47 protein-coding genes (1 of these 47 running past the window's edge) are annotated in these 57,671 nt (G+C 31.7%); 29 read left to right on the top strand and 18 right to left on the bottom strand.

The window, feature by feature from the left end:
• The 13 genes from L3J35_08575 to L3J35_08515 all read left to right on the top strand — a co-directional run.
• On the top strand, positions 1-869 hold the 3' portion of the coding sequence (locus L3J35_08575; protein MCF6366242.1) for an RnfABCDGE type electron transport complex subunit B. 73 nt of this gene lie to the left of the window's left edge; only the last 869 of its 942 coding nucleotides appear in the window; its start codon lies off the left edge, out of view; the stop codon is at positions 867-869.
• 21 nt (positions 870-890) lie between these two features.
• On the top strand, positions 891-2,225 hold the full coding sequence (gene rsxC, locus L3J35_08570; GenBank protein MCF6366241.1) for an electron transport complex subunit RsxC: 1,335 nt from the start codon (positions 891-893) through the stop codon (positions 2,223-2,225).
• Between the two features lie 117 nt (positions 2,226-2,342).
• Positions 2,343-2,714 carry a four helix bundle protein gene (locus tag L3J35_08565; GenBank protein MCF6366240.1) on the top strand — a complete coding sequence of 124 codons (372 nt, stop codon included), beginning with the start codon at positions 2,343-2,345 and terminating at the stop codon, positions 2,712-2,714.
• A gap of 291 nt (positions 2,715-3,005) precedes the next feature.
• Entirely contained in the window at positions 3,006-4,013 is a 1,008-nt protein-coding gene (locus tag L3J35_08560) for an RnfABCDGE type electron transport complex subunit D (GenBank protein MCF6366239.1), read from the top strand.
• 242 nt (positions 4,014-4,255) lie between these two features.
• Positions 4,256-4,867 (top strand): RnfABCDGE type electron transport complex subunit G, encoded by a 612-nt coding sequence (locus L3J35_08555; GenBank protein MCF6366238.1) that lies wholly within the window; start codon positions 4,256-4,258, stop codon positions 4,865-4,867.
• Positions 4,868-4,913: 46 nt separating this feature from the next.
• A complete protein-coding gene (locus L3J35_08550) occupies positions 4,914-5,498 on the top strand; it encodes an electron transport complex subunit E (protein ID MCF6366237.1) in 585 nt (194 codons plus the stop codon).
• A 46-nt stretch (positions 5,499-5,544) separates the two neighbouring features.
• On the top strand, positions 5,545-6,123 hold the full coding sequence (rsxA, locus tag L3J35_08545) for an electron transport complex subunit RsxA (protein MCF6366236.1): 579 nt from the start codon (positions 5,545-5,547) through the stop codon (positions 6,121-6,123).
• A 110-nt stretch (positions 6,124-6,233) separates the two neighbouring features.
• On the top strand, positions 6,234-7,460 hold the full coding sequence (locus L3J35_08540) for a gliding motility-associated C-terminal domain-containing protein (protein MCF6366235.1): 1,227 nt from the start codon (positions 6,234-6,236) through the stop codon (positions 7,458-7,460).
• Positions 7,461-7,507: 47 nt separating this feature from the next.
• Positions 7,508-8,443 carry a type IX secretion system membrane protein PorP/SprF gene (locus tag L3J35_08535; GenBank protein MCF6366234.1) on the top strand — a complete coding sequence of 312 codons (936 nt, stop codon included), beginning with the start codon at positions 7,508-7,510 and terminating at the stop codon, positions 8,441-8,443.
• A 53-nt stretch (positions 8,444-8,496) separates the two neighbouring features.
• Positions 8,497-10,794: a hypothetical protein gene (locus L3J35_08530; GenBank protein ID MCF6366233.1), complete on the top strand. Its 2,298-nt coding sequence runs from the start codon at positions 8,497-8,499 to the stop codon at positions 10,792-10,794.
• A 48-nt stretch (positions 10,795-10,842) separates the two neighbouring features.
• Positions 10,843-12,624 carry a hypothetical protein gene (locus L3J35_08525; GenBank protein MCF6366232.1) on the top strand — a complete coding sequence of 594 codons (1,782 nt, stop codon included), beginning with the start codon at positions 10,843-10,845 and terminating at the stop codon, positions 12,622-12,624.
• A 72-nt stretch (positions 12,625-12,696) separates the two neighbouring features.
• Positions 12,697-14,682, top strand: a complete 1,986-nt coding sequence (locus L3J35_08520; protein ID MCF6366231.1) for an OmpA family protein — start codon at positions 12,697-12,699, stop codon at positions 14,680-14,682.
• A 128-nt stretch (positions 14,683-14,810) separates the two neighbouring features.
• Entirely contained in the window at positions 14,811-15,722 is a 912-nt protein-coding gene (locus tag L3J35_08515; protein ID MCF6366230.1) for a DMT family transporter, read from the top strand.
• Positions 15,723-15,741: 19 nt separating this feature from the next.
• Here the strand turns inward: L3J35_08515 and L3J35_08510 are convergent, their stop codons facing one another.
• Together L3J35_08510 and L3J35_08505 are read right to left on the bottom strand one after the other, a co-directional pair.
• Entirely contained in the window at positions 15,742-18,798 is a 3,057-nt protein-coding gene (locus L3J35_08510; GenBank protein ID MCF6366229.1) for a hypothetical protein, read from the bottom strand.
• Positions 18,799-18,967: 169 nt separating this feature from the next.
• On the bottom strand, positions 18,968-21,082 hold the full coding sequence (locus tag L3J35_08505; protein MCF6366228.1) for a 4Fe-4S dicluster domain-containing protein: 2,115 nt from the start codon (positions 21,080-21,082) through the stop codon (positions 18,968-18,970).
• Between the two features lie 172 nt (positions 21,083-21,254).
• Between L3J35_08505 and L3J35_08500 the strand changes: the two genes are divergently transcribed.
• Positions 21,255-21,761 carry a thioredoxin family protein gene (locus L3J35_08500; protein MCF6366227.1) on the top strand — a complete coding sequence of 169 codons (507 nt, stop codon included), beginning with the start codon at positions 21,255-21,257 and terminating at the stop codon, positions 21,759-21,761.
• A gap of 26 nt (positions 21,762-21,787) precedes the next feature.
• Here the strand turns inward: L3J35_08500 and mnmD are convergent, their stop codons facing one another.
• The 5 genes from mnmD to L3J35_08475 are packed head-to-tail and all read right to left on the bottom strand — an operon-like array spanning position 21,788 to position 27,024.
• Positions 21,788-22,438 (bottom strand): tRNA (5-methylaminomethyl-2-thiouridine)(34)-methyltransferase MnmD, encoded by a 651-nt coding sequence (gene mnmD, locus L3J35_08495; GenBank protein ID MCF6366226.1) that lies wholly within the window; start codon positions 22,436-22,438, stop codon positions 21,788-21,790.
• A 23-nt stretch (positions 22,439-22,461) separates the two neighbouring features.
• Positions 22,462-23,727, bottom strand: coding sequence for a GWxTD domain-containing protein (locus L3J35_08490; GenBank protein ID MCF6366225.1), 1,266 nt, complete (start codon positions 23,725-23,727; stop codon positions 22,462-22,464).
• Between the two features lie 25 nt (positions 23,728-23,752).
• Positions 23,753-24,628 carry a YicC family protein gene (locus L3J35_08485; GenBank protein ID MCF6366224.1) on the bottom strand — a complete coding sequence of 292 codons (876 nt, stop codon included), beginning with the start codon at positions 24,626-24,628 and terminating at the stop codon, positions 23,753-23,755.
• An 11-nt stretch (positions 24,629-24,639) separates the two neighbouring features.
• Entirely contained in the window at positions 24,640-25,614 is a 975-nt protein-coding gene (locus L3J35_08480; protein MCF6366223.1) for a DUF4340 domain-containing protein, read from the bottom strand.
• A gap of 30 nt (positions 25,615-25,644) precedes the next feature.
• Positions 25,645-27,024 carry a VWA domain-containing protein gene (locus tag L3J35_08475; GenBank protein ID MCF6366222.1) on the bottom strand — a complete coding sequence of 460 codons (1,380 nt, stop codon included), beginning with the start codon at positions 27,022-27,024 and terminating at the stop codon, positions 25,645-25,647.
• A 79-nt stretch (positions 27,025-27,103) separates the two neighbouring features.
• Here L3J35_08475 and L3J35_08470 point away from each other — a divergent pair, with 79 nt between their 5' ends.
• The 5 genes from L3J35_08470 to L3J35_08450 all read left to right on the top strand — a co-directional run bounded on the left by L3J35_08470 (position 27,104) and on the right by L3J35_08450 (position 31,614).
• Positions 27,104-29,020 (top strand): cation:proton antiporter, encoded by a 1,917-nt coding sequence (locus L3J35_08470; GenBank protein MCF6366221.1) that lies wholly within the window; start codon positions 27,104-27,106, stop codon positions 29,018-29,020.
• A 75-nt stretch (positions 29,021-29,095) separates the two neighbouring features.
• Positions 29,096-30,088 (top strand): PspA/IM30 family protein, encoded by a 993-nt coding sequence (locus tag L3J35_08465; protein ID MCF6366220.1) that lies wholly within the window; start codon positions 29,096-29,098, stop codon positions 30,086-30,088.
• 11 nt (positions 30,089-30,099) lie between these two features.
• The gene (locus L3J35_08460; protein MCF6366219.1) at positions 30,100-30,444 is read left to right on the top strand and encodes a hypothetical protein; all 345 of its coding nucleotides are present in this window, start codon (positions 30,100-30,102) and stop codon (positions 30,442-30,444) included.
• Positions 30,445-30,446: 2 nt separating this feature from the next.
• Positions 30,447-30,989 carry a hypothetical protein gene (locus L3J35_08455; GenBank protein MCF6366218.1) on the top strand — a complete coding sequence of 181 codons (543 nt, stop codon included), beginning with the start codon at positions 30,447-30,449 and terminating at the stop codon, positions 30,987-30,989.
• A 118-nt stretch (positions 30,990-31,107) separates the two neighbouring features.
• Positions 31,108-31,614, top strand: a complete 507-nt coding sequence (locus L3J35_08450) for a hypothetical protein (GenBank protein MCF6366217.1) — start codon at positions 31,108-31,110, stop codon at positions 31,612-31,614.
• A gap of 7 nt (positions 31,615-31,621) precedes the next feature.
• Here the strand turns inward: L3J35_08450 and pgeF are convergent, their stop codons facing one another.
• Positions 31,622-32,428 (bottom strand): peptidoglycan editing factor PgeF, encoded by an 807-nt coding sequence (pgeF, locus tag L3J35_08445; GenBank protein MCF6366216.1) that lies wholly within the window; start codon positions 32,426-32,428, stop codon positions 31,622-31,624.
• Positions 32,429-32,438: 10 nt separating this feature from the next.
• The gene (locus L3J35_08440) at positions 32,439-33,824 is read right to left on the bottom strand and encodes a SpoIIE family protein phosphatase (GenBank protein MCF6366215.1); all 1,386 of its coding nucleotides are present in this window, start codon (positions 33,822-33,824) and stop codon (positions 32,439-32,441) included.
• A gap of 188 nt (positions 33,825-34,012) precedes the next feature.
• On the opposite strand from L3J35_08440, the gene L3J35_08435 reads away from it, so the two are divergent.
• The 5 genes from L3J35_08435 to L3J35_08415 all read left to right on the top strand — a co-directional run bounded on the left by L3J35_08435 (position 34,013) and on the right by L3J35_08415 (position 39,343).
• Positions 34,013-34,747, top strand: a complete 735-nt coding sequence (locus L3J35_08435) for a hypothetical protein (GenBank protein MCF6366214.1) — start codon at positions 34,013-34,015, stop codon at positions 34,745-34,747.
• 7 nt (positions 34,748-34,754) lie between these two features.
• Positions 34,755-35,306, top strand: a complete 552-nt coding sequence (locus L3J35_08430; GenBank protein MCF6366213.1) for a sigma-70 family RNA polymerase sigma factor — start codon at positions 34,755-34,757, stop codon at positions 35,304-35,306.
• On the top strand, positions 35,299-36,639 hold the full coding sequence (locus L3J35_08425) for a PorT family protein (protein ID MCF6366212.1): 1,341 nt from the start codon (positions 35,299-35,301) through the stop codon (positions 36,637-36,639). Before L3J35_08430 ends, L3J35_08425 begins: the two co-directional genes overlap by 8 nt.
• 127 nt (positions 36,640-36,766) lie before the next feature.
• Positions 36,767-38,317, top strand: a complete 1,551-nt coding sequence (locus tag L3J35_08420; GenBank protein ID MCF6366211.1) for a gliding motility-associated C-terminal domain-containing protein — start codon at positions 36,767-36,769, stop codon at positions 38,315-38,317.
• A 30-nt stretch (positions 38,318-38,347) separates the two neighbouring features.
• On the top strand, positions 38,348-39,343 hold the full coding sequence (locus L3J35_08415; protein ID MCF6366210.1) for a PorP/SprF family type IX secretion system membrane protein: 996 nt from the start codon (positions 38,348-38,350) through the stop codon (positions 39,341-39,343).
• Positions 39,344-39,718: 375 nt separating this feature from the next.
• Here the strand turns inward: L3J35_08415 and L3J35_08410 are convergent, their stop codons facing one another.
• Complete coding sequence (locus L3J35_08410) at positions 39,719-43,147, bottom strand: T9SS type A sorting domain-containing protein (GenBank protein ID MCF6366209.1); 3,429 nt, start codon at positions 43,145-43,147, stop codon at positions 39,719-39,721.
• Positions 43,148-43,176: 29 nt separating this feature from the next.
• Positions 43,177-43,623, bottom strand: a complete 447-nt coding sequence (locus L3J35_08405) for a hypothetical protein (GenBank protein ID MCF6366208.1) — start codon at positions 43,621-43,623, stop codon at positions 43,177-43,179.
• 141 nt (positions 43,624-43,764) lie between these two features.
• Here L3J35_08405 and L3J35_08400 point away from each other — a divergent pair, with 141 nt between their 5' ends.
• Complete coding sequence (locus tag L3J35_08400; GenBank protein MCF6366207.1) at positions 43,765-44,235, top strand: hypothetical protein; 471 nt, start codon at positions 43,765-43,767, stop codon at positions 44,233-44,235.
• Positions 44,236-44,384: 149 nt separating this feature from the next.
• The gene (locus tag L3J35_08395; GenBank protein MCF6366206.1) at positions 44,385-46,289 is read left to right on the top strand and encodes a von Willebrand factor type A domain-containing protein; all 1,905 of its coding nucleotides are present in this window, start codon (positions 44,385-44,387) and stop codon (positions 46,287-46,289) included.
• 59 nt (positions 46,290-46,348) lie between these two features.
• Here L3J35_08395 and L3J35_08390 read toward each other — a convergent pair whose 3' ends face one another.
• Entirely contained in the window at positions 46,349-47,698 is a 1,350-nt protein-coding gene (locus tag L3J35_08390) for a saccharopine dehydrogenase NADP-binding domain-containing protein (GenBank protein MCF6366205.1), read from the bottom strand.
• Positions 47,699-47,928: 230 nt separating this feature from the next.
• Between L3J35_08390 and mutS the strand changes: the two genes are divergently transcribed.
• Positions 47,929-50,547, top strand: a complete 2,619-nt coding sequence (gene mutS, locus L3J35_08385) for a DNA mismatch repair protein MutS (protein MCF6366204.1) — start codon at positions 47,929-47,931, stop codon at positions 50,545-50,547.
• Here mutS and L3J35_08380 read toward each other — a convergent pair.
• The 6 genes from L3J35_08380 to L3J35_08355 all read right to left on the bottom strand — a co-directional run bounded on the left by L3J35_08380 (position 50,516) and on the right by L3J35_08355 (position 55,735).
• The gene (locus tag L3J35_08380) at positions 50,516-51,421 is read right to left on the bottom strand and encodes an RluA family pseudouridine synthase (GenBank protein ID MCF6366203.1); all 906 of its coding nucleotides are present in this window, start codon (positions 51,419-51,421) and stop codon (positions 50,516-50,518) included. The two genes, mutS and L3J35_08380, sit on opposite strands and share 32 nt — an antisense overlap.
• Positions 51,418-52,191, bottom strand: coding sequence for a sulfite exporter TauE/SafE family protein (locus L3J35_08375; GenBank protein MCF6366202.1), 774 nt, complete (start codon positions 52,189-52,191; stop codon positions 51,418-51,420). Before L3J35_08375 ends, L3J35_08380 begins: the two co-directional genes overlap by 4 nt.
• A gap of 2 nt (positions 52,192-52,193) precedes the next feature.
• The gene (locus L3J35_08370) at positions 52,194-52,823 is read right to left on the bottom strand and encodes an NAD(P)H-dependent oxidoreductase (protein ID MCF6366201.1); all 630 of its coding nucleotides are present in this window, start codon (positions 52,821-52,823) and stop codon (positions 52,194-52,196) included.
• Position 52,824: 1 nt separating this feature from the next.
• A complete protein-coding gene (gene yjjX / locus L3J35_08365) occupies positions 52,825-53,355 on the bottom strand; it encodes an inosine/xanthosine triphosphatase (protein MCF6366200.1) in 531 nt (176 codons plus the stop codon).
• A gap of 68 nt (positions 53,356-53,423) precedes the next feature.
• The gene (locus L3J35_08360) at positions 53,424-55,067 is read right to left on the bottom strand and encodes a glycosyltransferase family 39 protein (protein ID MCF6366199.1); all 1,644 of its coding nucleotides are present in this window, start codon (positions 55,065-55,067) and stop codon (positions 53,424-53,426) included.
• Positions 55,067-55,735, bottom strand: coding sequence for a CBS domain-containing protein (locus L3J35_08355; protein ID MCF6366198.1), 669 nt, complete (start codon positions 55,733-55,735; stop codon positions 55,067-55,069). The genes L3J35_08360 and L3J35_08355 overlap by 1 nt, the downstream gene beginning before the upstream one ends.
• Positions 55,736-55,850: 115 nt before the next feature.
• Between L3J35_08355 and L3J35_08350 the strand changes: the two genes are divergently transcribed.
• Positions 55,851-56,567 (top strand): pyridoxine 5'-phosphate synthase, encoded by a 717-nt coding sequence (locus tag L3J35_08350; GenBank protein ID MCF6366197.1) that lies wholly within the window; start codon positions 55,851-55,853, stop codon positions 56,565-56,567.
• Between the two features lie 69 nt (positions 56,568-56,636).
• Positions 56,637-57,515: a hypothetical protein gene (locus tag L3J35_08345; protein ID MCF6366196.1), complete on the top strand. Its 879-nt coding sequence runs from the start codon at positions 56,637-56,639 to the stop codon at positions 57,513-57,515.
• Positions 57,516-57,671: the final 156 nt, after the last annotated feature.

The raw sequence follows: 57,671 nt of genomic DNA, 5'->3' as shown, positions 1-57,671 counted from the left end.
GGGCATCTCAAAAATTTAAAGTTTTTGAAGATCCTCGTATTGACGAAGTTGAAGAAGCATTACCGGCAGCAAATTGCGGCGGTTGCGGTTTTCCCGGTTGTCGTAATTTTGCAGAGGCTTGTGTTAAAGCAGATGATTTAGACAGTTTGAATTGCCCTGTAGGAGGTAATGAAACAATGGCAGCAGTTGCAAAAGTATTGGGAAAAACAGCAAGTGAAAAAGAAAAGCTCATTGCTGTCATAAGATGTAACGGTGCTCCTCAATTCAGAAAAAAAACAACCGAATTCGACAGTGCATTAAATTGTACAATTCAGCATAATCTGTATGCCGGAGAAACAGCTTGTCAATATGGTTGTCTGGGATTAGGAGAGTGTGTTGATGCTTGCGGTTTTGATGCAATGTATATGGATCCCGAAACAAACCTTCCTGTTGTTATTGAAGATATGTGTACGGCATGCGGTGCTTGTGTTGAAGCTTGCCCGAAAGATATTATTGAACTTAGACCGGCAGGAAAGAAAAGCAGAAGAATATTTGTTTCTTGTATTAACCAAGACAGGGGGGGAACAGCAAAAAAAGCCTGTGCAGTTGCATGTACCGGTTGTACATTATGTCTGAAAGAATGTAAGTATGATGCAATTACAATTGAAAACTTTTTATCATATATCGACCCGGTTAAATGTGTTCTTTGCAGAAAATGTGTAGGAGTTTGCCCGACTAATGCAATATGGGAAGTAAATTTACCTCCGAGAAAAGCAAAACCGGCAGTAGAGAAAAAAACTGCAACAGAAAAGAAAGAAGTTGATTTAATAAAAGTTGCGAAAGAAAATTCGGCAAAAGAAACCGATAATAAAGAAAATAAAACTGAATAAGGATTATAAAATCTAATAAAAATGTTAAAAACATTCCCGAAAGGAGGCATTCATCCTCCCGAAAACAAATTATCGGCAGATAAAAAAATTGAGGTTTTAGCAATCCCGAAGCAAGTAAGTATTCCTGTGTCTCAACATATCGGGGCACCTGCAAAAGTTTCGGTAAAGAAAGGAGATATTGTAAAAGTCGGACAAGTAATAGCAGAGCAAGGTGGTTTTGTGTCAGCAAATATTCATTCTTCGGTTTCAGGCAAGGTTTTTAAAGTTGATGCTGTTATAGATACAAGCGGATATAAAAAACAAGCCGTAATAATTAATGTTGAAGGAGATGAATGGGATGAGAAAATTGACAGAAGCGAAGATTTTATAAAAGACTTTAACTATAGTTCGGAAGAAATTATTAAAAAAGTTCAAGAAGCAGGTGTTGTAGGTTTAGGAGGAGCAACTTTTCCTTCTCATGTTAAATTAATGCCGCCGAAAGGAACAAAAGCAGAAATTCTGATTATCAACGGTGTTGAATGTGAACCGTATCTTACGTCTGATCACAGATTAATGTTGGAGAAAGGCAAAGAAATGCTTGTCGGAACAGAAATTTTAATGAAAGCCTTAAAAGTTGATAAGGCAATAATCGGAATTGAAAATAATAAATCTGATGCAATTTCTCATCTTAACAGCTTATTAAAAGATTATAAAGGAATAACTGTTGTTCCGTTAAAAGTTCAATATCCGCAAGGAGGAGAAAAACAATTAATAAAAGCTGTTACGGGCAGAGAAGTTCCTTCGGGAGGTTTACCTATTGCAGTAGAGGCCGTAGTCCATAATGTAGGAACAGCCTATGCTGTATATGAAGCAGTTCAAAAAAATAAGCCGTTAATTGAACGTGTTGTAACAATTACCGGAAAATCTGTAAAAAATCCCGGTAATTATCTTGTAAGATTCGGCACTCCGGTAAAGGATTTAATTGAAGCATCAGGAGGTTTGCCCGAAGATACAGGAAAAATTATCAGCGGAGGCCCCATGATGGGAAAAGCTCTTAATACAACAGATGTTCCTGTTGCAAAAGGAACTTCTGGTATATTAATTATGCCGAAAGATGAGTCGAAAAGAAGAGCATTTAAACCATGTATAAGATGTGCAAAATGTGTTGAAGTTTGCCCGATGGGATTAGAACCTTTCTTGCTGATGACAGTTGCTGAAAAAGCATTAATTGAAAGATCAGAAAAAGAAGATGTCATGGATTGTATCGAATGTGGCTCTTGCAGTTATGTATGTCCGTCAGACAGACCATTATTGGATTATATAAGATTAGGAAAAAACCAAGTAGGAGCATTAAGACGTGCAAGAAGTATGAAGTAAGAAATTATGTTGTTGAAAAGATAGTTAAAAGGTGGTCAAAGGTTGTTTTTAAAAGGTCAAAAGATAGTTAAAGGGTGGTCAAAGATTTTTGAAAGGTTGTCAGAATCAGTATATTAGTTGAAAAATAGGAATATTATGTTTATTGATGATTTAAAAGTGTACAGTATTGCGATGGAAGTTGCTGAAAAAGTATATAAAGACATAATGAAATGGAATGATTTTTCAAAAGATACAATCGGAAAACAATTAATCAGATCAGCAGATTCAATTGCAGCAAATATAAGTGAAGGGCATGGGAGGTTTCATTATAAGTCAAATAAGTTGTTTAATTATTACTCAAGAGGTTCTTTAAATGAAACTTATACGTGGTTAACCAAAGCAAAGAATAGGAAGTTAATAAATGAAGAGAGATTTTTAGAATACAAAAATGAATTAACATCCTTAAGTGTTAAACTTAATAATTATATAAAGTCAATAGGGAAGAAATAGTCAAAGATAGTTTTAAAAATGGTCAAATAATAGTTAAATAATTGCTAAATGATAGTTTGAAAAAATGAAGAAAATGTCAAAGATAGTTGAAAGGATAGTCAAAAAATAGTTAAAAGATGGTCAAAGGTGGTTGATGGTTTACAATGCAAATCTTGATTTCTTGACAATACTTAATCAACTTCTGCAATACACAACAATTATTTTAACAATATTTGACCAAACATGACAACATTTAACAATTAATTAATAACAATAGAGTAACAAATAAAAAATATTAAAAATAGATAGAACATGTCTAAACTAATAGTCTCATTATCACCGCATCAGCTCGGAACAAATTCCGTTAAGAAATTAATGTACGGTGTGTTAATTGCATTAATTCCGACTTTACTGTTTTCGGTATATTTTTTCGGATTAGGTGCAATTATCGTGATTGCTTCGGCAGTAATTTCATCCGTTTTATTTGAATATTTGATTACAAAATACATTTTAAAAAGAGAATCAACCGTGATGGACGGTTCCGCTGCATTAACCGGCTTATTATTAGCATTTAACTTGCCGAGTAGTTTGCCCGTTTGGTTGGTAATTATAGGTGCTTTTGTTGCGATTGCAATCGGTAAAATGTCATTCGGCGGATTAGGAAACAACCCTTTTAACCCGGCGTTGGTAGGTCGTGTTTTTCTATTAATTTCATGGCCCGTACAAATGACAACCTGGCCTAAGCCAAGTGTAATTACAGAAAAAATGTTAGGCTATACCGATGTTACAACAGGGGCAACTCCTCTCGGACATCTCGCTGAATTTATGAGAAACGGAGACAGTATGACCAAAATCAGCGAAAAAGTTCCCGATTATATGGATATGCTGTACGGTAATATGGGCGGTTCATTCGGTGAAGTTGCAGCTTTAGGATTAATTATCGGATTATTGTATATGTTGTGGAGAAAAATCATTACTTGGCATATTCCGATTTCAATTCTGGGAACAGTTGCAATTTTTACAGCTATTCTTTGGGGTATAAACCCTGATAAATTTGCAGATCCTGTGTTTCATTTATTAACCGGAGGGATTTTACTCGGTGCTATTTTTATGGCAACAGATTATGTAACATCACCCATGAGCAAAAGCGGAATGTTAATATATGGAGTCGGTATCGGAATTTTAACCATTGTTATAAGAATTTGGGGAGCATTTCCGGAAGGTGTTTCATTTGCAATTTTAATTATGAATGCATTTGTACCGATAATAAATATGTATATGAAACCGAAACGGTTCGGAGAAAAAATTAAAAGTAAATAGTTAAAATTATAGTCAAACAATGGTTAAAAGATAGTTAAAATAATAGTCAAAAGTAGTATAAGAAATGGTCAAATAATAGTTGCAAAGTGATTTAAAGATGGTCAAAAAGCAGTTAAAAATTATTAAATAAATACCATTACTTGACCACTATGACAACACATGACAATTTTTTAACAACATTTGAACTTTTAAAGGAAAATTTAAATAAATAATCATTAGTCATTATAAAATAATCAATTGAAATGGCATCTAAAAAGAAATCATCATTTGTAAATATGGTCGTTGTGTTGTTCATTGTATCAGCAGTTGCAGCCACAGTTTTAGCATTTGTTTATCAAGCAACAAAAGAACCTATTGCAAAAGCAAAACTTGAGAAGAAAAAAAGTGCAATAGGACAAGTTCTTCCCGAATTTGATACAATATTTGATCCTATTTCCAATATGTTCAAAATAGCATTGTCAGAAAGTGACAGTCTTGAATGTTATCCTACAAAAAAAGACGGAAAAATATGCGGATATGCAATTAAAGCAAATACAAATAAAGGTTTCAGCGGCGAATTTTGGATTATGGTAGGTTTTACGCCTGACGGGAAAATATATAAAACAGCAGTTCTTGAGCACCATGAAACTCCGGGTTTAGGGGATAAAATGCAGAAAAATAAAAGCGATTGGAGCGAACAATTTACAAACTTAAACATTTCTGAAATAAAAGATACAGACGGTGACGGTATTCTTATAGAAGTTACAAAAGACCAAGGAACCATTGATGCAATTACGGCTGCAACTATCAGTTCAAGGGGTTTTTGTGATGCTTGTGAAAGAGCAAGAAATGCTTTTAATAAAATTGAAAAATAACTTAGCTAATAGTCTGTTAATAAGATAAATATAATACTAAAATAATATGAGCAAATTAAAAATATTTTCAAAAGGTTTTTTTGCAGAAAATGCAGTTTTTGTTATGTTACTCGGACTTTGTCCTACTTTGGGAACAACATCATCTGCATTAAACGGATTAGGAATGGGACTGGCAACAACTTTTGTATTAGTGATGTCGAATATTGTTGTTTCATTAGTTAAAAACCTGATTCCCGATAAAGTAAGAATCCCTGCATTTATTGTTATTATCGCATCTTTCGTTACAGTCGTGGAGTTGATGATGCAGGCATTTGTTCCGAGTTTATATGATGTTTTAGGTTTATTTATTCCTTTAATTGTTGTAAACTGTATTATTTTAGGTCGTGCAGAAGCATTTGCTTCAAAAAATAATGTTTTTGATTCTGCTCTTGACGGGCTTGGAATGGGACTCGGATTTGCAATGGCTCTTACAATCTTAGGTGCTGTGAGAGAAATTCTCGGAAGCGGTTCTATTTTTGACATCAGCATTTATCAAGGCGACGGTGCATTGGTATTTGTATTAGCTCCCGGTGCTTTTATTGTTTTGGGTTATATAATCGCAGTAACTAATAAATTGTCTAAAAAAGTATAACCTTAATTTTATTTCAAATATAAAATATCAAAAAAATATCTGAATCATGGAATACATTTTAATTATTATATCAGCAATTTTTGTAAATAATGTTGTTCTTGCACAATTTCTCGGAGTATGTCCTTTTTTCGGAGTTTCAAAGCAAGTAGAAACTGCAGTAGGAATGACCGGTGCTGTTATTTTTGTAATGACCGTTGCAACGGTTGTAACGTTTTTACTTCAAAAATATGTTCTGGATGCTTTCGGAATACAATATATGCAAACAATTACATTCATTTTAGTAATTGCATCTTTGGTACAACTGGTTGAAATTATATTAAAAAAAGTAAGCCCTTCATTATTTCAAGCTTTAGGAATATTTTTACCTTTAATTACAACAAATTGTGCGGTACTTGGTGTTGCAATACTTGCCGTAAGACCTGACTATGGTTTTGATTTGATGCAAAGTACTGTATTTGCAATTGCTTCTGCAATTGGTTTCGGTTTAGCCTTAATAATTTTTGCAGGCCTCAGAGAACATATGGATTTAGCCGAAATACCAAAAGGAATGAAAGGTGTACCGATTGCCTTTGTTACGGCAGGTTTACTGGCACTTGCATTTATGGGTTTTTCGGGAATCGCATAAATATTTGAAACAAATTTTATTAAAAGTCGTATCTATTAAGGTACGGCTTTTGTTATTTATAAAGATATTGCTACTTTTATGGGTTCAATGTGTTATTAATTTTTTTTAATATGAAGAAACTATTGCTGATTTTAATTATAACTTCCGTTTCTTCGGTCTTATTCGGTCAAGGAATAACAAACAACGGAGCTAATTTTTATGTTTCTGACGGTGCATTTATTCACGGAGGAAATTTTGTAAATATTACCGCAGGAGAAAATCCGGAAATTGATTTAAACGGAACAATAGAACTTGAAGGTAATTGGATTAACAATTCTTCAACAGAAAATATATTTGTTAATATTGAAAATTATCCGAACGGCACATTAATACTGTCAGGCACAACAGAAACAAATATTGCAGGCAGCAATAAAACATTTTTTGAGAACCTTTCGATAGTAAACGAAACAAAAACTATTCTTGTAAATAATTGCGAAATAAACGGTTTGCTTTCCTTAAACGGAATTCTTAATCTGAATTCAAACAGACTTATTTTAAATAACAATAACTTCGAGATTGAATATATAAGCGGTTATATTTTTTCAGAAACAATACCGTCAGACGGACTCGGAGAAATTGAAATGAAAATAGGAGATTCGCAAAATACATTTAACATTCCTTTCGGTTCGGGAAATACCGAAAATGATTTAAATGTAAGCTTTACTCCTGAAGAAGCAGGAAGTTCGGGAGGCTCCGTTGTGTTTGCAACTTACCCCACGAATATAGAAAACGAACCTTTGCCTGAAAATAATTATAATTTAGGAGATGTAATCGCAAATAAAACAATAGACAGATTTTGGAAAATTGCACCGAATTATACCGTAAATCCTGATGTATCATTTACGCTTTCATATACTGATTCAGATATCGAAGGAAATGATTTAACAGAAAATAATCTTAAATTAATCCGATTTAATACCGAAAACGAACTTTGGAATGATATAATTTTCACTCCGAATATTAATGATATTAATAACACGGCATCAATTGAATCTGTTTCGGGAAAAGATTTTTTTAATTGGTGGACATTAGCAGAAGTAAATGAGCAAGCAGCAGAGTTTGATATTCCAAACGGAATTACACCTAACGATGACGGTTTTAATGACACATGGGTTATTGATGATTTGCCTGAAAATTCGCAAGTAATAATATATAACAGATGGGGAGATGAAGTTTACAAAAGCAACAATTATCAAGGTGAATGGAACGGAGGAGATCAACCTTCGGGAGCATATTACTATATTATCACATTGCCTGACGGTAATAAACTAAGCGGTGATATTAATGTTCTCAAATAAACATTGATACTGCAAAGATTTTATTTTTAATAACATAATTATTTCGAATGAAGAAATTTTACATATTATTTTTAGTATTTGCATATTTTTCATTTCAAATAAGAGCACAACATGTACCGCTTGTTACTCAATTTGAACTGAATAAAAACTTAATAAATCCTGCCGCTTTCTCAAATGATGAATTAAGCATAAATCTTTTTTACAGAAATCAATGGACAGGTTTTGAAGATGCACCCCTTACAATGGGAATAAATGCAATGAAGAAGTTTAACAATATGAATTTCGGATTATTTTTAATAAATGATAAAGCCGGAGTTTTTGAGCAAAATACAATACATTTAAATTATGCTTACGATTTACAAGTTGCCGAAAAAATGTTACTTTCTTTCGGTATCTCGGGCGGTGTTGATTTATATGCAATAAATTATCCCGAACTTTATTTAAGACAAAGCAGCGATCCTTTTTTAATGACAGATAAAAATAATACGGCTCTTCCTGATTTTAACTTAGGCTTAATGCTTCATTCCGCAAATTCGCAAGGAAAAAAAGTTTATTCAAGCACTGATACCCGGCAAGAGTTTTATGCCGGAATTTCAATTCAACATATTCTCGGAGTAATTACACTTAACGATATAACTAAAAACGGCAGCTATTTGCTTAAACATTACAACTTAATGGGAGGTTATTTGTATCCTGTTAATAAAGATGTCGGTTTGGAAGCAAATGTTTTATTGAAATACGTTAAAGATGTTCCGTTTCAGGCAAGTTTCGGAGTAAGAGCAATTTATAAAAAAGCATATTGGGGAGGAATTTCTTACAGAAGCTCAAATGATATTATTCTGAAATTAGGATTATACATTTCTCAAAAAATTCTTGTAGGATATTCTTTCGATTTGGTAACTTCAAGTATTCCGAGCAAAACTTCTCACGAGTTTGTTCTGGGATACAGGCTAAATAACAGTGTTATCGTTCCTAAATATTAAAATATAAAAAAATAAATTCAGAAAATAAAATATTAACATAGAAATAATTACCCATGAACAGAAATCTTTTAATAACAGTTGCTTTTCTTGTATTATTTTCAGGAAAACTTTTTTCGCAAAATCAAAATGTTTCAATTAATACAACAGGAATGTTGCCTGATGCCTCTGCAATGTTAGATGTTGCAGCAACCGATAAAGGGATTCTTATCCCCAGAATGAATTCGGCTCAAAGGCAAGCAATTGTTGCCCCGGCAACAGGTTTGTTGGTTTATGACACAAGTCTTGACGGGTTTTGGTTTTTTGACGGCATTCAATGGGCACAAGTGGGGGGAACTTCAAGTGTTGACGGTTTAATTTCCGCATTTTCTTGGACAGATGCAACCAACTTATTAAGAGTAACCGAAGAAGGAACAAATTGGGATGTCACGATTAATAACGAAGCCGATGATTTATCGGATAATTTTATTAACGACTTATCTAATGTAAATGCAAGCCCCACCGGAGCCGGACAAATACTTGAATGGAACGGTACACAATGGGTTGCAGGGATTGATGATTCCGGAAGCGGCGGAGCAACTATTAATAACTTCGTATGGACTGATGCAACTGATTTATTAACAATAACAGAAGGTACAACCGATTGGTCTGTAAATATTGATAACGAAGCAGATGATTTATCGGATAATATTATTAATGATTTAAGTAATGTAAATGCGAATCCTGTTTCGGGGCAAGTTTTAAAATGGAACGGTTCTCAATGGACTGCGGATGCTGATAATATAGGAGGTGGTGCAACAATTACAAATTTCTTATGGAGTGACGGCTCAGATTTATTAAGAATAACGGAAGGCGGTATAGATTGGGATGTTAATATTGATAATGAAGCTGACGATTTGTCGAATAATATTATTAATGATTTAAGTAACGTAAATGCAATCCCCTCTGTATCCGGGCAGGTTTTGAAATGGGACGGCAGCAGTTGGTATGCAGGAACAGACGATGCCGGAAGTGGTGCAACAATATCAAACTTTACTTGGACTGATGCAACAGACTTATTGAGAATAACAGAAAACGGTATAAATTGGGATGTAACAATTGATAATGAAGCCGACGATTTATCAAATAATATTATAAATGATTTAAGTAATGTAAATGCAACTCCTGCTTTAAATGACTTTTTACAATGGAACGGTTCTGCTTGGGTTGCCGGAACTGCATCAGGAGCATCTTGCGTAACATTGCAAGAAGCATATAACTGCGGCGGTAACGGTTTCGGAAGACAAGTAAATATAGATTACGGAGCAATTGAATTATATTTAACAAGTACCCTTAACGGAACTGATGCTTTTTATGCCGAATCAAGTACAGGAACAGCTGCAAATCCGACAAGTGCTGTTACTTTTCAAAATGCCGGAACAGGAGCAGCTATTTATGCATATAACACAAGTACTGCTAATGCGTATAATACAATTTTTGCTGAAACTAACAGCAGTAACGATTATACTTCCGGAGTTGCAGGTTATTATACCGGAACTGCATTTGGTGTAGGAGTTTACGGAAGAATTGATGACGGAGCAAACGGAACAGCAGGTGTAATGGGTGTTAATACAAGAACTGACGGAGGTCACGGTGTTTTAGGGCAAGGAGTAAACGGTATTGTAGGACAAACAAATTACCAAGCAGGTTACGGTGTTTACGGTTCAAATGCTGATGCAATCGGAGATAATACTCAAAATGCTGTGGGAACATACGGTATTGGTTATGTTGGTGTTTGGGGAGATTTTATTAACGGCGGACTTGCAATGTATTCAAACGGAAATATGGAAGTAAACGGTGATTTTACTGTATGGGGAACAAAAGCATTTACAATTGATCATCCTTTGGATCCCGAAAATAAAAAACTTCGCCACTTCTGTGCCGAATCCCCTGAAATATTAAATATTTACAGAGGAAATATAGTTTTAGACGAAAACGGTGAGGCAGTTGTTGAATTACCGAAGTACTTTGATGCAATTAATATAAACTATTCATACTATTTAACACCAATAGGAAAGGCTGCTGACCTATACATTAAAGAAGAAGTGAAAAATAATGAATTTAAAATTGCCGGCGGTACAAATAATTTAAAAGTTTCGTGGGTGCTTTATGCTGAACGAAATGACAAATACATACAACAAAATCAAGATTCAAAAATAGTAGAAGTTGAAAAAAACAGCAGAGAAAGGGGTAAATACTTAATGCCGCAACTTTATAATCAACCTGAAAGTAAAAGTATTCGTATAGCACCGCCGGCACCTGTTAAACAAAATGCAGATTACAGCCAAAAAGGCAGGCTTGAGAAAAAAAGATGACAGTTAATATAATGAATATATTTAAGAATTCTTTAAACCGCAAATATTATGAAGAAATTAATTTTTTTAATAGTTATTTTCACAATAATAAACAACACTTTTTCACAAAGTGTATCAATTAATACAACAGGAAGTTTGCCGGATGCTTCGGCTATGTTGGATATATCATCTGTCAATAAAGGAATACTGATTCCTCGTATGGCTGATCATACCTCTGTGGGAACTCCCGCACAAGGAGTAATGGTTTTTAATACTACAACACAAACTTTTTGGTTTTTTAACGGTTTATCTTGGATTGAAATTACAAATACCGGTCCCGGGGGCTCAACACTTGATCAGGCTTATGATTTCGGCGGTGCAGGTAACGGAAGAATAATTACGGCTGATGCGGGTGCGGTAGAAATTAATAACGGAGTAAATACGGCACATTTTATAAATATTGCAGATGTTGCAAACTTTACAAACGGAAGCGATGTTGTAAGTTTAATAACAACAGGAACAAGTGTCGGAACAATTACAACAAGTACAAAAGAAAGAGCTTTAACTTTAACAAATTCTAATGCAGTATCATACGGGCTGTACAGCGGAAACACAAATACGGGAGTAGCCATATACGGAGAAACAACTAATACAACTAATTTATACAGTGCTGTTCAGGGTGTTTCAAACTACGGTTCAACAACAGCAGGCAGTTATCCCTCGGGAGTATCCGGTTATTTTGACGGAGCAGGAATGGGAGTAGGAGTGTGGGGAGAAACCAAAGGAAACGGAACGTCAGCAGGTGCAGGTGTGTACGGAATGTCATACAATAATAATTTCGGAGTTTGGGGGTTTTCAGATGCTTACCCCGGTTTGTATGCTAAAACAAACAGTACCGGAAATCCTGCTTTACAAATAGCATCAGGTGCAAATTCTCGCCTTAACCCTGCAATTTATGCTATAGGCTCGTCTCAATTTGATTGCAGTACAAGTTCTGCCCAAGCGGTACATATAAATAATGTAGGAGGAGAACCTTCGGTAACACCTACCTTAACAAGTTTCGGTTATATCGGTACAAGTGCTTACGCCTGGTATTATTTATATTATTATAATGCTGTTCAAGTTGTAAAAAAAGAAACAAACAGAAATATTAACTATTTAAATGATAATAGTTATGATTTTATTATGAAAGATATTGATAAAATAAAACCTGCTTTTTATAAATATAAAATTGAAACAGATTTCATAGAAAAAGGAAATGAATCAAAATATAGACCTAATATGCATTTTGGAGTTATCTTAGAAGATGCCCCGGATTATATTCAGGATAATGCTTTTTCGGGTGTTGATGTTTATGCCATAGCAACTCTCTCACTTGCAGGTGTAAAATATAATCGCAACGAAATACAAGAACTGAAACAAACAATAAATGATTTCGGTATTGTAAAAATGAAAAATAATGAAATTTGGATAAGTTTTGACAATAAATTTGCATCAAAGTTAAAAGATAAAAATATACCTGTTGTAACTTTAACTACAAATTCTTCTGATACAAAAGTTTATATTTCAGAACAGAACAATAAAGGATTCAGAATAATTGCTGTCGGAAATACCGATAATTTATTAATAAACTGGATTGCAATGGCAAAAACAGATGCTACGGAGAAAAATATTGATTTTGAAACTCAAATTTCTCCTGAATTATTTCAACAGCTTGTTGTTCCTGACAATATAAAGCTTAAAGCAAAAGAATTACATAAAAGACCGAACAAACAAAAAGTTTTAAATCTTTTAGATACGGATGATTCAAATAAAATGCCTTCATCAAAAAGGTTTGTAAATGAAGAATGAAAAAATATTTTTTAAATTAAAAAGTGTCATTTTCATAAGCAACATTTTTTGTTACTATTCAATACGCATCAAATGAAAATAAAAATTACTATACTTTTTTTTCTGCTGTTTTCGGTATTATTTTCTTTTGCCCAAAAAGATAATATCTATGTAGATTTAAAAGAATTTAAAATAAAAGAAGATGGCTACCTTGAAGCAAAAACACATATAAAATACGGAGATATTCAGTATAAAAAAAACAAAGTAGGAGGCTATCTTAAAGCCTTGAAACATTACCATAAAGCTTATGAATACAACCCTGACAATACAGAACTTAATTATAAAATAGGTGTTGCATATTTAGAGTCAGTTCAAAAAAAACTGTCTTTACCTTACCTGAAAAAAGCCTATGATTCAGACCCTTACGTTTCTTTACTTATTCATTGGAATCTCGGAAGAGCTTATCAATACAACTTGAATTTTGATGAAGCAATTTTCGAATATTTTAAATTTGAAAAATTACTTCGTGAAAATAACGGTTCAACCGAAAAAGTTAATAAAAGAATTGAAGAGTGCGACTACGGAAAATTATTTGCCTCGCAACCTATTGATGCAATGATTATTCGTTTAGATGTTCTGAATTCTGAATACCCTGATTATGCTCCGCTTATTTCGGCAGATAAATCAATGATGATTTTTACAAGCAGAAGAAAAGGCAGCACCGGAGGTAAAATATCAGATGAAGACGGAATGTTGTTTGAAGATATTTATGTTTCGTACAATAAAAACGGAAAATGGACAAAACCAAAAAATCTCAGAAGTCCTTTAAATACCGAATCTCATGATGCAACCGTAGGTTTGTCGCCCGACGGTCAAAAACTTTTTTTATACCATAATCTTGATATTTATGTTTCGGAACTTAAAGGCAGCAGGTGGACAAAACCGGTTCCTTTGCCGCCGACAATAAATACTGATGCTGTTGAAAATTCGGCATGTATTTCATTTGACGGAAAAGAACTTTATTTCATAAGAGGAAAAACATTAAAGCCCGAAACAAGCAACGGAGATATATATGTGAGCAAATTAAAAAACGGAACTTGGGGCGAAGCAAAAAAATTGAGTTCTAAAATAAATACAAGATATGATGAAGACGGTGTTTTTATGCACCCCGACGGCAGAACTTTGTTTTTCAGTTCAAAAGGGCATAACACAATGGGCGGTTATGATATTTTTCGCTCTGCTAAACAAGAAGACGGAACATGGTCGGAGCCTGAAAACTTAGGATTTCCGGTAAATTCGCCCGATGATGATTTGTATTTTGTAATGGCGGCAAGCGGAGAGCAAGGCTATTATTCTTCCGTAAAAAAAGACGGAAAAGGATTTATGGATATTTATAAAATTGATTTTCCTGTTGAAATTGAAATTGAAAAAGATTCGATACCCGATAAGGTTGTGCGTTTAACAATTGTAAAAGGAACAGTTTCTGACGGAAATACCGGAGCAAAACTTGAAAGTGAAATAAAAATATTTGATAATGAAAAAGATGAACTTATTTTAACGGCTAAATCAAACAGCACAAGCGGAAAATATCTTGTTTCATTGCCTTCCGGCAAAAATTACGGAATGGAAGTTAAAAAAGAAGGGTATTTATTTTATTCTGACAATTTTAATATTCCGAAGTCAGAAAAGTACCAAGAAATTATTAAGAATATTAAATTATATCCGATAAAAAAAGACGTAAAAGTTATATTAAAAAATATCTTTTTCGATTTTGACAAATCAACTCTCAGAAAAGAATCTTTTTCGGAATTAAATCGTTTAAAAAAGCTTTTGGATGATAATAAAACTATGAAAATTGAAATTTCAGGGCATACTGATAACAAAGGAAGTCATGAATATAATGAAAATTTATCAAAAGCAAGGGCAAAAGCTGTTGTTAATTATTTGATTTCGAAAGGAATAAATGCTGCAAGATTAACATCAAGAGGAGCTTCTTGGGATGAACCTGTTGATACAAACGAAACGGAACAAGGAAGACAAAATAACCGAAGAGTTGAGTTTAAGATTATCGAAAAATAAAGAAATAAATTTTAATCCGTATAAAACAACAGTTTGTCAGCGGTTAAAAGCCTAACGACTGTTTATTCTCATTTAACAACTTAAAAGATATATATTTGTTTTTTTGAATTTAACAAATAAGAACAAATATGTTCGAACTTTTTAAAGGTGAATTTTATGCACTGTTTACGGCTATTTTGTGGGTATTCGGTGCATTAATTTTTGAATCTCTGGGTAAAAAAAACGGAGCCGATTCAATAAATATTTTAAGATTAGTATTCGCATTAGTTTTTTTAAGCATTTTTACTACGTTTTCAAGAAATCACACTTTTCCTGTTGATGCAAGTACCGAATCGTGGTTGTGGCTTTTGTTATCAGGTATCGTAGGATTTGCTTTGGGAGATTTGTTTTTATTTAAAGCATTTGTATTGATAGGTGCTCGGGTTTCTATTCTCATAATGTCACTTGCACCTCCGATTGCAGCATTTTTAGGCTGGATTATTTTGGGCGAAACCCTTACGAGCTTACAATTTTTGGGAATTGTTATAACATTATTCGGTGTTACGATTGTTGTTATTCAAAAAGATTCCGGCATCGAAAAAAACGGAGATAAGAATAAAAAACTGAAATATCCCGTCATTGGAGTTTTGTTAGCATTGGGCGGAGCTGTGGGGCAGGGTACAGGCTTGGTTTTAAGTAAGATGGGAATGGGGCCTTATGATGCTTTTGCTTCAAGTCAAATAAGAATTATTGCGGGAATTTTAGGCTTGGCTGTTTTTATCACATTTTCAAAAGGATGGCAAAAAGTTGTTGCTCCTTTCAAAAAGATAAAAACAATAAGTTTAATTGCTTTAGGATCGGTATTCGGTTCTTTTCTCGGTATCTCATTTTCCCTTTTAGCAGTTCAAAATACAAATACAGGCGTTGCATCTACAATAATGGCTATTCAACCCATATTATTGATACCTGCATCAGCTGTTGCTTTTAAAGAAAAAGTAAACTTTATTGAAATTGCAGGAGCAATAATTGCCGTCGGCGGTGTGGTATTGTTTTTTGTTTAAAAAATAAATAAACTCGTATCTATTTTGCCTTTTCAACAAAATACATATCAACTTCTCCTTTATTTTTTGCTTTAACTTTGCCTCTGTAAGTACATGAAAATTCTTTTTCTATCAATTTAAATGTTTCTCCCGATACATTAACTTTTCCTGGTTCACCGGAAGATTCCATTCTGGCAGCAAGATTAACAGTATCTCCCCAAATATCATAGGCATATTTTTTAATACCTACTACACCGGCAACCACTTTCCCGGTATGAAGACCGACTCTTATTTCAAAACCGATTTTGTTCTCTTCTTCACATCTTTTTTTGTATTCAAGCATAAAATCTCGAATATCTAATGCAGCTTTTACGGCTTCAACGGCATTTTCTTTATATTTTTTAGGCAAACCGGCTGCACACATATACGCATCTCCTATTGTTTTAATTTTTTCAATCTTATATTTACTGATTATCTTGTCAAATTCTTTAAAACAATAATCAATTTCATGAACAAGCTCTGTCGGCGTAAGTTTTTCAGCAACCATTGTAAAGCCTTTAAAATCAGTAAATAATACCGTTACCATATTGTAGTTCTGCGGAACTACTTTATTGTTCCGTTTTAATTCTTCTGCTGTTTCTTTCGGAAGAATGTTTAAAAGTAACTCTTCGGTTTTATCTTTTTCTTCTTGTAACTCAATTGTTCTTTCTCGAACTTTTTCTTCCAGAATTCTGTTTTTTCTTTTTAATCTTAATCTGCTCAAGTAAAACAACAATAACAATAAAATAATTGCACCGCCACCGGTTAAATAATAAAAAGTGTTTGTTTGCCAAAACGGTTTCAGAACTGAAAATGATAATTTTTGTTCATTGCTTAATTGTCCTAAAATATTTTTTGCATTAACAGTTAAAGTATATTTGCCTGCCGGAATAAACGATAATTCAATTGTTGAATTTTTTGACCAGTTTGACCAATCTTCATAATTAGGCAGTCCCTCTACTTTATATCTGTAAAGCGTTTTGTCCGGATTAATACGAAAAGGTGCCGAAAGTTCAATTATCAATGCATTATTTTCATATTCAAAAGCAGGATTGTTAAAAACATATAAACTGTCATTATTATCTGATATTCTTGTAATTTGTATCTTGAAATCACAAGTTTTATTTTGAGAAGTATCAGATGAAATTTTTATTAATTCTTTTTTACTGTTAATAATCCATGTGTTTGCATCTTTGTCGATATATAACTTTCTTATCTTCTGAAACAGATTCCAGTAATTTTTATTGTTAATATGTTCGGAAGAGTCAGTTGAAACCCATTCGTTATTTTTATATATCCAAGGATTAACATTACTTGTAATAAATCTGAAATTTTGTTGTGGTAAATTTTTCTTATTTTGATAACTTCCAGAGTTTGTTTTACTGTTATATACCAAAATTCCGTCAGATTGAATAAATAAAACTTTTTCGTTTACTAATTGAACATTAACAGCTTCGTTTATTTTTTCCGGAAAGTTTATTTCAATCGGTTCTCTATAAGATAACAAGGAATCTTTTTTTGCAAAAAATGCTTTTCCTTCCGATCCGAAAATTATATTCCCGTTTTTATCTTGTATTATTGAATATGCAGGTTTATTAATATTTTCAAATAAAACTTGTTTTTTCCAAATTGTTTTGCTTGTTATTGTATCAACCGTAAAAGACAATAATCGAATTCCTTTTAAAGATGCTGCATATAGCACACTCGTATCTTTATCTTTTGCAAGAGAGTTGATGTAAATATCTTTAATTAAGGGTATTGCAGTTGAATCTGTGATTTCATATAATCCGAAATCTGAAACGGCTAATACTTTGTTATTAAATTCTAACAATTGTTTACATTTATCAGAAATATTTTTAACGGGAACAAATGAATAGCCTATTGATTGTGTTATATAAGTAATTTTAGGAACAAATTTATAACCGTATTTTGCTTTTTCTTTTACAATAATTTGTTTTTCCTTAACATCGGTAAGTTCTTTTAATTGATATACTCCGTTGTTCGATGCGGCATAAAGACAGTCTTCCTTTATCAGAACATCATTTATGTTTCCGTAAATTCCGGGATAAGAGGAATAATCTTTAATTTTTAAATCGGGGTCAAGGCTGCTCAGACCGTGTTCGTGTGCAATCCAAAGAGCATTGTTTTTATCGATTGCTACGGCATAAATTTCGTCATCCGGCAAACCGGTCATGTAATTGATGTTATGTTTAATTTTTCCGTAAATTTTGTCAATAATAACGCAGCCTCCGGTAAGTGTACTTAATACAAAGTCTTTTTGAGAGAAATCAATTCCGTTTGAAAGGATATTTTCTTTCAGAAAGCTTCTTACTTGTGTGTTTTTTGAATACTGTTTAAACTCTTTGCCGTTAAAAAGATACAGTTTATTTTCATTAGTTCCTATAAGAATGTTTATTTTATTGAAAGTTGTATAGAATAAAATATTGCTGTTTTTAAATTTTTTCCCGTCTTGGTGTAAATTAATAGATTCTCCGTCAAATGTACATACTCCTTTATGCTTTACGTTAATGTATATTTTGTTTTTTCTTATAAGAATACCGCTGTATTCATCTCCTTCATTATTTTTTAATTGTTTAATATCGGAGATATTCTTTTTATTAACAATAAAAATGCTCTTATTACTGTAAAAAATTACTTCTTCACCGGTTAAAATAATTTGATTAAATTCTCCGGCATCTTCGTTTAATTGTTTCAGCTGTTTATATTTATAAATTCCTAAACTGTCTTTTAAAATGTAGCCGAATTCATCTTTTAAACCTGTATATATAATTTGTGAAGTAGTGTCAGTTTTAAGAACTAAAACATTTGTCGGAATATTTTGCACACGCCTCCATGTTGTTCCGTTAAATATTGCAACGCCTTTTTTGTTTGCAAGTAATACCGATGAGTAATCGTCAAAAGCAATGCTCTTTACTTTAGAATCTGTATAAGCTTCATCCTCATCGTAATGATTGAGATAAAAATGCCCTTCTTGCGAAAATGAAATTGTATTTATCAGAAAAAGGAAAGTTATGATAATTAATATTTTTTTGTTCATTTAAAGATATTTGAGGAATGAGGAAAAATAAGATTAGCAAAGATATTAATTTATCCTTTGTTTGTTTTGAAAAACGGCAGTAATTTTTTTGAAAGATACATAATAAAATAAATTGTCGGTGTTGCTTAATGTAACACCGACAATAATAAAAAGAAACTTAAAAAAACAATTAAATTCCTAAATTTTTCACAACAATTTCGGCAATGTCCATAACTTCAACATCTTTTTCTTTATCAAGCATTTTAACCCCGTCTTTCATCATTGTCATACACATCGGGCAAGCAGTTGCAATTAAGTTGCATCCGGTTTCAAGTGCATCTTCGGTTCTTAATTCATAAACCTCCTTATTACCTTTTTCGGCTTCTTTAAACATTTGTGTTCCGCCGGCACCGCAACATAACGAACGGCTTTTATTTCGTTTCATCTCGGTTATGTTACTTGTTTGGTTTAAGATAAAGCGCGGTGCATTGTATTCTCCGTTACCTCTTCCTAAATAGCAAGGATCGTGGAAGGTTATATTTTTATCTTTCAGTTGCCCTGAGGACATTTTTATTTTTCCGGATTTTATTAAGTCTTGAATCATTTGTGTATGATGTATTACTTCATATTTTCCTCCCAGTTCAGAGTATTCATTTTTTAAAGTGTTGTAATCGTGCGGGTCGCAAGTAACAATTTTTTTAACTTCATACCCGTTCATAAGTTCGATATTCACCATTGCTTGCATTTGAGCAAGAAATTCATTGCCGGCACGTTTTGCATTATCTCCCGAGTCGGTTTCTTCTGTTCCGAGGCAAGCATAATCTACTTTTGCATAGTCAAGTATTTTAGCGAAGTTTCTGCTTATTTCAATACCGCCTTCATCATAACTTCCGGCCGAACCTACCCAAAATAAATATTCCGGAGTTTTTCCTTCAGTAATTTTTTTAGACATTAAAGGAACTTTAACTTCTTTTTCTTCACCGTTTTCGGTAATTTTTAAATTGTCAGCCCAGTTGAAACGATCGGCAGCGGAATACTTCCACGGAGCACCGTTATTTTCAATATTTGTTGACATTGCATTTATTAAGGAAGGTGCTGCAGATTCTTCCAAGAAGATATAGCGACGCATTTCCAATATCATTGACGGATGGTCGATGCTTACGGGACATTCTTGTGCACAAGCATTACAAGTTGTACATGCCCAAAGTTCTTCGTAAGTTGTATAATCAGGATATAATGATTTTTTGTCATCATAAGTTTTTCCTTCTTTCAGCAAGCCTTTCATTTTTTCTTCCATACGTCTGCGGTAATCCAAAACAACTTTTCGAGGAGATAATGATTTTCCTGTTAAGTTTGCCGGACAAACAGAAGTACATCTTCCGCATTGTGTACATGCCAACGAATCTATGTAATTTTTCCAAGTGCCGTCTTGCACATCTTTTAATCCGAAACGGTCGGGTTCGGCAGTATCATCTATAGGAGTAATTTCTGCATTCGGATCCATCATTAATTTTACTTCATTTGTTACATTTTCCATTGTGCTCATTTTTGTGTAAGGTTCTGTTCTTGAAAAATACACATTAGGAATTGACATAAATACATGAAAATGTTTTGAATAAGGCAAATAATTCGCAAAAATAAATATCAATAAAATATGTGTCCACCACATAATCAGTTCAATGCTGTGTGCTGAACTTAAAGGAATCCAGTTTGAAATTAATGAACTTACGGGAAAAATACCTTTTGCCTGTGCTCCTGCGTTTACTATATAACCGGCATTCATTCCGATTAAACTTAACATTAATAATAAAATCAGAACAAGTGCAAATGATGCATCTTTATGGTCTCTGTGTCGCATTTCTTTTCCTGTGAAACGCTTAATTTTCATAAAGTTACGTCTTATTAAAAAGACAACTATTAAAAATGCTATTATCCAAGCAAAAATATCGCCTCCTGCAATTAAAATATTATAAATAACTCCCAGAAAAGAGAAAATTCTGTCGTTTGCAAGGTTTTCATCAAAAGGAAAACCGAGAATACCGTCTATAACCATTTCGCCTGAGCCGAATGTTATTAAAAGGAAGCCCCAAAATACAAGAGCATGCATAAATCCTACAATAGGAAGTCGCATAATTTTGTTTTGACCGATTACAACTTTTAAAACTCGGTTTAAGCGTTCACCTATATTTTTAACTGAATAAGGTTTTTTTAAAAGTTTAATTATTCTGAAAATTTTGGAAAAGCTCCAAGCTAAAATACCGAATGCAACAACAGTTGCGACAATGAAAAGAATATGTTCAAGCATAATTAATTATTTTTGTCAAATATATAAATATTGTTTCTGCTTAGGCAAAAGCCGTAAAAATTTAGAATGATTTTAATTAACAAAAATCTTATTTATTTTGAAAATAATGGTATTATTGCGGTTGTTTGAAAACATATATAAGTTGAAAATTAAAATTTAAATACCCGCAATTATGAAACAATTATTAGGCGTAGTTTTAGTTTTGTTTTTTATGTATTCGACATCTTTTTCTCAAAAGGAAAAGTTATATGATGTTGATGCAAACCCTAATGAGCAATTTGATGCAGCAATAAAAGCTGCAAAAAATGAAGGGAAGCACGTAATGGTTCAAATTGGCGGGAATTGGTGTCCGTGGTGTTATAAGTTTCATGATTTTTATAAGAATGATGCTGATCTGGATTCAATGATAAAGGCTGATTATGTTGTAATTAACGTAAATTATAACCCTAAAAACAAACATCAACTTTTTGAGCAATTAGATTTTCCGCAACGTTTCGGTTTTCCTGTAATCGTTATTGCTGATGCAAACGGAAAAAGATTGCATACACAAAATTCGTGGTATTTGGAAGACGGTAAAGGAAGCTATGACAGAGAAAAGTTTAAAGGTTTTTTGAAAAATTGGACGGTAAAAGCTGTTAATCCTGAGAGTTATAAGTCGGAAGATAAAAGTAGAAAGTAAAAAGTTGAAACGGGGAGGATTGTGTGTTATGTTTTAATTGCTTGTACCATGTGTCTTTTTCCTGCCGGACCGGGAAGTCGTTTTACTGTGTATCCTGCATTTCGTAATGCTTGTTTAACAGTTCCTTTTGATGAATAAGTTGTGAGAATACCGTTTTGCTTTGTAGCTTTGTAAAGTTTTGAGAAGATTTTTTTTGTCCAAAGCTTGGGCTGTTTTTGGGGCGAAAAAGCATCGAAATAAATTAAATCGTATTTATTTTTCGGTTTATATTCAAGTAAATCAATTTGTAGTTTTTTTAATTTGAAGTTATCTGAGATATTTATTTCTTTTTCCCAAACGGCTTTCAAAATTTGATTTGCAACGGTTGAACTAAAAATATCAGTTTCTTGCAAATTGTTTAATATTTCTTTTTTTAAGGGGTATTTTTCAATTGTTTCGTAATAAATTTCTTTTTTCAACTTTATATTTTCCGTAAGAGTTAAAACAGCATTTAAACCGGTTCCGAAACCTATTTCTAAAATATTAATTGTTTTTTTCTTAATTTGCTTTAAGCCTGCATTAATAAAAATGTGCATTGATTCTTGTAACGCACCGTTAACAGAATGATAATGTTCATTAAGTTCCGGAACGTATAGAGTAGGGGATTTGTCGGCGGTTATTATTAATTCAGTTTTCAAACTTTTAACTTTATAATTACAAGCTAATATCGGTAAACTTTTCCTGCACGCCAATATTTTACGGCTTTATTCCAATAGACTTGATATTTGCTTTCTCTGATTAAAGTGTAATCATTATTTGAAATTGAATTTATTTGTTTTACAAAAACGAAGTTTAATTTTGTATCTTCTTTTGTATCAATGTAAATCCATTTTTCGGCATCATCAAAATATTGTATGTCATCAGGCGGACCGAACAGCATATAAATCATGCCTCTGTCTGTTTTTCTGCCTTCTTTATACGATGTAAAATAATAATTTGAATATGTTGCTCTGTTGTACCAAATTTTTATAAGTTCTCTTGCTCGTTCTTTGCTTCCTGTTGTTTTAATCCAGAAGTTATCGATGCTCAATTTTTTATTGTCGGAATTTTGCATCTTTTCAAACTCTTCTTCTGTCAGTAAATATTGAAGAGCATCAAGCATTTTTATTGATTTTGAAATAATCGGATATTCAGTTTCAAATTGCACTTTTAACATTCCTTTTATTTTTGCCGTATCTGCTCGAATTATGTATATGCCGGTTTTTTTTCCGGTAAATTCTGCTTTCCAAGTTTTCACGGGAATATTCCAACTTGAGTCGGGATTAGAATTAAGAGCTGCCGGTTCGGTTATTACAAAAGGTTTTTCGGCATTTTTAAAACGGGTTTTGTAATATACAACAGACATTTGTTTAATATTTGTGTTTTTGCTTTTAATATGCAGTGTATCAGATGATTTGAAATATTCCGTAAAAATAGGTTTTTGATTTTTTGCTTTAAGGCTTAAATAATATTGTTCGTTTCCGTCGTCGGATTTATTAATTGTTATGTATGAAAGGCTTTTTTTATTTCCGTATAAATCAACAAGTTTTATTTCAATTATGTATTGTTCGGCATTAATGTTTTTTATTTTAAAAAAGCTTATTACACTTGTTTGATTTTTTACTTTTTTTATTTTTATTGAGGTTTGTGCACTGTCAAGTATGGTTTTGCTTCTTACGGAAGGTATTATTTTGTATTTTACTTTTACTGTTGCTTGATTAATTCTTTGTTCGTTTGTGCTGCTGAATCTTAATTCTTTTGTGAAAAGTTTTATATAAAGTTTTGAATAACTGTCGGTTTCATGAAATACTTTAAACTGCGGATGTAAAACATAACTTGCAGGATTATATTTTGATGCACCTGTTTTTGTTCCTTCTTTCGGCTTTTGAGTTATGCAAGAAGTTATTGTTACAATTGATATTAATATGATAATTAATTTTGATTTCACTTTCTGAAAAATTATGTGTTACAAATTATAATACATTTAAAAGTTGTTCTTTCATTTTTCCGAGATTATCTTTCATGTTTACAACTATTTTTTGAATTTCGGAATGATTTGCCTTTGAGCCTATTGTATTAATTTCTCTTCCCATTTCTTGTGTGATAAATCCCAACTTTGTGCCTATGGGTTCATTAAGTTTAATTGTTTCGTAAAAATATTTGCAATGATTTTTAAGCCTTGTTTTTTCTTCGTTTAAATCAAATTTATCAAGATAATAAATAATTTCTTGTTCAAACCGGTCTTTATTTTGGTCATCTCCGTTAAGGAAATCATTCAGTTTTGCTTTTATTCTTTTTGAGGTTGTTTCAATTCGCTCGTCTTCATATTTTTCAACTTCGGGAATAAGTTGCTCAATATTTTTAACTTTTTCAAGTATATCTTTTTCTAAAGCTTTACCTTCTTGTTTCCTGAATTTGTCTAAATCTGAAATAGTTTTTTTTATAGTTTCCTTTATTTCATTCCAGATATTTTTATCAATATCTTGTTCTGTATTTTTCAGAACATCCGGTAAACTTAAAATTGCTTGAAATATATTTTCTTTTTCGGGGTTCAGGTTATTTGATTTTGCAATATCGGAAAGTTCTTGATAATATTTATTTATTACAGTTTTATTAAGTTGTGTACTGTTTTGATTTTCGTTTTCAACAGTTAAATTAAAACTTATTTTGCCTCCTTCAAGAGAATTGTATAACAGATTTTTTATTTCAGCTTCTTTTTCATTATAAGCTTCAGGTATTTTAATGTAAGGATTAAAATTTTTGCTGTTTAATGTTTTTATTTCAACGGTAATTTTTGCGGTTTCAAATATTTCAGTAATCTTGCCGTAGCCGGTCATTGATTTTGTCATATTGTATTTACTTATTTTATGAAATAGTTTATATCTTTTAAAATCAGATCAATATCATAATATTTTACTATAACTATGTCTTCATTATTAATTATTGCGTAGAGTTTATTAAAGTCGTATTCGTCAATTTCCGAGTTTAGTTTAATTTTATACAGTTCAACTGTTTTTGTTCCGTTGTATATATCTTTAACCGTAATCGTAAAGTTTGCGTTTATATTTTTTAAGGAGTCACTTTCTTGTTTGCTTAAGACATTAAAATCTGAGAATTTAACGTTCATAAAATAACTTAAGTAACTTCCGATTTTATTATTTTTTATATTATCGAGGTATTTTTGTTCTGAATATGAATACAATTTACTTGTTTGGTTGTTAATTTCAATTTTATATGAAGTTTTAGATTTGTCGGAATATTTTATTTCAATTTCTGTTATTTCGTGCGGTTTATATGAGAATATTTCAGGATTTATCCAGTATAGAGGATGCAAATTGTATCTTCTGTTTAAATCTTTTTCTAAGCCGGGAATTGAAACGATGTAGGGAAGTTCTTTAAAGTCGGAAATTATATATGTGCCTTCGGCTGCTTTTTCAAAATCGGCAATATGCCATTCTTTAATTATTTCGTTGTTATTATCATAAACTGTAATTGTTTTTCCGGATTTTATTAATACATTTTTTACGGAGTCAATTTTTTCTTTCGGAACGGGTTTGTTAATTTTCACCTCTGTAAAAGCTTGAAATAATTTTTTTATAACTTTCTTTTCAGCTTCGTATTTATCATTAATAAACCAATCGTCAGTATTTTCTTTTCTCTTTATTGTAATGCTTTTTTGCTTATTCTTAATTTTTATTGAATATACGTTTGAAACATTGTCAATAATAAATCTTTTAGATATATTATCTTTTGGTTTGTTTAAAACTGTAAACCAAATTATCGGTATCAGTAAAAACAGAAATAAGGGGAATAATTTTTTTCTTTTTTTGTTCATTAAATTTAAAACAATGTTAAAAATTATAAATTAATTTAAACTTACATTAATTGAATGACCTGATTTAATAATAAAGTGTTTTTCTTTTGAAAGAGTTGTCATTTTTACTCCTTCCGGTCTGAAAACCGCAATATAATGTCCCGGTTGTAAATAAATATTTTTTCTGTTGATATGATTAAGATTCATTATTAAATTAACATCTCCTTTTGAAACTTTATATATTCCTCCGTATCCTTTCGACGGGAAATAAAGATTTACAAGCCCGGGTTGTTTTAGTTTTATTGTTTTAGTTTTGCTTTGTACAATTTCTATACCTTTTAAATATGTTCGCGGATGAGTCAGAATTTCGAGATCATATTTTCCGGTAAGGTATTTTTCGGGTTCAAAAGCATTCTGAATATTAATAGTTTGCATACTTCCTGATTTTCTTACTATACATTTAATTCCTTTTAATTCAAGACCGTGTTCTTGGATTATATTTAATTTTCCTTGTGGTGTTTTTGCAATAATTTTGTTGTGTTTTCCTTCTTTTAAAACAATGTTCTCTTTAATAACAGGCGGAATAGTATGGACTTTTAAATTGTAAGTTATGCTTGCGGGTAAACTTAATGTATCGGGGTTTCCTTTGTAATTTAATGTATGTATAAAATTATTGAAAATTTTCCCTGTTTTTTTATTGAATAAAGTAACATTCACATTAGTTTCTTTCGGTTTACCGGCAGCATTCAGCAAATCAATTTCGGCAGTTGTTCCGTTTAATGATTTATGAACAACATCTTTCATTATAATTTTAAATTGCCCTTCATCTGTTGCGTTATAAAATTCGCCTATACATTCAAAAGCATCTTTAAACTTTACATCAAGCCCTATTCCGATAATAAAAGGTTTTATTGTAATGCCTTTGTTTTGAAGTGTTAATGCAATTTTGCAAGGATCACCGCTGCAAGCTTCAATACCGTCTGTAATTAAAATAATGATATTTCTGCAATTATTGCATGGCGGAAAGTCATCTCCGCATTCTTCAAGTGAACGAGCAATGGGTGTTGTTCCTTTTGGCTTTGTAGTTCTTAGTTTGTGTTTAATTTTTTCGGCATTATTAGACATAAAAGGAACTTCGAGCCGTGTATCGCTGCAATCTTGCGGAGGAACCGGGCTTTGATGTCCGTACATTCTTAATGCTAACTCAACATTTTCAATAGTTTTAAGGCTGTCTACCATCTTTATTAACAAATCTCTGGCAACATCTATTTTTTTCGCACTTTCCCAGTTTGCCGTCATGCTGTTTGATTCATCAAAAATGAATAATATTCTCGTTTTTACGGGAGCACGTTTTACTTGTGCATTAATATCGGTATTGATAATGTTAAATAAAAATGAGATTATAAATACTTTAACTAAAATTGTTTTCATAGTTTTATTAATCTTTTTTATATATGCCAAAAGTTATATATTTAGGCAATTTATTTATGGTATGTAAAAGTAACAAAAAATGACCGAAATTATTATATTTACAATATCTTTTATCTTTATTGCACTTGCATCAAAGCAAATATCCGGTTTTTTTGTTAAAATTAAACTACCCCAAATTACAGGCTTCTTGATTGCAGGAATAATTGCAGGACCTTTTATTTTAGATTTAATTAAAAAAGATGCTGTAGTAAATTTAGGATTTATAAATGATATTTCTCTCGCATTTATTGCTTTTGCTGCCGGTGCCGAATTATATCTTAAAGAATTAAGAAGTCGATATAAAAGTATATCATGGATGACATTCGGTCAATTAGTTGTTACATTTTTATTAAGTACGGTCATTATCCTTTTTATTGCCGACTATATTCCGTTTATGAAAGAGATGAGTTTCAATGTGAGGTTTTCGGTTTCAATGTTAATTTCAACAATTTTTGTAGCCAGATCACCGGCATCAGCTATTGCGGTAATAAGTGAGATGCGAGCAAAAGGACCTTTCACACAAACTGTTATGGGTGTTACTGTTGTGAAAGATGTTTTAGTTATTATATTGTTTGCATTAACATTTTCTATTTCAAAAACATTAATTGCAGGTGAAAAATTTAGTATTTTCTTAATATTTTTATTGTTGTTTGAAATATTAATTTCTGTCGGATTAGGAATTATTTTCAGTAAAATTATAGCTTTTGCATTATCTCTGAAAATAAGTATTAAGTATAAAGCTGTAATTGTTTTGATTATAGGCTACGGTATTTTTTTATTCTCAAAATTGACGAAGCATTATTCTGACATTCTTTTTAACTTTGAGTTCTATCTTGAACCTCTTCTGATTAGTATAATTGCAGGCTTTGCAGTTATTAATTATACAAAATATAAAGAAGAGTTTCATAAGGTTCTGAGAGATTCGGAAGTCGCGGTTTATGTAGTGTTTTTTACTTTAACAGGAGCTTCTGTTTCAATTGATGTATTAATTGACTCTTGGCTTATTGCTCTTATATTCTTTTTTATACGTTTATTTACAATGATTATAGGTTCTTATATCGGAGGTAAAGCCGGCGGAGATCCTTTTAAATACTGGAAGTTCGGTTGGATGCCTTATGTTACGCAAGCCGGCGTAGGTTTAGGGTTGGTAACTGTTATAGCTGCTGAATTTACAAATTGGGGAACTGAAGTAGCAACAGTATTAATTTCTGTTATTATTATGAATCAATTTATAGGTCCGCCCTTATTCAAGTGGGTTTTGCATTGGGTTGGAGAAAGTCATACTAAATCAGAAGCACATGAATTTGACGGTAACAGAGATGCAATTATATTTGGTTTGGAAGACCAAGCAACTGCATTAGCAAGGCAATTAATTAATCATAACTGGGAAGTGAAAATTGCTACAAGAAGAAAAGATATAAGTCAATATGCTGACAGCAAGTTAGATATAATACAAATTAAAGATTTTTCATTAGAAACAATGAAGAGTTTACAGGCTGAAAAAGCCGAAGCAATAGTAACAATGAAAACGGATAAGGAGAATCTAAAAATATGTGAAATTGCATATGAACATCTCGGAACAAAAGATGTTGTAGTGAGACTGAATGACAGAAATAATTTTGACAAATTTCATGAACTCGGAGTTCTTATTGTTGAACCTTCAACAGCAATTGTAAGTTTGCTTGACCACCTTGTTCGCTCACCGGTTGCTGCATCGTTACTTCTCGGAACTGAAGAAAATCAAGATACGATTGACATAGAAATTACGAATAAAGACATACACGGGTTAACATTAAGAGAACTACAACTTCCGTGTGATATTTTGATATTATCTATTAAAAGAAAAGACAATGTAGTTTTATCTCACGGATACACACGTTTACGGCTTGGAGATATTATTACTGTTGTAGGTTCAAACGAAAGTTTGGATAAAGTTGCTCTAAGATTTGAGAAATAAACACATTTTAATTATTTCAAATTTAAATTTTCCTTTTTTTAATTATATTTGTAGAGTTATACAAAAAAAAATAAAATGACAGAACAAATAGGACCAATAAAAGGTAAATCATTTTGGAAAAGACCCGAAGGAAAGCTCGGAGCTTTATTTTTAATAGCAGGTATTGCAGTTATTGCTGTTTATCATGTTCCCATTTTTGCGTTTATCCAAAGTTTATTAGCCGGTACAATCAGTACAATTGCATTAGTAGCAGTTGTTGCGGCACTTTTATATATAATTCTTGATAAAAAAGTCAGAAATCTTGCTTGGTATATGTATAAAGGGGTTATGCGTTGGATAACAAAACTGTTTGTTCAGATTGACCCGATAAAGATTTTGGAAAATTATGTGGAATATCTAAAAAAGAATATGAAAAAGATGAATACACATATTTCTAAATTAAAAGGTCAAATTTCTCAGCTTAAAACTACGATGGTTAAGAATAAAAGAGAAATGGATCACAGCTTAAAACTTGCAGAACAAGCAAAAAAACAAGGGAAAAATGAGCTGCTTACAATTAATACAAGGCAATACGGAAGACTTAAAGAATCAAATGCAAGATACAGTCAATTATTAGGAAAAATGCAAATTCTTTATAAGGTTTTGAATAAAATATATATAAATTCCGGCTATTTAATACAAGATACAGATAATGACGTAAGAATGAGAAAACAAGAATTAAAAGCTATTAAAACAAGTCATTCTGCAATGAAAAGAGCAATGAATATTATTCAAGGTGACCCTGATAAAAAAATGATTTTTGATATGGCTACCGAAACAGTTGTAGAAGAAATTCACACTAAAATTGGTGAAATGGAGCGTTTTATTGAATTGTCGGGAAGTTTTATTGACAGTATTGATTTGCAAAACGGTGTTTATGAACAAGAAGGACTTGAAATTTTAGAGAAACTCGAAAAAGAAGGAAATTCATTTTTATTTAACGAACCGAAAGAAAAAGATTTAGTAAAATTAGAAATTGAAGAAAAAGAAATTGAGAATCTTTCGGATTACTCTACTTTATTTGAATAAAATCAATATAAATGAAAAGACGAACTAAACTTACTCCTTTTGCCAAAATTGTTATTTTAGGTCTTATTTTTTTAGGAGCAAGATATATTTATTTACATAAAAATGAAATTGCCGGAATGAACTTTTTCCAACAGAAAGATACGGTACCCTCAGATGTTATACCTGATTCGGTTATGCAAGAAGATGTGAGTGAAACTTACATAATAAAAGATACAATTGATTTATATATCACTAAAAATGACAGTTCGTTAAGAATTCAAACATCTGATACGATTGTAGAAATAAATAAAAAAGATACTTTAATATATACCCTTTCCGAAAAAGACAATATAATCGGCAGAATTATCTTAAACTAATTATGGAGCAAAATATAAAAAACGAAAAAGCAATAAATCCTAAAATCTTAGAAACTTTACATAATGCAATGGATAAGGCAAATCTTCCGGGTGAAGATTATTATGAATTAACCAAAGCAGTTGAAGCAATGAAAGATATTTCTCTTAGTGAAGACGATAAGTTAAAAACAGCACTGGCAGCTCTTTCAACAAAAGGATTAACAAAGGGAAAAGTAATAGACAGTGCAAGATATTACCTTGAGGTTCTTGAAAATGAAAAACGAAAGTTCTACACAGCATTTGAAAATAAAATAAAAGGAAGCATTAATGCCGATAAAAAAAGGATTACGAAGTTAAACGAAGCAATAAAAGAAAAAAGCAACAGTATTATTGAGTTGAAAAATATTATTGAAGAAAGCAAAATTAAAATTAAAGAACTTGAAGAAGAAATATTAAAATCAGATGAAAAAGTTGCCGGAATTGAAGAAAGTTTTCTTTATACATACGAACATGTAGTAAATAAGATTAAAAACGATATTGACAGAGTTAATTCTCTAAATAAATAATAATTTAATATTATTTTCTTTAACACAATTTAAAAGGAACAATTTCTTTATTGAGTTATTTCTTTTTTACCTATCTTTGTATAGATATCTAATTTAATTAATTAAAAAAGTATAATAAATGAAAAAAATCGGAATTTACACATTAGGATTTATGTTTGTATTGTTATTCTCTCAATGCGGGCCAACAACAGAAGATGCAATAAACTATAATGATGAAATTATTGCAGAACAATTAGACGTAATAGATAAAATTAATGATTTGGATGATGCTGTAACGACTTATGATTCGCAACAAATCAAAACAGCATTAGATGCCGCAAAAACTCAAGTTGAAAAATCAATAAAAAAGCTTAACGAGATTGGAAGTTTTGACGGTGATTCTAAATTTGTTGATGAGTGTACGGCATTATTTAAAATATTTGAATCTCAAATTAACGATGAATATAAAGAACAATATGAAATATATGCCGAAAGAGATGCCGGAAATTATACAGATGAAGATCAAGCACGTTCAGAAGAACTTTTTAAATTAATTGATGATAAATATTTCCCTGCACATGATAAATTTACACAAGCTCAAGATGAATTTGCAGCAAAATGGGGATTTAATTTGGAAGCGGAATAAAACACATTTAAAAAAGCATTATACCGGCACCAAACCTGCCGGTATCTTTTTTTCTTGCCGAAAAGAAAATATCCGGATTATCAAAAGTACATAATTCTGATATTTCAATATTTTCAGATTTTATTCCGACTTCAATAAGTTGTTGTTTATTTGCATACCACAAATCAAAATGATACTTACCCGTATTTTTATTAAATTGAAAATAGTTTTCAATTGTTCCGAATGCTTTTTCTCCTTCATTTAAAACATTTTCGCCGATTTCGTAGTTTTTAACGCTTATTGAAGGGCCGATACCGATAATTATATCGTTTACAGAGGAATTATATTCTTCTTGCATTTTTAAAACAGTTTTTCTTGCAATTTTTTTAACTGTTCCCTGCCAACCGGCATGAGCAGCTCCTATAACTTTATTTTTTCTGTCATAAAATAATATCGGAACGCAATCAGCAGCAAAAAGGAATAAGCAAATTCCCGGAATATTAGTAAGCATTGCATCATTATTTTGAATTGCATCCGAGTGATTATAAGCTCCTTTACCTCTATGCTTTTCTTCGATAATTTTTATATTATTTCCGTGAACCTGATTTTGCATAACAAAATTTTCAAGGGAGATATTAACAGATTTTGATAATGATTTTCTGCCGGAAATAATCCTTTCATAATTATGCCTTGATTCTAAACTTATATTAAAATCATTAAATATTTGACCGGCTTCCTTTCTTATGTTTGTTGAAATAAAATGATTGAGATTTTCAAATTCTGAAAAATTATTAAACTTGAAGAAATCTGTTTCGAAAGATTTTATTAATTTCATTAACTGTGTTTTAAAAAACTTTTAAACCTATGATAAGAACGTCATCTGTTTTTTTGTGCTTTCCCCTCCAAGTTCTGAAAGCTTTTTTTATTCTTTCTTTTTGAACGGAAAGAGGTTGATCTGCGTTTTTTATAAGTAACTCTTGAAGTCTGTTAAATGTAAATTTTTTATTTCGCTTTCCTCCGAATTGGTCAATAATGCCGTCAGTAAACAAATATATAGTATCGCCTTCCTGTAAATCAATATATTGATTTTTGAACGGCGGCATGGAAATAAATATTCCTACCGGCATATTATCAGGATTATATATTTGCATTTCATTATTATTACGAATTACGGTTAAAGGTAAATTTGCACCGGCGTAATTAAGCTGTTTAGTTTTTGTATTAATAACACAAAGTGTAATGTCAAAACCGTCGTTTGTTACGGATTTAGTGTTTTTTTGGTCTAAAGAAATAATGATTTTATTTCTGAATGCATTTAAAACTTCTGCCGCATTTTTGGTGTCTTCTCTGTTTATAACCTCCTCAAGCATCGTAATTCCCAACATCGACATAAAACCTCCGGGAACTCCGTGACCTGTACTGTCGGCAACAGCAATAACAAGCAGGTCTTCTTTTTTTATAAAATAATAAAAATCTCCGCTGATTTTTTCTTTAGGTAAGTATATAATAAACTGATCTTTACTGTATTTCTTAATAATTTCAATTGAAGGCAACACGGCTTTTTGTATTTTATGTGCATAACTTATTCCTTCGTTAATATGCTCATTCTGAAATTCAAGGATTTGCCCTTGTTTTTCAAGTTCCGAGTTTTTTTCATTAAGTTCTAAAATGGATTTTTTATATTGATTTGTATAAACATAAAATAATGCCGAAACACCTATTAATACACTTACAAAACTGATAATAAGGTCAAGAAGGCGGTCTTCGGGGCTCGGATATTTGAATATTTCTTCCGGAAACTTATATTCATATAATAATAACAGTGTTGACAAAATAATTACGAAAGATATAACCGAAATAATTACAGCTTTTCTGTTTATTACTGCAATTGCAAATGTTAAATATACGAAAATATAATATTGAAAACCTCCGGAAGAGCCGCCGTTTCCTATCCACATTACGGGTGTATAAATAGCAAGACTGACAAATAATGAAATATAAACCGCTAATTCAAACAAACCTTTTGCTCTGGACAGCCAATATGAGATAATCAGCATTAAAGATGTACCTATGGTTGCTGTAACGGTTATTAAAGGTAATCCTAGAATGTAATTAAAAATTGATGATTGTATCCCTAAAAATATTCCGATTAATATTACTGCGTTAGCAACTCTGTGTTTGAGTTCGTAATTATTCGGATTACCTAATATTTTATTGAAAAGATTATTCAAGAGGAGTTTAAAATTTTACATGAATCTTTTTTATACAACCAAAGATACAAAATTATAAGAATTTTCCAACCTTTTTATGTTAATATGACTCTACTTAATAAAAAATAGAGTATTTTTAATATTTCTAATATTGTAAAAATTGATTAGCTTTATCTTTTTTAATTTATGTAAATAATAATTATAGACTAATGAAACGAAAAACTATATTGTTTTCTGCCGGTTTGTTTTTATTGCTTTTTTTCTCATGTGATAGGAATAATATTTTAAAAGTACCGGTTGATTTAAATTTTCAGTTTGTTCTTAATGACAGTAAAAACATAAATAACAGTTTATTAATTAAACGAGGAGAGCTGATTATTGATAACTTTACTTTTGACGGGGAGAGAGAAGAGGGCAGTGATGTTTTTTTCTCTAAAACTTTTCCCGAAGGTTTAAAGATGATATCAAACAGTTCAAGTAATATTCCCGAATTAAGCTTTCAAATTCCTCAGGGTATTTATTCAAAAATATCAGTTTCATTTGAGACATTAAAAATTATAAATGCCGATGATATGAAAAATACAAAAGACAGTTATCCGGCTCCTTGTATTTTAATTGAAGGTGAATATACAAATGCAGGGAATGAAGTTTTTTTGTTAAGATTTGAGTTCTTATTAAAAGAATATTTTAATATAATTGCAACCGGACAAAACGAAAATTCTTCAATTGTTTTTAACTCTGAATTTCCTGCAAATGCTAAAATAATTATTAATCCCGACTATTGGTTTCAAACTATAACCGATACAATGTTAGAAGAAGCTGATGTGTCAGGTTATAAAGGGCCTATGCCTACAATTCTTATTAGTTATGATAATAATGAAGATATTTATTCTATTGTAGTGAACAGAATTAAAGATTCAGTTAAAATAGTAATATACAGTTAAGTCCGATTTGAAAAAAATAGATCCAAATACAATCTCGGAAAAGGTACTCATAAAAAAGTGCATTGCAAACAAACGAGAGTATCAAGAAATATTATACAGAAGGTATGCTGATAAAATGTTCAATGTATGTTTAATATATGTCGGTAATGAAAGCGATGCCGGTGATATTTTACAGGAAGGTTTTATTACTGTATTCAGGAACTTGAATAAATTTAGGTTTGAAGGCTCTTTCGAAGGGTGGGTAAGAAGAATCATAATTAACACGGCATTAAAATTCTTAAATAAGAAAAATAAAGAAATTGAAAAAGTTAAAAAGTATCAAAAAATCAAAGAATTTGCAATTGATATTATTATTGATACAATTAATGCAAAACAAATTATAGAATTAATAAATGATTTGCCGTTACGAGCAGCTACCGTCTTAAAATTATATGCAATTGAAGGGTATAAACATAGAGAAATAGCAAGTTTACTTAATATTACCGAAGGAACTTCTAAATCTCAACTAAACAGAGCAAGGTTTTTATTAAAAGAATCTATGAATAAGTTAAATGTATAACAAAATAGATGATATTATCAAAAAAAGCTATAACAGTTTGAATAAAACTGCACCGGAAGAACTATGGCAAAATATTTCTGATGATATTTCTTTAGACCTTAAAATTAAAGACAGTTACCAAAAACAACATTCAACAGCACCTGATTCTGTTTGGAATAATATAAAGAAAGAACTTACGATTGATAATGTTTGGTACAGAATAAAAAGAAAACTAAATTTTATTACATTCTTATATAGGTTGCGAAATGCAGGTTTTGTAATCACGGCTTCCGTTTTTTTATTAGGGTTATATAATATTATTCTTAAAAATGAAGATATTACGGGAAAAAATTACGGGAATAAGTATTTTGTTGAAAGCAACAGTGCTAATAGTGAGTTTTTAACAACAGAACCCTTAAATAATCCAAATTTCAACAGCATTATTACCGAAGAAAGTTATACCCGAAGAATTAATAAAACAACAAATAATAAAAAAAATACCGCTGATGTAAGAAACAGATACATTAAGCAGAATTTTGAAACCAAAAAAGAAAATATTAATGAATTCGGCGGTGTTGCCGAAAATATTGTAATCCCGGCTAAATATCAATTAATACCGGATGTAGTTTCTTCTGATACATTAATGCCTGTTACGGATACTTTAAGGCAACTTGAAAAACTCAATAAAATAAATTTATTAAATGTTAATACTGTTACATTTAACGGTAATAACATTAAAAAACGAAGAGGATTATTTTTTATAGGCACAGTTGTTAATTATAACTATACATGGATAAGTAATAATGAAACTAAAAAGGCATTTATTCCCAACAGCTTAATAGCTGATGACCCTGATTACAGTTATAACACAGGACTTTTATTAGGGTATTACTTAAATAATAGAAGCTCTTTAAAAAGCGAGTATTTTTTTAATTCAAAAATAAAACAAAATTACGGAATTTATACAGAGGGGCAATTCCTTCATAAGGAAATTGAACTTAATTATTCCAAAGTCAGTTTATCGTATAACAGAAGTCTGCTGAACTATAAATTAATATCAAATTCAAGCTTAAATGCCGATTTCGGAGTTTATTTCGCAAAACTCATTAATAATTCAGTTAAATATAATGATATTCAGATTCAATCAGCTGAAAACTACACGCAGATTGATTACGGATTAAAATTTTCTGTCGGTCAAACAGAAAACTTCAAACATTTTAAATTTGGTTACGGAATTGACATTAATTACGGGTTAAATAATATCTTTAAAGGAACGGCAGAGGTTCCTGCTCATTTTGACGTAACAAAAACATTTAGTACCGGAATATATTTTAATGCTGTTTATGTTTTTTAAACATATTTTTCCAACCTTTTTTATTTAAACGGTATCTTGTTTTTAGATTGCAGTAAAATATACTTAATATTCTAATCTGCAATTTAGATTTAAATAATTTAGTTATTAACTTTTAAAGTAAAATTTTATGAAAAAGAAAAGCTTTTATCTGGTAATAGGAATATTACTGGGAATAAATTTTCAAAATTTTGCACAATGTAACGCAGATTTTAAAGAAAGTCAAGATCCCACATGTGTAAATTCACCTGTTTATTTTATTAATATATCAGAATATCCGTCAGGAACTACTTTTTCCTGGGATTTCGGAGCCGGAGCAACTCCTGCGACTTCAACGGCATTAAATCCGCCTCCGGTTGTTTATTCAACCCCGGGACAAAAAAATGTTGAATTAATAATTAGTAACGGAGGATCATGTTGGGACAACAAACAAAGACAACTTGATGTTGCACCTGAACCTTCCGTAACATTTACATCTACGGCACCCGTATGTCCCGAAGTCGGTGTAGATTTTGCCTATACAGGAGATCTTGTTTTGGAATATATGTGGACCTTCGGTGAGGGAGCAACACCTTCAAGTTCTGTTTTGCAAAATCCTACGGGAATTATTTACAGTTCTCCCGGCACAAAAAATGTTACTTTAACTGTATCAAACGGTTTTTGCTCAATTACCACAACTCAAACAATAGATATTTACTCTCTGCCTATTGCTTTTGCCGGTGAGGATACTACTATTTGTGCCGACAGAAGTGTGCAATTGGGAACTGACCCCACAGCAAATTATTCATACAGTTGGTTTCCGCCGAGTGTATTAGATTTGCCTTATTCATCGAATCCGGTTGCAAGTCCTGTTGCATCATTAACAAACTTTATCTTATCAGTAACAGATGCAACAACAGGATGTCAAGCAACAGATACTATTTTGGTAACAATGTTAACACCCTTAATTTCTGATGCAGGGAATGATGTTGAAATATGTTTCGGAGAAGAAGTTCAAATAGGTGCAGCTTTGGTAGAAGGACAACTTTACAGTTGGTCTCCTGTTGCAGGTTTAGACGATGAGTTGATTCCTAATCCTATTTCTTCTGCAGATACAACAACTTTATATACACTTACCGTAACTGACGGAATTTGCGACCCTGTTTTTGACGATGTTTTAGTAACTGTACATCCTTTACCTGATGCAAATGCCGGAGTAAATGATACAATAACAACCGGTTCTGAAATTCAGCTGATTGCAACCGGCGGGGTTCAGTATATCTGGACACCTTCTTTCAGTTTGTCTAATTCGGCAGTTTTTAATCCGATAGCAAGTCCTGACGAAACTACTGTATATACTGTTTCCGTAACAGATATTTACGGTTGTGTAAAAACTGATGATATTGAAATTACCGTTATTGAGCCGTCTTACTGGTTTCCTAACGCATTTACACCTGACGGTAACGGAATAAATGATGTTTTTTACATCAGAGGTGAAGGAATAACAGATTTTGAATTATATATTTTTAACCGAGCCGGGCAGTTGGTTTATTATTCTGAGAATTTTTATGAAGGATGGAACGGAAAAAAACAAGGCTCTAACGAAGAAATGCCGGAAGGTGCATATATGTTTAAGATTAAAGGGGTAGATACAAACGATACACCGATTGATGACAGCGGAGTAATTAATTTAATCAGATAAAACAATATTAAACAAACTAAATATTATATCATGAAATATATTAACATAATATTTGTACTTGCATTATTCTTTAATTTAAATGCAAATGCACAAGATTTTAAATATACATTGATTTATGAAAATCCGCTTCAGTTAAATCCCGCTTTGATGGGAATGAACAATGATTTGAAAGTTTCTTTGTCTCACAGAAACCAATGGGGACCCGTGGGAGATGCTTATTATACAACTTCTTCTTTTACGGCAATGGCTCCTATATTTATACAAGATTCAAAAGGTAAAATTGATATAGGAACAAATGTTATTATGGATAACTCAGGTGCTTATGAAACTTTCTCTTTTTCTTTGGCGGCAGGTTACGGTCTTAAAATTTCAAAATATAGTAATCTATCCCTTATTATTAACGGCGGGTATGTTATGAAATCTTTAGACGTAAGTTCTCTTACTTTTGACCAACAATATGTTTTAGGCTCATTTGATGCCGGTAACTCAAACGGAGAACTAATTTTGAATGAGAAATTGAGTTATCCGGAAGTCGGTTTCGGAATATTATGGTACACTGATAACTATATTCAGGCAGATAATAACTTAAATGCATTTATAGGTGTTTCGGGTTATCATTTAAATAATCCGAATGAATCTTATACCGGATATACAGGTATTTTACCTCCGAAATATGTTTTTCACGGAGGAGTAGAAGTTCTTTTAAACAATGAAATAGGGTTTACTCCTAATTTAATATTAGCAACGCAAAGCGGAAAGGAATATGCTTCTGCAGGGTTATATGTTGATTATCATTTCGATTACAGTAAACTTACTTTCGGTACTTGGTACAGACTTAACGACGGTTTAGCATTTTTATTCAAATATCAACATGAAAATTTTGTAATAGGCTACGGATATGATTTTTCTACTACTGTTCTCGGTGGTTTAATTGACGGAATAAAAACCCATGAAATATCTCTTTCATTTCGCCTTAATATGAAGGATGGTGCAGATAATAATGATGACGATGAAGAAGATTACTAAAAATTAGACTTTCTTTATATTTATATATATTTAATTATGCATGGAAGGCTGTCTGAGAAGGCAGCCTTTTTTATTACAGAAAAGTTAGAAAGGAACTTCCGTAAGACGGCACGAGGTTTACTTACTGTGCGTTAGGGACAGTGTCTTTTAATGTTCTTTTCGGATATTTGCTTGCCGGGTTTAACTGATCAATCGTTCTTCTTCCTACAACACTTTTTTTTAAATATAAAAATCTGTTTGATTGCTTACTGATTTATTTTCTATAAGTGATAAAAATACATAGTTAAATGAAGTGGAAAAACTTCCCGATAAATTAGAACTTAATAAAAAGACAACCCTATTTATTTAGGGCTGTCTTTTGTATAATTCAAATTATCAGTTTTTCTGAATTATCTGAGAGTAATTTTCTTGCTTGCTTTTTATGTTTATAATATAAGTTCCTTTTCTTAAACCTGATATGTTAATTTGATTGTTTCTGACACTTTCTTCGTATAAAACAAGTTGCCCTTTTGTATTGTATATTCTTACAGAAAGATTACTTTCTTTATTATCAATTACAAAGTTTATAATGTCAGAACTCGGATTAGGATAGACATTAATGGATTTAATTGCTTTTGATAATAAGTTAATGCCGGAAGTTACAAGTTCAAGTATATTTGAATAATACGGTTGTGCCCCAATATAGCCGATAATATTTGATGTATAAGTTCCGGCTGAAAGGTTCATATCAATAACAATATTATGTGTTCCTGTAACAGGACTTTGCAGGGTTGTGTCTTTTGCATTGTTGATATATACTTCAACGCTGTCATACGAAACTTGAAAATCAGAAACAACTTCTAATTCTCCTGTTCCGATGTAGCTGAACGATGAAATAAAAGGAATATTATCGATTTCAGCAATATCAACCGTCCAAATACCTCTTCCGTGTGTTGCAACAACAACCTGGTTTCCTGAAATATGCATATCATAGATTGATACAGGCGGTAATCCGTTGTTTGCAATATGCCAGCTTACTCCGTTGTCTGTTGATTCAAATAAACCGATATCGGTTCCTGCCCATATTGTGTTAGGTTCGTGCGGCATAACTAATAAACAATGTGTTACAACATCAGGGAAACCATTGGTGCTTTCATTTCCTGTTCCGAAACCGGAAATGTCTGTCCACGTTTGTCCTAAATCGGTTGTTCGGAGAATCTTAGGTTTATCACTTAATGAAAATAAGACATAAGCTGTATTTTTATCAATAGGATGTGTTGCAATTCCGCTTATATATGCGTTCATATCAACAATATTATAATCAGGTAATGCTGTAAAAGAATTACCGTAGTCTGTTGAAACTTGCATTTGTAAGCCGTAGTCCGTGGCCATTCCGCCGCCTGCCCAAACAATTTTACCGTTAGCCGGTGAAACTTCAACATTATGTGCACTTGCAACAGTACCGTCTATTGCCCAATTAGTTGAGATTATCTTTTTATTCCAAGATTGTCCGAAGTTAATAGATTTATATACTCCTGAGTTGCTTACGGCAAATACTGTATTGGGTTCTTCTTTTGATACTGATAGTTTTGAAATAAAAGGTCCGTCATCAGTTGTAATACCTGTTGTTAAAGCCCAAGAAGATCCTCCGTTTGAAGAACGGTAAAACTTATTATAGTATATACTCCCGAGCATTAAGTCCGGATTTTCTGTGTGCCAAAGACATTCAAAACCGTCACCACCTATTCTGAAGTAATAATCAGAATTGCTTGTTGCATCCTCACCGGAAGGTGATTGCCATGTCCCGTTGTCTTGCATTCCCCCGAAATATTCATTTGCCGAAGGATGTTTTGCAGCTCCGTAGAACTGGGTTGTTATGTAATTATTCGGGATTTGGTCTATTGTTACACCGTTATCATACGAAACCCCGAAACCTCCGTCGTTTCCGTCAATCATAATAAAATTAGGATCTCCTGTAGGTATGATAGTAATGTTGTGATGATCAGGATGTAATCCCGGAATTGATGTTGTGCCGAACCCTGAACTTTGGAGGTAACCGTTTGGACCGCCGTAGTTTCCGTAGGCATCTGCAATACTTGTTTTAACACCTGTAATTAGTGTTAGACTACCATATTGAACTACAATTTTCGAACTTGGTAAATTTGCTGCATCCCATGTTGCTCCTGTGGTTAATATAGGCCAAAACATATATAAATTTTTGTAAAGATGTCCGCCTGCTGTCGAAATATTTGCATCCGGTGTTGTTGTATTATAAGCAACAGAATTTACAAAGATATATTCTCTTCCGAGTTCACCATAAGCATCTCCCGTACGTTCATATAAATTAAAGGCACCGTCATTTTCTTGGTCTCTGAAAGAAACCATTAATTGTATGTTGTTGTCTGTATCCCAAACTTGAAAAGGAACATCAATATAATCTTCGTAAGTATAACTTGAAGGGGCTACACCCGAGGTTGAACCTGTAGGAACCGTAAATCTGTGAGCTTTTTGTGTTAATCCCGGTCCGAATCTAATTTCTATTGAAGTCCAGTCAGATGCAACTAAGTCAGTCCCTTCATCGGAACTCATTCCCCCGTCAAGATATGCACCTCCGAAATTAATAAATGATAAGAAGTCTGTGTTTTCAGTATAGGCACCTAATATCTCAGGTGTTGAAGTTGATTCTGTGCCGTTAAACTTTAGTTTCCAAATATCAACGCCCCCTACAAATACCTCATCTGCAATGTAAGGGTGTGCAGTAATAGTATTATCATACCAACCTTGTCCTCCTAAGAAGTTTTGAGGGTCGTTATATTTTTTCCAATTTATTCCGTTATCGGTTGAAAAATATACACTGGATTCTGTTGAGGATAATTCTGTACTTGTATATACGTAGTTATTGTCAACATTTGAAACCGTAACTTCAAATCGTTTTCCTGAGCCTATTCCGTTTGATGATAACAGCCATGTATTTCCTGCATCTGTTGAACGTAAAACACCGCGTGAATTTTCACCTGCAAATAAAATGTTGAAATTTGTCGGATCTGCGGTTAAGTCTTCTACACCGGGTGAACTTGAATATACATTTGTCCATGAAGCACCTCCGTCGGCAGATTTAAAAATCCCTGTTTGCGTTGCTGCTAAAACTATGTTTTCATTAACAGGGCTAACAATTAAACGGTTAATATATGCGAAATTTTCGTCTGTAGCGGTACTTGATAGTTGATTCCAAGTTGCTCCTTTATCCGTAGATTTCCATACTCCGTTTCCTTTAAATCCGTTGCCTGTAAAACTTTCACCGGTACCGGCATATATTATATTGGTATTTGATTCGGCCATTACTAAGGTATTAACAGATAGGTTTGTTATATCTCCGGATAAGTTTGTCCAAGTACTTCCTGCATCTGTGGTTTTCCATATTCCTCCTGTAGCTGCACCGGCAAACCAAGTGTTATGGGTTGCATCATCAGGGTCTACAATAATTGCTCGTGTACGTCCTCCTATATTTGCCGGACCTCTTTGAATCCAAGGCAGAGAAACTTTGTTTAAGTTAAGGTTCTTTGCTCGGTTTAAAGCTTTTTTGTATTCAATCGTTTTGTAACTCATTTTATAACCTGATTTTTCGTAGCCTATCTTTGTTGTTATGTCTTTGAAAAATTGAGTAAACATATCAGGTTTATCTGCTTTAATATGTTTTGCCAATTGATTACTTTTCTCTTTTGTATAAGATTTTGCTATTTCTTTATCATAACTATTTTTTGACAATAATACATATGACAAAATGCCTGTTACAGCGATTATTAATAGTAAATAACTTTTTTTCATTTTATTTGTTTTTTGATTAATAAAATAGATTATCGGGTAATTGCCTTTTCTTTTTTACTTGTTTTCTTTAATAATTTTAAATTATATAAATAAGATATTTTACCTGAATCGTCCGGCGAAACTATAGTTCCTTTTTGTTGAACAATCAGCAATTCATAATCAGAATACCAAGAAACATGAGAACTTGATATTTTATCTTCATATATTACTTTTTTGCTTGTTAAATCATAAACAAAAAATTCCGTAAGAATATTAGGATTCATATTATTCTCAGGTATAGACTTTTGACATAAAACATAAGATTTCTTCGGACTGTAACTAAAAATTGTATCATTCTCAAATTTCAGGAATGCATTTTTTTTTAATTCAGGACTAACAGGATTATTAACTTCATTGTGAACAACATTTTTTGAAGTATCACACGAAACTATGTAACCGACTAACATTGAGACGCATATAAATAAGATGTGCTTCATGATTATTACAAATATAATACCTTTATATTAAAGGAGAAAAAAAAGATGTTTAGTTGCATTTTTATTAAAGTAATAGTTTTAGTTTTTTATTTTAATAAAATGAATAATTTTGTTTTTATTTTTTATTAAAATGATTTTATAATGACAACATTTTTTGAAACTTTATTCAGGACTTTTTACCGAGAGCCGAAATCTCACAGAGTTTTCTTTATGAAAACAGAAAATATTCTTGATACAGATGAAGATAAAACAGGGTTAATTATTGAAATTAAACACGACCCGAAATATAAATTTGAAGAAATACAATTAACGGAAAAACCTGTAATTGAAACAAAAAAGAAAGGAATGTCTGTTGTTGTGCAAGAGTTAATGTTAAAGTTTAAAAATCCCGGAGGTATTTATAATGACTTAGTTAATCTGAAAGAAAAAGGAAAGGGAATAAGTATATTGCATATCAGTCCGAATAATCAAGCATTTTTATACGGAGAGCATGAAGGATTAAAAATTATTGAAGTTACCGAAGAAACCTTAATTCTGGAAGGTGAAGAGGCAGATACATTTTTTCATGTTGATTCTGATTTAGCTGTTAAAATTATTGAAACACATAAATAATTGTTATTTAAATATTACTGAGGTTATTAATCTGCAATAAATCCTTAGAAAAAATCCGGTGTAAAAACATCGGATTTTTTATATAAATAATTTAGGGGTATAATAATTTTGAATTTGTCATAACAGTAAAACAATTAAAATGTATAGTTATGAAAACAAAATTAACGATTAGTCTGATTGCAATTTTATTAATTGCAAACCAATTGCAAGCTCAGAAAACAGTAACAGGAAGAGTAATTGATGACACAGGAAGTGAACTTCCGGGTGTAAGTGTTTTAGTAAAAGGAACAACTGTCGGAACAATGACTTTAGTTAACGGAACTTATTCAATAGAAGTACCCGTAGGTTCTGAAACTTTAATTTTTTCATATATAGGAATGGAAACACTTGAAGAAAAAATTAACGGAAGAAATGTAATAGATGTTTCTTTAAAACCTTCAAGTGCTGGTATTGAAGAGGTTGTTGTTACTGCAACAGGAATATCAAAAATAAACAGACCGATATCATATTGTGTTCAAACAATAGGAGGAATTAACAAAAAAAGAAAAAATAAAAAGTTTAATGCGGGAGCTGCTAATAATGTAATTATACGAGGGAATACCGGTCTTGAGAATCCGAAAAGTCACAACACCGAAGAATATGACTGTATTTCGGAAAACGGATATAAAGACACAAAAGAAAATCCGCTTTCAACACTTTCAATTGATGTGGATAATGCTTCTTATTCAAATGTAAGACGGTTTTTAAATGCAGGGCAACTTCCGCCGAAAGATGCAGTAAGAATTGAGGAAATGATAAATTATTTTACTTATGATTATCCGGAACCTCAAGGAGAACATCCCTTCTCATTTATCACAGAATATTCGGATTGCCCGTGGAATAAAGAAAATAAATTGTTACATGTGGGAATTCAGGGTAAACGTTTAGATTATAACGACTTGAAACCTTCAAATTTTGTTTTCTTAATTGATGTTTCAGGTTCTATGAGCAGCGGCAATAAATTACCTCTATTAAAAAAATCTTTGTTAAAACTGATTGATAATATGGGCAGAAAAGATTATGTGTCAATTGTTGTATATGCCGGAGCTGCCGGTTTAGTCTTGCCTCCTACGCCTGCATATAATAAAGATGTAATCAGAAAAGCATTGAATAAACTTAATGCCGGAGGTTCAACAGCCGGCGGAGCAGGAATTAAGTTAGCATACAAAATTGCAAAAAAAGTATATATAGAAAACGGGAATAATCGTGTTATTTTGGCAACCGACGGTGATTTCAATGTAGGAACTTCATCAACCGGAGCTTTGGTTAATTTAATTGAAGAAAAACGAAAAGATGATATTTATTTAACAATTCTCGGTTTCGGAATGGGGAATTACAAAGACGGAAGAATGGAGCAAATAAGCAATGCCGGTAACGGAAATTATTTCTACATCGATAATATTAAAGAGGCAGAAAAAGTTTTCGGAAAAGAAATGCGAGCCAATATGTTTACCATTGCAAAAGATGTAAAAATTCAAATTGAATTTAATCCTGCAAATGTAAAAGCTTATCGATTAATTGGCTACGAAAACAGAATTTTGAATAAAGAAGATTTTGATGATGATGCAAAAGACGCAGGAGAACTCGGTCCCGGGCATACTGTTACTGCAATTTATGAAATTATACCGTATGATTCTGACACAAAAGTAAATAAATCAGATGAGTTAAAATATCAACAGGCTGCTATACTTAGTTCTGAATTTAATGATGAATTAATGACTTTAAAATTCAGATATAAGCCACCGAAAGAAGAAAAAAGTATTTTAATTGAGCATATTGTGAAAAATTTATCTGCGGATATAAAAAAAACCACCGATAATTTTAGATTTTCGGCAGCCGTAGCAGGCTTTGGAATGTTATTGAGAGATTCTCAATTTAAAGGAAATTTAAAGTTTAAACAAATTTTAAAATTAGCATCCGAATCCAAAGGAAAAGACGAAAATGCTTACAGAAAGGAATTTATTTCTTTAATAAAAAAAGCAGAACAAATTAAAAACGATTTGGCTGAAAAATAATAATAAAAAGATGTACGGATATCAATATTAAACTTCCGTACATCTTATCTTTTTTTTAATTAAATAGAGTTTATTATTTCCCTGTCTTCTTCTTCAAATTTAATTTTAAAATTTCTAAGTTCTTCCAAAACAGGCTCATAAATAGATTTAATAACCGGAATTTGAATACCTTTTGTTTTTATTTTTCCGGTAAGTATCATTTTTGTAGCAATTCCTACCGGTAAACCTACGGTTGCAGACATTGCCGTGTTTGTATTATCCTCTCCTTCAACAACTAATGATGATGTAATTTCTTTTGTCTTTCCGTTCAGTTCATATTGAAATTTATGTTGCATTACAATCATGTCTTTATCTTGTTCCCCAAATACCCATTTTTCAACTAATATTTTTTGAAGAATTTGTGCCGGACTTGCATTCTTTAATCCTATTTTTGTGTCTTTAAAAATTCCTAACCATCTTAATCTATACATTATTGAAGAGTCTTCATCAATATTAAAAACTTTACAAATTTTTTCTTCAACACTTAAATCAGGAACAAATTTCAAGAAGGTATTTGTAAACTCTCTGTATGTCATATTCTCAGAGTTCTCCAAAGTATAAGTATCGTCAGTTGCTCCGAGTTGAACAAAAACATTCCAAGCTCTTGAAAAACCGGGCCTTCGCATTGTTCCCCTAATCATTGTTTTAATATCTTCTAAACCGTATTCTTTTCTGTAAGCCAAGGAATCTCTGTTAGGATATATTTCAAATTCACCGTAATCCAAAACCTCTGTCCTGCTGATACGTTGAAAAAGTCTGTGATAGGGAATATATTTATATTTTCCGTTTACAATTATTTGAGCGGCACTGCCTTGCCCTGCAACAACAACATTCCTCGGATTCCAAGTGAACTTATAATTCCATGGGTTATTGTCATATTTAGGAGAAACCAAACCTCCTGTGTATGAGCGGAATGCAGTAATTCTTCCGCCTTGTTCTTTTATTCTGTCAATTACTTGCATGGCAGACATATGGTCAATCCCGGGGTCAACACCTATTTCGTTAAGAATTAAAATGCCGCTTTTTTCAACATCTTCTTTCATTGCTTTTAATTCCTTAGATACATAAGAAGCAGTTACCATATCTTTTTTATGCTTAATGCAATATTCGGCAACCATATGATGCATTCTTGCCGGAAGCATAGAAATTACAATATCGGCATTTTTTATTTCTTCATCTCTTTGCATTTCATCATAAATGTCAAACTTTATGGCTTCCGCATTTTTATGTCCTTTAATTTTTTTCTTTGCAGTTTCAAGAGAAAAATCGCCTACACGCAACTTCCAATTATGTTCTTCCGAGTTATCTAATAAATAATTAATTAATGTTGATGCAGATAAGCCGGCTCCTATAAGAAATATTTTATTCATTTGTTATAATTTCTGTTTTGATTTTAGTATTATTTAATTTGAATTATTACACGAATGTAGATGTGATTTTCTTAATAATGAAATTATTTGTTCCTTTTATTAAACATATATCTTTTTTTTATTTGTGATGAAAATCATTTATTAAATAAAATCTGAATATTTTGGAATTACTTTTTTTAGAATACATCGTTTAAATTATTAGTTTTGTAAATTCAGAATTTATTAGAATTATGGCAAAAAAAGTTGTAGAAACACCTTTAATGAAACAATACAATCAAATTAAATCCAAACATCCGGATGCTGTATTATTGTTTCGTGTAGGTGATTTTTATGAAACTTTTTCTGATGATGCAATAAAAGCTTCCGAAATTTTGGGAATTACATTAACAAAACGTGCAAACGGTGCAGCAAGCTATGTTGAACTTGCAGGATTCCCTTACCATGCCCTTGACACATATCTTCCTAAATTAGTTCGTGCAGGGCAAAGGGTTGCAATTTGTGAACAACTTGAAGATCCTAAGAAAACAAAAAACATTGTTAAAAGAGGTGTTACAGAATTGGTTACACCGGGTGTTGCAATCGGGGATCATATTCTGGAACATAAGGAGAATAATTTTCTTGCATCGGTTCATATAGAAAAACAAATTGCAGGTATTTCTTTTTTAGATTTATCAACCGGTGAGTTTTATTTGGCACAAGGAAATCATCAATATATTGATAAATTATTATCAAGCTTTGCTCCCAAAGAAGTTCTTTACGAAAGAAGCAAATACGAATTATTCAGAGAACTTTTCGGAACAAAATATTATACTTATAAGCTTGAAGATTGGGCATTTACTGAAAGCACGTCAAAAGAACGCTTGCTTAAACAGTTTGATACAAAGAGCCTTAAAGGATTTGGTGTTGAAAGAATGGATTTCGGCATTACTGCAGCCGGAGCAATTCTTCAATATCTCGATTTAACCGAACACAGAAATATTAAGCACATAACAAGAATCTCTCGAATTGAGGAAGATAAATATGTTTGGTTAGATAAATTCACCATAAGAAATCTTGAATTATTTAATTCATTCGGTGAAGATGCAAAATCACTCTTGGATGTGATTGATAAAACAGTTTCGCCGCCCGGTTCAAGATTAATGAAACGATGGCTGGCTCTACCTTTAAAAAACTTAACGGCTATAAACGAACGTTTGGATTTAGTTGATTTTTTTATAAGCCAAGAAGATACTAAAGAAAAACTAACAAAACTGATAAAGCAAACCGGAGATTTAGAACGTATGAACTCTAAAATTGCTTCTCAAAGAATAAGCCCGAGAGATGTTGCTCAGTTAAAAAATGCTTTATTCGCCGTTGAAGAGATTAAAGAGATTTGCCAAAATTCAAACAATAAACATTTAAAAAAAATATCTGACAGCCTGAATCCTTGTGAAAATATAAGAGACCGAATTGAAAGAGAAATTAACGAAGAGCCGCCCACGGCAATTCAAAAAGGAAATGTGATTAAAAACGGGGTTTCTGAGGAATTAGACGAATACCGGAAAATTGCATATTCCGGAAAGGATTATCTTGAAAATATGAAACAAGAATTAGCTCTTAAAACAGGAATATCATCTTTAAAAATCGGGGTTAATAATGTTTTCGGTTACTATTTTGAAGTCAGAAACAGGTTTAAAGATATGGTTCCGGAAGAGTGGACAAGGAAACAAACTCTTGTGAGTTCTGAACGATACATTAATCAAGAATTAAAAGAATACGAAGAAAAAATACTCGGTGCTGAAGATAAAATTCATGCTCTTGAAGGCAAATTATTTGAAGATTTAGTAATCAGTTTGGCTGATTATATTCCTGTTATACAGACTACTGCACAATCTGTCGCAAAATTAGATGTATTAACTGCTTTTGCTAATGTTTCTTTGGAAAATAATTATGTGAAACCTAATGTAAATGATTCCGATGAACTGAACATTATTCAAGGACGGCATCCGGTTATTGAAGTGCAATTGCCTGTTGATGAGCCTTATATTCCGAACGATGTTTTTCTGGATACAGATAAACAGCAAATTATCATTGTAACCGGTCCGAATATGGCAGGTAAATCTGCTTTGTTACGACAAACGGCTTTAATTGTTCTCATGGCTCAAATCGGTTGTTTTGTTCCTGCTGAAAGTGCTGATATCGGTTATGTTGATAAAGTTTTTACGCGTGTCGGTGCATCGGATAATATTTCTTCCGGCGAATCAACTTTTATGGTCGAGATGAACGAAGCTTCCAGTATCTTGAATAATCTTTCTGAAAGAAGTTTAATTCTTTTTGATGAATTGGGCAGAGGAACCAGCACTTACGACGGTATTTCTATTGCGTGGTCTATTGTTGAATATATTCATGAGCATCCGAAAACAAGAGCGAAGACTTTATTTGCGACGCATTATCATGAATTAAATGAAATGGAGAAGTCTTTTGAACGAATTAAAAACTTTAATGTCTCAGTAAAAGAAGTGAATCAAAAGATTATCTTTTTACGTAAATTAGTGAAAGGCGGCAGCGAGCACAGCTTTGGTATTCATGTAGCTAAACTTGCCGGAATGCCGAGAAGTATTGTAAGCAGAGCAAACAAAATACTGGAAGAACTTGAACAATCTCACCGAAAAGAAGAGTTAATTGAGAAGGTTGATGATTTAGCCGGAAATCGTGAAGGTTATCAAATGAGTTTCTTTCAATTAGATGACCCCGTTTTAGTCCAAGTTCGAGATGAAATAAAAAATATCGACATCAACAACCTGACTCCTATGGAAGCTTTGAACAAACTTAACGAAATTAAGAAACTTTTGAACTTGAAAAATCATTAAATCTCATATTCTCTCTGTTCAGAATATAATCAAATTTTTTAGGGTACGAAACAGCAAATCTTAACTGTTTTTTTGTAACAGGATGATTAAAAGCAAGTTCTGTTGCCGATAAAAAAAGTCCTTTCCCTTTAAAAACTTTTTTGTTACCGAAATATAACTTGTCTCCGAGAATGGGAAAACCGGCTGCTTCGCAATGAATTCTTAATTGATGCGTACGACCCGTTTGCGGCATTAATTTAATTAGTGATAAAAAACCGTTTCTTAAAGAAAGTTCTGTTTTAATTAATTCAAATTCTGTGCAGGCATCTTTTTGTGCAATCGGGAAATTTATTTTTCCTTTTCGGGGAGTTTTTCCGATAACAACTGCATGATAAATCTTTTTAACTTCCTTTTTCTCAAACTGTTGTCCTAGTTTAATGCGAGAACCACTTGTTTTAGCAATAATAACCAATCCTGATGTTTGATTATCAAGCCGATGTACAGGCAAAGGACAAAGAAGTGCATCTTTTTGTTTCGACTGTTTTAAGTTAAAAAGTAAAGCATTCTCTAAAGTTTTAAAAGCATTACCGCTTACGGGTATTCCTGCGGGTTTAAAAACTATTGCTAAGTATTCGTCTTCAAAAAGAACTTCAAGTTTTAATTTAAATACCTTATTTTTAGAAATCTCATGAAATTTAAGTTCAATGATTTGTCCCGGATTTAAAAATGTCCCTGTTTCACAATTTCTTCCGTCAATGAATAATTGTTTTCGTTTTATTGCCTTTTTAACAGCATTTTTTGTTAATAAATTAGGAAATAATCCGATTGCATAATCAGTAATTCTTTTTTTTTCTGAATAATCTGAAGGAACTGTATGTTTAAATTTGTGTGTCAAGATTGTAAAGCAAATAAATAATCATAAACACCGAAAATTTCTAATGATGTTCCTAATAAAACAATTAATAAAATATAGCGAACAAATTTAGACCCCCAACTTACAGCAAAGCGAGAAGCAATAAAAGCACCGGTCATGTTTCCTATTGCTAAAATAAAGCCGTATTTATAATTGACCGTTCCGTCGAACATAAAAATACCTAATGCAAAAACAGTATATATAAGAACAATAAAAACCTTAACGGCATTTGCTTTAACCAAGTTAAGTCCTACGCCTAAAACAAGTGCCGCCAGTAAAAAAAAGCCTACTCCGGCTTGAATAAAACCGCCGTATAAGCCTACAAAGAATAATATAATAATTTGTAAAATCGTGGGTTTTTTGCTGATGTCAGTTGATTTAGATTTCAACCAAGCATCAGGTTTTAAAATAATGAAGAAAAACATAAACACGAGTAAACCGCCTATTATGTATTCCATTATCTGATTTTCAATTTTTACGGCAAATATTGCTCCTATTATTGCTCCGCCCGCTGCAGGTATTGAATACCAAATGCCTTCTTTCAAATTAAAAACTTTTTGTTGTTTAAAACTTGAAACACCAACGATATTTTGGAGCAAGATAGCAATACGCAATGTTCCGTTAGCAATATTTGCCGGCAGGCCCAAAAACATAAGAAAAGGTAATGCAAGCAAAGAACCGCCGCCGGCAAGTGTGTTAATAAAACCGGCAGCAAATCCTATTCCTACAAGTGCTGTAAGGTTCCAATCCATATTTAAAGTTTCAAAATCATTTCATTTAACGGTTTTCTTACTTTCGCTTTAAATTGATATGAATCATCTTTATGCCTGTATCCCATAACACTAACAACAACCGGTTTTAAATTATGTTTTTCTAATTTGAGAATTTTATCATATTCCGACGGAATAAAACCGCCTATCGGGCAAGCATCAATATTTTCTGATGCACATGCAATTAAAAAAGTTCCCAAAGCTATATATATTTGTTGACTTGCCCATGTAAATAATGCTTTCTCATCTTTATTATTTATATAATTTACAAGCATTTTTCTGAAAGAAGAAAGAGATTCTATACTTACATTTCTTTGCTTTGCAATATGTCCGATATAATTACCGACAAAGTTTTCATCAATATCAGTTCTTGCCGCAAAAACAATTAAATATGAAGAATCTGCAATATTTGTTTGTCCGTAGGACGAGGCAACTAATTTCTGTTTCACTTCTTTTTCTTTGACAATCACCATTTTAAAAGGCTGCATTCCGTATGATGATGCAGAAAGATTAGTTAATTTCAATATGTTTTTTACTTGTTCATCTGTTAACCGTTTAGTTTCATCGAACTTTTTTACAGAGTATCTTTGATTTAATAATTTTTCTAAATTCATTTTAGTATAATTCTGTGTTTATAAAAGGTATTAAAGCCAAAATTACGGCTTCTGAATAATATTTTGAACGGTCGGTTACATTTTTTGTTAAAATTCCGACTGCTCCGTTTTGTTTTTTTGAATCTTTTAAACCGAAAACTATATCATCAGCTTCACCGAGCTCAATTCCTTGCTCTATTAGTTTTGTTATTTTTTCAGGCAAAAAAAATGTTGCAGTTCTGGCTTTGCCTGTTTTATATTTTGATTTTATATAAACCCAAGCAAATGCTTCTGTTTCATCATTAAATTTTTGAATTCCGCCTTCAATTCCTATCCAAAAATATGCATTATTTATCTTTTTAATTGCATTATTACATCTGTTCATTGCTCCTTTATATGTTTCATTATTACTTAATGGTTGGTCTGAAACTTCGGAAGGAACAGAAATACTTTCAAAAACAAACTCGGTTTCCGGAAACACTTTTTTAAATCCGGTTTTAACGGCTTTAAATTTTACCGGACTTTTTGATGCTATAATAACTTTCTTGTTCAAAATATGATATTTAAAGATTTCAAAAATAGGAAAATAAAATCATTAGAAGATATTTCAAATAATTTGTATTAATCTTTTCTTAGCCAAAACACAAATCCGTTTTTCTCATACAACTTCTCAAAATGCGGATATTTTTCAGCAAATTCATCAGCTTTGTTAATTCTGCATGTTACATATACAGGTTTATTTATTTCTCCTTTTAATAATTGTCCGGAACTTAGGATGTCAGTTTCTGCGGGCTGTTTTTTCTTTGTATAAAAATGATGTGCATAAGATTTCATTCCGTATGTTATGAAATAAGCATCTTCACCTTCATGACTTTGATAAAATTCTATTGCTGAATTTTGTGAAATTTTTTCAACTTTCGGAACAATAATAAGTAGAGTGAGATTTGTAAATAACATGCTGATTATAAAGATAGTAACTACTTTTCTTAAATAGTTTTTTCTAAAAAAAATGATTGCTGAAATTACGCCTAATATTAAAAAAACTCCTATTAAGAATTCAAAACCTGTCCAAGAAGTAACAGCTTGCAGGTTAGCGGCAGTAAATTTGTCTTTAACAATTCCTGATTCAATAATTTCTTTATTGTGTTGACCTGTGTATTGCAAAGCAAAAATAACAAAAGCAAAGAAAGAAGCTAAAAATATTAATATTCCGCTAATGGGTTTTGATTGTTTAAGTTTTTCTATATCAGTTTTATAAATTGCATAAGCAGCTAAAAATGTTAAAGGGAAATATGCCATTGACGAATAATGTATAATTTTTGTTTTTACAATACTGAATAATATCAAAACAACCCAGAACAGAATAATCATCCATCTTTTAAATTCTTGTTGTTTGTCGGTATTATTGTCTGATTTAGCACTTCCGAAAGTTTTTAATGCAAAAATTGAAGCAGGAAAAACACCAAAAAACAAAATAATAAAATGGTATCCGAAAAAACCTTTATGCCCGGCAACATCTGTTTGAAATAATTCTATTTGATAAACTGCAAAGTCGTAAAGAATTGAATAGTTACCGTTTAAAAGTTGAAGTATGAACCAAAATCCGCCTACAAAAGTAAATGTAAGAATATAAATCAGAATATCGGAAAATCTGATTCGCATTTTAAACTTACTTATTAACAAAAAGACAAATCCTGTTAACAAAAACAACAAAAGAGCAACAGGTCCTTTTGTTAAAGTTCCCAAACCGATGAATAAAGCAGAAAGAATAATGTTTTTTCTTTTAATTTCTTTGTCTGACAGGTATTCGATAAAAAAATAAATTCCTAAAAAGATAAAAAGATTAAACCACGGATCTATGATACCTGATTTAAAATATAAATGAGGAAGAACAGAGCCGGCATAAGCAATTACCCAAATCAATCCTAATTTATTATCAAAATATTTTCTTCCTATGTTGTAAAGTATAGTTAAGGTAAGAATTCCTGCAACAGCATTCGGAAATCTTGCGGCAAATTCATTAATACCGAAAATTTTCATCGATACAACTTGCATCCAAATAAATAAAGGCGGTTTTTCCCAGAAAAGCTTAAAATCAATTTGAACGTTTAAATAATCGCCTGAAACAATCATTTCTCTTGCAGATTCAGCAAAATTAATTTCATCCCAATCAAACAAATGTACATTTCCTAAAAAAGGAATGAACATAATTGATGCCGAAAGTATTATCAAGAGGTTTATATAAAACGGCTTTATATTTTGCATTAAATATTCAAATAATTCATAAACTCTTCATAACGTTCTTCAAGAAGTTCGTTAATTTTATCTCCTTCGGTGTATGCAGCTTTTATCGTATAATTGTAACGTTCAAATGTTTGGCGAATTGCCGAAAAGTCGTTTGTATTTATTTTAACGGTAACTTCCAGTTTTGTCGAATCTTTTTTTGTTTCGGTATAAAGGCTTAAAACCTTTGCATCATTCCCCTCAATAATTTGTGAAATTTGTGAAAGAGAATAATCATGCACACTTAATTCCAAAATAAAAACAACACCCGGATTTTCAGCTGCCGATAATTTCCCCATATATTTAATTACGTCATACAAACAAATTGCTCCTATATATTTTTGTTGATTATTCAAAACCGGAACAACTGATATGTTAAGTTTTGAAAACATATTCAGAACATCATAAATATGCTGATTATCGAGAACAAATGGTCTTGCTAAGACTTTCTTACATACTGAAAAAGATTTTTGAAGCAAATCAAAATCATATATTTCATTTTCTGAAATTAAACCGTGATAATTTTTTTTATCATCAATTAACGGTATATGCGAAATCTTAAAAAAATCCATACGCACCAACGCACGTTTACCAATTTCGTTAATATTGATTGCCGGAAAAATATCTGATATTAATTCTCTTGCTTGCATTTAATATTCGTGTCAATAAAGTATAAAAACGGCATTGTTTAAATCAATTTTTTTACTTTTGCCTTTTTATAATAAACATCAAAAATATTATTTAATTATATCTCAGCAAAAGAAAATGACACGATTAAGTGTAAATATCAATAAAATCGCAACAATCAGAAATGCCAGAGGAGGCAATAATCCTGATGTTATTAAGGTTGCCGTTGATTGTGAAGGCTTCGGAGCACAAGGAATTACGGTACACCCGAGACCTGACGAAAGACATATTCGTTATGATGATGTTATTCAATTAAAAGAAGTTGTTGAAACAGAATTTAATATTGAAGGCTACCCGAATAAACGATTTATTGACTTAGTATTGAAAGTTAAACCGGAACAAGTTACATTAGTCCCAGACTCTCCGGATGTTTTAACTTCAAATGCAGGTTGGGATACAATTAAACATAAAGGTTTTTTAACTGATATTATTTCAGAATTTAAAAAATCAGGAATCAGAACATCTATTTTTACGGAAACAGACTTAAATATTATTGAAACAGCAAAACTAACGGGTACAGACAGAATTGAGTTATATACAGAACCTTATGCTGCAAATTTTCTTAAAAATAAAGAATCGGCAATTTTACCTTTTTCCGAAGCAGCAAAAAAAGCAAAAGAAATAGGATTGGAAATTAATGCAGGACATGATTTAGATTTAGATAATTTAAAATACTTTAATAAAAATATTATTGACTTAAAAGAAGTTTCAATCGGGCATGCTTTGATTTCAGATGCCTTATATTTCGGACTTCAAAACACAATACAAATGTACTTACGGCAGTTACAAATTTGAAATTCGCAATTTTAAAAAACGGATTAAAATTTGATAATAGAAATTAAAAAACTATATAAAAACAAGAAAATGAATTCTACGGCAAAATTATTAATAGTAATTGTTATTATTGAAACAGCTGCAATCGGTTGGTTAGTTTGGGATAAATTTCAAAAAAAAGAAGTTGCGGGAGAAATAAGCAAAGAACTTGTTCAGGTAAAAAGTGAGAGAGCAGTAATAGAAGAAGAGCTGGAAACAATGTATCGTCAATATGAAAGTTTAAAAACCGATAACAAGGAGATAAACGAACAATTAGAAGCTGAAAAAGAAAAAATTAAAGAAACCTTGGAGCAACTGAGAAGAGTTAAAAGAACTGATTTTGCAAAAATAAAACAACTTCAAGAAGAAACAGAAACATTAAAAACAATAATGAAAGATTATATCAAGCAAATTGATAAACTAAATACTGAAAACAAGAAGTTACATTCCGAAAATAAAGAAATTAAAAAAAGCTATGAAGATCAGATTGCTCGTACAGAAACACTTACATACTTAAAGGACAGTCTTTCCTCGCAAGTTAAAATAGCAAAAGAACTAAAAGCCGAAAATATTATTACCCTAACTTTAAATAAAAGAGATAAAACAACAAGCAGAGCAAGCAAAATGAAAAAAGTAAAAATTTGCTTTACTATTGATGACAATGTTTTAGCTAATAAAGGAAGCAGATATGCTTATGTCAGAATCGCAGGACCTGACGGTATTATTTTAATGAGCAACGAATCAGGTATGTTTAGCTTTAACGGAAAAGAAATAGCATATTCTTCAAAACGACATTTAACTTATGAAGGCAGCAAAACAAATGTTTGCATTTTTTGGACGGCAGATGAAGAACAAGCAAGCGGGAAATATGATGTAGATATATTTATGGACGGCAGTCAAATAGGAGAACAATACTTTACATTAAAGTAAAGAAATACACATCTCAGTTTATATTCTGCTATCAATGTCGTTTAGTTAATAATCTGTCATAACCTTTTGTAATTCATAGAATAAGGTTTCTTTTGCCGATGTTTTCGAATGTTTTTCCGATTAGGTCTTACAAGCTCCCGGGTGTTGTAAACAATT

The sequence above is a fragment of the Bacteroidales bacterium genome, assembly GCA_021648725.1.
Classification (GTDB): domain Bacteria; phylum Bacteroidota; class Bacteroidia; order Bacteroidales; family JAADGE01; genus JAADGE01.
This window is presented reverse-complemented; position numbering and strand designations above follow the sequence as displayed.

Bases quoted from the DNA above. Each gene is read 5' to 3' on its own strand.
- L3J35_08375 (MCF6366202.1), bottom strand. From the start codon at position 52,191: ATGGATTGGAACCTTACAGCACTTGTAGGAATAGGATTTGCTGCCGGT.
- L3J35_08355 (MCF6366198.1), bottom strand. From the start codon at position 55,735: ATGCAAGCAAGAGAATTAATATCAGATATTTTTCCGGCAATCAATATT.
- L3J35_08540 (MCF6366235.1), top strand. From the start codon at position 6,234: ATGAAGAAACTATTGCTGATTTTAATTATAACTTCCGTTTCTTCGGTC.
- L3J35_08425 (MCF6366212.1), top strand. From the start codon at position 35,299: ATGTATAACAAAATAGATGATATTATCAAAAAAAGCTATAACAGTTTG.
- L3J35_08535 (MCF6366234.1), top strand. From the start codon at position 7,508: ATGAAGAAATTTTACATATTATTTTTAGTATTTGCATATTTTTCATTT.
- L3J35_08560 (MCF6366239.1), top strand. From the start codon at position 3,006: ATGTCTAAACTAATAGTCTCATTATCACCGCATCAGCTCGGAACAAAT.
- L3J35_08555 (MCF6366238.1), top strand. From the start codon at position 4,256: ATGGCATCTAAAAAGAAATCATCATTTGTAAATATGGTCGTTGTGTTG.
- L3J35_08525 (MCF6366232.1), top strand. From the start codon at position 10,843: ATGAAGAAATTAATTTTTTTAATAGTTATTTTCACAATAATAAACAAC.
- L3J35_08505 (MCF6366228.1), bottom strand. From the start codon at position 21,082: ATGCTTGAACATATTCTTTTCATTGTCGCAACTGTTGTTGCATTCGGT.
- L3J35_08450 (MCF6366217.1), top strand. From the start codon at position 31,108: ATGAAAAAAATCGGAATTTACACATTAGGATTTATGTTTGTATTGTTA.
- L3J35_08550 (MCF6366237.1), top strand. From the start codon at position 4,914: ATGAGCAAATTAAAAATATTTTCAAAAGGTTTTTTTGCAGAAAATGCA.
- pgeF (MCF6366216.1), bottom strand. From the start codon at position 32,428: ATGAAATTAATAAAATCTTTCGAAACAGATTTCTTCAAGTTTAATAAT.
- L3J35_08520 (MCF6366231.1), top strand. From the start codon at position 12,697: ATGAAAATAAAAATTACTATACTTTTTTTTCTGCTGTTTTCGGTATTA.
- L3J35_08410 (MCF6366209.1), bottom strand. From the start codon at position 43,147: ATGAAAAAAAGTTATTTACTATTAATAATCGCTGTAACAGGCATTTTG.
- L3J35_08400 (MCF6366207.1), top strand. From the start codon at position 43,765: ATGACAACATTTTTTGAAACTTTATTCAGGACTTTTTACCGAGAGCCG.
- L3J35_08420 (MCF6366211.1), top strand. From the start codon at position 36,767: ATGAAAAAGAAAAGCTTTTATCTGGTAATAGGAATATTACTGGGAATA.
- L3J35_08515 (MCF6366230.1), top strand. From the start codon at position 14,811: ATGTTCGAACTTTTTAAAGGTGAATTTTATGCACTGTTTACGGCTATT.
- L3J35_08435 (MCF6366214.1), top strand. From the start codon at position 34,013: ATGAAACGAAAAACTATATTGTTTTCTGCCGGTTTGTTTTTATTGCTT.
- L3J35_08460 (MCF6366219.1), top strand. From the start codon at position 30,100: ATGAAAAGACGAACTAAACTTACTCCTTTTGCCAAAATTGTTATTTTA.
- L3J35_08530 (MCF6366233.1), top strand. From the start codon at position 8,497: ATGAACAGAAATCTTTTAATAACAGTTGCTTTTCTTGTATTATTTTCA.
- L3J35_08465 (MCF6366220.1), top strand. From the start codon at position 29,096: ATGACAGAACAAATAGGACCAATAAAAGGTAAATCATTTTGGAAAAGA.
- L3J35_08360 (MCF6366199.1), bottom strand. From the start codon at position 55,067: ATGCAAAATATAAAGCCGTTTTATATAAACCTCTTGATAATACTTTCG.
- L3J35_08480 (MCF6366223.1), bottom strand. From the start codon at position 25,614: ATGAACAAAAAAAGAAAAAAATTATTCCCCTTATTTCTGTTTTTACTG.
- L3J35_08470 (MCF6366221.1), top strand. From the start codon at position 27,104: ATGACCGAAATTATTATATTTACAATATCTTTTATCTTTATTGCACTT.
- L3J35_08405 (MCF6366208.1), bottom strand. From the start codon at position 43,623: ATGAAGCACATCTTATTTATATGCGTCTCAATGTTAGTCGGTTACATA.
- L3J35_08455 (MCF6366218.1), top strand. From the start codon at position 30,447: ATGGAGCAAAATATAAAAAACGAAAAAGCAATAAATCCTAAAATCTTA.
- rsxA (MCF6366236.1), top strand. From the start codon at position 5,545: ATGGAATACATTTTAATTATTATATCAGCAATTTTTGTAAATAATGTT.
- L3J35_08475 (MCF6366222.1), bottom strand. From the start codon at position 27,024: ATGAAAACAATTTTAGTTAAAGTATTTATAATCTCATTTTTATTTAAC.
- L3J35_08395 (MCF6366206.1), top strand. From the start codon at position 44,385: ATGAAAACAAAATTAACGATTAGTCTGATTGCAATTTTATTAATTGCA.
- L3J35_08485 (MCF6366224.1), bottom strand. From the start codon at position 24,628: ATGACAAAATCAATGACCGGCTACGGCAAGATTACTGAAATATTTGAA.
- L3J35_08390 (MCF6366205.1), bottom strand. From the start codon at position 47,698: ATGAATAAAATATTTCTTATAGGAGCCGGCTTATCTGCATCAACATTA.
- L3J35_08500 (MCF6366227.1), top strand. From the start codon at position 21,255: ATGAAACAATTATTAGGCGTAGTTTTAGTTTTGTTTTTTATGTATTCG.
- L3J35_08510 (MCF6366229.1), bottom strand. From the start codon at position 18,798: ATGAACAAAAAAATATTAATTATCATAACTTTCCTTTTTCTGATAAAT.
- L3J35_08370 (MCF6366201.1), bottom strand. From the start codon at position 52,823: ATGAATTTAGAAAAATTATTAAATCAAAGATACTCTGTAAAAAAGTTC.
- L3J35_08350 (MCF6366197.1), top strand. From the start codon at position 55,851: ATGACACGATTAAGTGTAAATATCAATAAAATCGCAACAATCAGAAAT.
- L3J35_08345 (MCF6366196.1), top strand. From the start codon at position 56,637: ATGAATTCTACGGCAAAATTATTAATAGTAATTGTTATTATTGAAACA.
- mutS (MCF6366204.1), top strand. From the start codon at position 47,929: ATGGCAAAAAAAGTTGTAGAAACACCTTTAATGAAACAATACAATCAA.
- L3J35_08415 (MCF6366210.1), top strand. From the start codon at position 38,348: ATGAAATATATTAACATAATATTTGTACTTGCATTATTCTTTAATTTA.
- rsxC (MCF6366241.1), top strand. From the start codon at position 891: ATGTTAAAAACATTCCCGAAAGGAGGCATTCATCCTCCCGAAAACAAA.